Genomic DNA, 54,844 nt, shown 5'->3' on the forward strand with positions numbered 1-54,844 from the left:
AGATGTGTATAAGAGACAGGTTCGGCAGGTTGTCGGACATGATTCTCCTCGAGGAAGCTCGGAACTGTCGGACGGCATCCGGAACGGCCTCCCCATACCGTCGAGCCTCTCGGGCTCAGACGCCGCTGGGACCACGATACCGCTCGGCCCGGTTTCCGGAACAGCGGGAATCCGTCCGGGCGGTCGACGGCCCGGTGGCCCGCTCAGCCGGCGACAGCCACCTGCACCTCGGTGACGGGCAGCGTCGAATCCGCGCCGAAGTCGAGGGTGGAGGGCGCGTGCCCAGCCGCGACCAGTTGGGCCCCGAGCGAGGCGATCATGGCGCCGTTGTCGGTGCAGAGCGACAGCGGGGGCACGCGCAGCGTCACACCGGCGGCGTCCGCGCGCTCGGCGGCGAGCGCGCGGACGCGGGCGTTCGCCGCGACGCCGCCGCCCAGCAGCAGCCGGGGAACGCCGAGGTCCCGGCACGCGGCGATCGCCTTCGCGGTGAGCACGTCGGCGACGGCCTCGCGGAAGCTCGCGGCGACGTCGGCGACCGGCACCTCGTCGCCGGCGTCGCGCGTCCGCTCCACCCAGCGCGCGACCGAGGTCTTGAGTCCCGAGAAGGAGAAGTCGTACCGGTGGCGCTCGAGGTCCGCGGGCTTGGTCAGTCCGCGCGGGAACCGGATCGCGTTCGGGTCGCCCTCGGCCGCCACGCGGTCGATGTGCGGGCCGCCCGGGTAGGGCAGGCCGAGCAGGCGGGCGACCTTGTCGAAGGCTTCGCCCGCGGCGTCGTCGATGGTCTCGCCCAGCAGCTCGACCTCGCCGACGAGATCGCGGACCAGCAGGAGGGAGGTGTGACCGCCCGAGACCAGCAGCGCGACGGTCGGCAGTTCGAGCGCGCCGATCTCTCCGCCGCCCACGGGTCGCAGCCCCTCGCCCTGCAGCAGGTCGGCCCCGACGTGGCCGACGAGGTGGTTGACCGCGTAGAGCGGCTTGCCGAGCGCGAGGGCGAGGGACTTCGCCGCTGCGACCCCGACCATGAGCGCGCCGGCGAGACCGGGACCGCTCGTCACGGCGACGGCGTCGAGCTCGTCGAGCGAGATTCCGGCCTCGGCGACCGCGCGCTCGATCGTCGGGCCGATGGCCTCGACGTGCGCACGCGCGGCGACCTCGGGCACGACACCGCCGAATCGAGCGTGCTCGTCCATGGAGGAGGCCACGGCGTTGGCCAGCAGCGTGCGCCCGCGCACGATGCCCACGCCGGTCTCGTCGCAGCTCGTCTCGATGCCGAGCACCAGGGGCTCCGACTCCGGTCCGATCGCTGCCGTTCCTTCGGCGCTCATCCGCGCGCTCCTTCGCTCAGTTCCAGTCGCATGACGATGGCGTCGACGCCCTCGGGCTGGTAGTACTTCGGCCGGACACCGATCTCGACGAAGCCGAGGTCGGCGTAGAGGCGCTGCGCGACCGGGTTGTCCGCGCGCACCTCGAGGAACACCTCGCGCACACTGCGGCGGACCGCTTCGGCGAGGAGCTCGCGCATGAGCGCGCGCCCGTGACCGCCGCCGCGCGCCTCGGGCACCACGGCGATCGTCTGGATGTCGCCCTCCGAGCCGACCGTCAGGAGCCCCGCGTACCCGCGTATCGCATCGGTCGCCGGGTCCACGAGCGCGATGTAGTGACGGTGGTCGGCCGTCAGTTCCTCGCGCATCATCTCGCGGCTCCACGCCTCCCCCGCGAAGACATCGGCTTCGATGCGCCAGATGGCGTCGAGATCGGCTTCAGTGGCCGGGCGCAGGATCATGCGGAGACCCGCTTCTGGGCTCCCGGCTGCTTGATGTCCGGCTCGCGCAGGTAGAGGGGCCGCTCGGACTCGAAGGGACGCCCGGCGGCGAGCCGCAGCGCGGCCAGCCGGATCAGCGCCCCGCCGGGGATCCGCTCGGGCCAGATCTCGTGGGGCGCCTCGGCGTACTCCGCGCGGGCGACGAGGTGCGGATCCACGGAGCGCACCGGGAGCTCGGCCCAGTCGAGCCCCAAGTACTCGGTCACGAACAGCTCGCGGCGGCGTGCGTCCTGCACCACGCGGACCCCGGCCGCGGCGCCCCGGGAGAGCGCCTCGAACGCGGCCGCCTCGTGCCCGTGCAGCGGCAGCAGCGGAACGCCGCGGCCGACCGCGAACGCCCGCGCGGCGGCGATCCCGACCCGCAGGCCCGTGAACGGGCCCGGGCCGATCCCGCAGACGACGCCCGCGATCCGGGACGGGTCGACGCCGCTCTCATCGAGCACGCGTTCGAGCAGCGGGCCCACGATCTCGGCGTGCCGCATGGGGTCGTCGCTCACCGCTTCGAACACGCGATCGCCGACGCCCAGCGCGACGCTCGTACCCAGCGAGGTATCGATCGCGAGCAGCGCCCGCTCGTGCGATTCGGGGACTCCGACTGCGCCGTTCACCAGGCCGCCTCCGTCTGCCAGCGCGGTCCGACCGCGGTGATGGTCACTGTGCGGGGCTCCACGAGCGCCTCGGACCAATCGGGGTCCTCAGCATCGTCGCCGGCGCGCCCCTCGGGCCGCTCGATCACGACGTCCAGCCAGGAGTCGCGTTCGGCGTGCAAGCCGGCGCCCCACTCCGCGACGACGACCGAGCGTTCGAAGTCGAGATCCAGGTCGTCGAGCTCCTCGGCGTCGGCCAGCCGGTACGCGTCGACGTGCACGAGCGGCGGTCCGTCGACGAGCGACGGATGCGTGCGCGCGAGCACGAAGGTCGGGCTGGTCACCGGCCCGCGCACGCCGAGCCCCTCGCCGATCCCGCGGGTCAGCGTGGTCTTGCCGGCGCCGAGCGGGCCGGTCAGGATCAGCAGATCGCCCGCGCGAAGCCGCTCCCCCAGGCGCACGCCCAGCGCGTGCATCGCGTCGGGATCCACGATCTCGAAGCGGCGCGATGCCGCTTCGGGTTCCACGCCGCTCACGCGTCGCTCCGCACCGGATCGGCGGTCGCCCCGCCGGATCCGACGGCGGCTTCGGCCAGCGGTTCCTCGACCGGAACCCGGAGCACGCGGGGTCCGATGCCGACGATGATCTCGTAGTTGATGGTGCGCATGAGACCCGCCCAGATCTCGACCGGCGGAGCGCCCCGCTCGGGATCGCCGAACAGCACCACGGGCTCGCCGAGCTCGAGCCGCCCCGCGAGCGGGCCGACATCGACGATGAACTGGTCCATGCCGATGCGGCCGACGATCGGGCGGTGCTCGCCCGCAACGGTCACCCAGGCCCCCGAGCCGTTCAGCGCCCGGGGCATGCCGTCCGCGTAACCCATCGGCACGAGCGCGAGGGTCGTGGCGGTCTCGCACACGTGGTTGTAGCCGTAGGACACGCCCGTACCCGCGGGCACCCCGCGCAGCGCGACGATCTCGGACTTCAGCGTCATCGCCGGGACGAGCCCGAGCTGGGCGGAGGTCCTGTCGGCGAGCGGGCTGAGGCCGTAGGCGGCGACACCGATCCGCACGGTGTCGTAGTGCAGGTGCGGCGACGACAGCGTGGCCGCGCTCGCGGCGAGGTGCCGCATCTCGGGTTCGATCCCGTGTGCGGCGAGCAGCGCGATCGCCTCGTCGAAGTTCGCGGCCTGGGCGCGGTCGGCGTCGGCACCGGCGTTCGCGAGGTGGCTGAAGATGCCCCGGACCGAGATCGTGCCCTCGGCGACCAGCTCGGCGGCACGGGCGAATACGACGTCCCAGTCGCTCGGCTGGATCCCGTTGCGGCTCAGCCCCGTGTCGACCTTCAACTGCACCGTCGCCCGGAGACCGGCGGCGCGGGCCGCCTCGGCGATGGCGTCGAGCTGGGCCAGGTTGTTCACGCCGAGCTCGATGCGCTGCTCGATGGCCGCGCCGAAGTCGGTTCGGGGGCCGTGCAGCCAGCACAGGAGCGGGACATCGACGCCGGCCTCGCGCAGCCGCAGCGACTCCTCCAGGTCGGCGGTCGCGAGCATGGTCGCCCCGCCGTCCATGGCCGCCTGTGCGATGATCGCGGCCCCGTGGCCGTAGCCGTCGGCCTTCACGACGACGATCACCTGTCCGCCGCTGAGCTCCTTGATGCGCCGCACGTTGTGCCGCACCGCGGGCAGGGAGATCTCGGCGATCCGCATTCCGCCTGTTCTCATGGCTTACGCTCCGTCCTGCTCGGTCTGTGCTTCGAGGCTACTGCCCGCTCCTGCGGCGTCACCGGTCTCGAGCACGACGAACGCGGTGGCCATGCCGCCGTCGTGCGTCATCGAGACGTGGGGCATGCCCGCCCCTCGCTCGCCGAGCACGCGGACGAGCGCGGTCGTCGCCGCGAACCCGGGCACCCGGTCTTCGCCGCGCACGATCGCGAGATCCTGCCAGCTGAGTCCGGCGTCGCCGCCGAGCGCCTTGATCAGCGCCTCCTTGGCCGCGAAACGTGCGGCCAGGGAGTGGAGCGCCAGCGCGCGCTCGGGCTCCGCGAAGAGCCGCGCCAGCAGCCGCGGAGTGCGTTCGATCTGCCGCTCGAAACGACCGATATCGACCGTGTCGACGCCGATCCCGATGATCACTACTCGACCGTCACCGACTTCGCGAGGTTGCGCGGCTGGTCGACGTCGAGGCCCTTGGCCGTCGAGAGCTCGAGCGCGAACCACTGCAGCGGGACGACCTGCAGCAGCGGCTCGAAGAGCGTGTCGGTCAGCGGGATCCGGATCACGTCGTCGGCGTAGGGCAGCACCGAGGTGTCGCCCTTCTCGACGATCGCGATGACGCGGGCGCCGCGCGCTCGGATCTCCTGGATGTTCGAGACGACCTTCGAGTGCATGACGGGGGCCGTGCGCGGGCTCGGCACGAGCACGAACACCGGCTGGCCGTGATCGATGAGGGCGATCGGGCCGTGCTTGAGCTCGCCTGCGGCGAAGCCCTCGGCATGGATGTACGCGATCTCCTTGAGCTTGAGCGCGCCCTCGAGCGCCGTCGGGTACCCGACGTGGCGGCCGAGGAACAGCACCGAGCGGGTATCGGCCATCCAGTGCGCGAGCTGCGCGATCTGCTCGTGGGTCTCGACGGCCTCGGCGACCTGCGCCGGCAGCGCGTCGAGCGCGGCGACCGCGCTCGCCTGCGCGTCGGCGGCGAGCGTGCCCCGCACACGACCGAGGTGCAGACCGATGAGGTACAGCGCCGTGATCTGCGCGACGAAGGCCTTGGTCGACGCGACCGCGACCTCGGGGCCCGCGTGCGTGTAGACCGCCGCGTCGGACTCCCGGGGGATCGTCGCGCTCTGCGTGTTGCAGACCGACACGGTGGTGACGCCGCGCTCGATGGCGTACTTCACGGCCATCAGGGTGTCCATGGTCTCGCCCGACTGGCTCACCGAGATGAGCAGGGTGCCGTCGGTAAGGATCGGGTCGCGGTAGCGGAACTCGTGGCTGAGCTGCACCTCGACCGGGATCCGAGCCCACTGCTCGATCGCGTAGGCGCCGATCATGCCCGCGTAGGAGGCGGTGCCGCACGCGATGATGATGATGCGGTCGATCTCGCGCAGTCGATCGTCGCCGAGCTCCGTGAGCTCGGGAATCTCGACGGCGCCGTCGACCACGCGTCCGCGGATCGTGTTGCCGACCGCGTCGGGCTGCTCGGTGATCTCCTTCGCCATGAACGACGACCAGCCGCCCTTGTCGGCGGCCTCGGCGTCCCAGGCGACCTCGTACTCCTCGAATTCGACGGGCGCGCCCGAGAAATCGGTGATGCGCACCTCCTCGGGAGTGATGATCGCGATGTTGTCCTCGTCGACCGCGACCGCGCGGCGGGTCGAGCTGACGAAGGCCGCGACGTCGGAACCGAGGAAGTTCTCGCCGTCGCCGAGGCCGACCACCAGAGGAGAGTTGTGGCGCGCGGACACGACGACGCCCGGCTGATCCTGGTGCATGGCGAGCAGGGTGAAGGTGCCGTGCAGGCGTCCGACGACCGCGCGGAACGCGGTCTCGAGGTCGGCGTCGCCCGTCTCGCGGCCCTTCGCGATCTCGTGCCCGAGCAGGGCCGCGACGACCTCGGTGTCGGTCTCGCTGAGCAGTTCGATGCCCGCGGCTTCGAGCTCGGCGCGGAGTTCGGCGAAGTTCTCGATGATCCCATTGTGGATCAGGGCGAGCTTGCCGTCGTCGCCCAGGTGCGGATGCGCGTTCACGTCGGTCGGGCCGCCGTGGGTCGCCCAGCGGGTGTGCCCGATGCCGGTGCCGGCCGCGGCCAGCGGATCGAGCTCGAGCAGTTCCTCGAGACGGGCGAGCTTGCCCGAGCGCTTGCGCACCGCGACCGCGCCCTCCGCGTCGACGACGGCGACTCCGGCCGAGTCGTATCCGCGGTATTCGAGACGGCGCAAGCCGTTCAGCAGCACCTCAACGGTGTCGTTGGGGCCGACATATCCGACGATTCCACACATGCGCATCAGTTTAGTGGCACCATGAGTGAACGATGACCGAGTTCAGCAGCGACACCCAGGCCCTGATCCGTCCCGACTTCTCATCCCCGTTCATCGAGATCGGGCGAGAGGAGTGGGCGCGCCTCGCGGGCGAGACCCCCATGCCGCTCACCGAAGCGGAGATCGAGGCGTTCCGCGGCCTCGGCGAACCGCTCGACCTCCGCGAGGTCTCCGAGGTCTACCGTCCGCTCAGCCGGCTCCTCAACGAGTACGCGCAGGGCGTGCGCGAGGTGCATCGGCGTACGCGCGGTTTCCTGCACCGCGAGCAGGACCGCCCCTCCCCCTTCGTGCTCGGCATCGCGGGCTCCGTCGCCGTCGGGAAGTCGACCGTGGCAAGGATCCTGCGCGATCTGCTGGCGCGCTGGCCCGAGACCCCGCACGTGCAGCTCGTCACGACGGACGGGTTCCTCTACCCGAATGCGGAGCTCGAGCGTCGCGGGATCTCGCACCGCAAGGGCTTCCCCGAGTCCTACGACCGCCGCGCGCTCATGCGCTTCGTGTCGCAGGTGAAGGCCGGCATGCCCGAGGTCCGAGTGCCCCACTACAGCCACCTGATCTACGACATCGTGCCCGACGAGTACACGATCGTGCGCAACCCCGACATCCTCATCGTCGAGGGGCTCAACGTGCTGCAACCCCCGTCGAACGAGCGCCCGCTCGCGGTCTCCGACCTCTTCGACTTCTCGATCTACGTCGACGCGCGCACCTCCGACATCGAGCGCTGGTACCAGGATCGCTTCCTGAAGCTCAAGGACGGTGCCTTCGCCGATCCGAGCTCGTACTTCCGCCGATTCGCCGGGCTCGACGAGGAGCAGGCCCGCGCGCTCGCGCACGAGTTCTGGAAGGGCATCAACGAGCCCAACCTGGTCGAGAACATCCGCCCCACGCGCGCTCGCGCCTCGCTCGTGCTCCGCAAGGAGGCCGACCACCGCGTGCAGAAGGTGCTGCTCCGCAAGCTCTGAGCGTTCGGGCCGTATCCGACCGTTCGGGATCCGCCTCGCCGGGCGCGCGACCAGGATCCGCCGAAGCGGGTGTTCTACACTTCCGGGCATGACTGCTCTCCGGCGTTCCCGTCGTGCCGCGGTCGCGACCCTGGCCGCGGCCCTCGTCCTCGCGGGCGCCCTCCCCGCGGTCGCGAACCCCGGTGACGAGACCGCGGACGGCTATCCGACCTGGGACGAGGTCAACGCCGCGCGCGCATCCCAGAGCGCGAAGCAGGCGGAGTACGCGAAGCTGCAGCAGGCCCTGCAGCGCGCCCAGTCGGGCGCGGCCACGACCTCCGCGAAAGCCGTGGCGGCGTTCCGCACCGCGCAGCGCGCGGATCAGGATCTCGCGGACGCGACCGCGCGCGAGAAGCAGCTCCAGAGCCGGCTCGAGGCCGACCGGACCCGGCTGCAGAGCGACAGCGAGAGCCTCGGCCGCGTGGTCTCCTGGATGTACCGAGACGGCACCGGCCTCGCCAGTACCAGTCAGTTGATCACCGCCAAGGATCCCGCGGAGTTCATGTCGAAGCTCGACACCGCGCAGCAGGTGGCCGGCACCTGGAACACGCTCTCCGAGCGCGCCGCGGCGGCGGTCAACACCGAACAGAACCTGAAGGATCAGGCGACGTCGGCCAAGAAGGAGCGCGCTCGGCTCGCGGCGGAGGCGGATCGGGCCTCGTCCGCGGCGTCCGCCGCGCAGGAACGCGCCGATGCCGCCGTCGACACGGCCAGCCGCAACACCACCACGGTGTACGCTCAGCTCGCCTCGCTCCGCGGCACCACCGCGAAGGTCGAGGAACGCTACCAGCTCGGGCTGCAGGTCGCCGAGCAGCAGCGCGAGGAGGAAGCGCGGCGGCAACAGCAGCAGGAGCAGAACGGCGGCAACGGTGGCGGCGGTGGCGGCGGCAACGTCAACCTCGGCGGCGGAGTCACCGTGGATCCCGCGGGAGCGCAGGCCTACGCGCGATCCGTCCTGCCCTCGTACGGCTGGGGCGGCGAGCAGTTCTCCTGCCTGGTCTCGCTCTGGAACGGCGAGTCCGACTGGCGCGCCGACGCGCTGAACCCGTCGAGCGGCGCCTACGGGATCCCCCAGGCGCTCCCCGCCGAGAAGATGGCCGCGGCCGGGGCCGACTGGCGCACCAACGGCGCGACCCAGGTCAACTGGGGCCTCGCCTACATCTCGGCCAGCTACGGCAGCCCGTGCAACGCCTGGAACACCTGGCAGTCGCGGAACCCGCACTGGTACTGAGCAGACCTCCCCTGGCCGCTCGGGGCGCGAGACGAGGAGGTTCGGATCCCCGCGGAGGATCCGGGCCGCGAACTTCCCGCGCGCCGAAGCCGGCGCGCCTCAGCCGTCTGCGTCGACCCGGCGCCGGCGCGCCCCGATGATCATGGCAGCGCCGAGCACTCCGCACAGCGGGCGGTAGAAGCGCCGATCCAGCTCGCGGAAGCGCTTACCGGCGGGCGGCAGCCCCAGCACCGCGAGCGCCGCATCGCCGCCGAACGCGGCCCGCGCCAGCAGCACGGCGCCGCCCGTGCGCCGCATCGCGACGGCGGCGCCGTTCTCGCCCAGCGCGCCGCCGGCGATCGCGCCCCCGACGAGCGCCGTCGCACCGACGACCGCGGTGGCCGCAGGGTCGGGCAGCGCCGCGGCGTTGCCCACGACCGACTCGGCGAGTCGCTTGCGGTTCTTCGCGGGCCAAGATGATCCCGAGGCCCAGGAGAGGTGGAGGGCTCCGACCGCGGTCAGTCCCGTCCATGCGATGAGTCGTGCGAATCCCGTGAGAGCGCTCATGCCACCACCCTATCCCCCGTCCGGAAACGCAGGAGGGCCCGGCTTCCGCCGGGCCCTCCTGTCGGGATGATGCGCGAGCATCAAATCGGGATCGTTCAGACCGCGAGGCGTTCCTTCACGACCGCCGCGAGATCGTCGGCGAGCTGCTGCGCCTGATCCACGTGCTCGGCCTCGACCATGACGCGAACGACGGGCTCGGTGCCCGACGGGCGGAGCAGCACGCGCCCTTTGGTGCCCAGCACCATCTCGGCCTGCCGCACGGCCTGCTCGAGCACGGCATCGCCGTGCACGCCCGTGCGATCGACGCCGCGCACGTTCACGAGCACCTGGGGGTACACGGTCATGCACTTCGCGAGCTCGGAGAGCGGCTTCCCGGTGCGCGCGATCTCGGCCGCGAGGTGCAGGCCGGTGAGGATCCCGTCGCCGGTCGTCGCGTGCTCGCTCATGATCACGTGCCCGGACTGCTCGCCTCCCAGCGAGTAGCCGTGGGCATTGATCGCCTCGAGCACGTAGCGATCGCCGACGCCGGTCTCGATCACGTCGATGCCGTTGTCGGACATCGCGAGCTTGAGCCCCAGGTTCGACATGACGGTGGCGACGAGCGTGTTCTGCTCGAGCTTGCCGCGGCCCGCCATCGAGAGCGCGAGGATCGCCATGATCCGATCGCCGTCGACGACCGCGCCGTCGGCGTCGACCGCGAGGCAGCGGTCGGCGTCGCCGTCGTGGGCGATACCGAGATCGGCGCCCGTTGAGCGCACCGTCTCGATGAGCTGCTCGAGGTGGGTCGAGCCGATCCCGTCGTTGATGTTGAACCCGTCGGGATCGTTACCGATCACCGTGACCTTCGCACCCGCGTCCGAGAAGACCTCGGGCGAGATACCGGCCGCGGCTCCGTGCGCGCAGTCGAGCACCACGTGCAGACCGTCGAGGCGGACGCCCTCGAGCGTGCCGAGCAGATGGACCACGTAGCGGTCCTCGGCGTCGGCGAAGCGGCGGATGCGCCCGACCTCACGGCCGGTGGTACCGGCGTGGGGACGCTGCATCGCGGCCTCGATCTCGTCCTCGATCTCGTCGGCGAGCTTGCGCCCGCCCGCGGCGAAGAACTTGATCCCGTTATCGGGCGCGGGGTTGTGCGAGGCCGAGACCATGACGCCGAAGTCGGCACCGGTGTCGGCCACGAGGTACGCCGCCGCGGGGGTCGGGATGACTCCCGCGTCGAGCACGTCGACACCGGCCGATGCGAGGCCGGAGGCGACGGCCGCCGCGATGAACTCCCCGGAGACCCGGGGATCTCGCGCCACGATGGCCGTGGCGCGACGGCTCTCGGTGCGCGCATCGCGCCCGAGAACAAAGGCTGCAGACTGAGCGAGGCCCAGGGCCAGCTCGGCGGTCACATCGACCCCGGCCAGACCCCGGACCCCGTCCGTGCCAAACAGGCGACCCATTTCGGGACCTTCGGCGCTTAACGCTTCGAGTACTGAGGAGCCTTGCGGGCCTTCTTGAGACCGGCCTTCTTGCGCTCCTTGATTCGGGCGTCGCGGCTCAGGAAGCCGGCCTTCTTCAGGGTCGGGCGGTTGTGCTCGGCGTCGATCTCGTTGAGCGCGCGAGCGATCGCGAGGCGCAGCGCACCGGCCTGGCCCGAGGGGCCGCCGCCGACGATGCGGGCGATCACGTCGTACGAGCCGTTCAGCTCGAGCGCGGTGAACGGATCGGTGATCAGCTGCTGGTGCAGCTTGTTCGGGAAGTACTCGGCGAGGTCGCGACCGTTGACGGTCATGGTTCCGGTGCCGGGAACGAGGCGCACGCGGGCGATGGCCTGCTTGCGGCGGCCGACGGCTGCACCGGGAACGGTGAGCGCGGGGCGCGGGGTGGAGGCGACGGCCTGCGAGGCCGGCGTCTCGGTGGTGTAGCTCTCGGGGGCCACGGTCTGCTCTGCAGTGGTCACAGTGTGATGTCCTTCTCTAAAACTCTGGTCCGCGACTACTGCGCGACCTGGCCGATGGTGTAGGCGGTCGGCTGCTGGGCCGCGTGCGGGTGCTCGGCACCTGCGTAGACCTTCAGCTTGCGGAACTGGTCGCGGCCGAGCGAGTTCTTCGGGAGCATGCCGCGGATCGCCTTCTCGACGGCGCGCTCCGGGTTCTTCTCGAGCAGCTCGGTGTAGCTGACCGAACGGAGGCCGCCCGGGTAGCCCGAGTGGCGGTAGGCGCGCTTCTGAGCAGCCTTGTTCGCGGTCAGGACGACCTTGTCGGCGTTGATGATGATCACGTGATCGCCCATGTCCATGTGGGGGGCGAAGGTGGTCTTGTGCTTGCCGCGGAGCAGAGCTGCGGCGTGCGAGGCGAGGCGGCCGAGGACCACGTCGGTGGCGTCGATGACGAGCCAGTCGTGCTTCTGCTCAGCTGCCTTCGGCGAGTAAGTGCGAGTCACTGTCGTGCTGCTTTCTGTCGAAATGGAGGTGTTCGTGGATCCCGCTCCGGACGGTTCGCGGCGTGCCGCGAGCCGGGAATGGAGGGCTCACATTCGGGCATGCGCTGCAGGCAGCGCGCACCAAGGGTCTACTTTAGCACAGGCCGCCGCTTCGAGCCCCTCGGATCAGTCGAGCGCTTCCCGCCTCGCCCGCGTCTGCTCGGCGCGATCCGCGAGCAGGCCGGCCTCGGGGTACGCGATCTCCTCGAGCGAGAGCCCGTGCGCCGGCATCACCGTGAACCGGCTCGACCGCTCCCGCGCGTCCCGAAGGCGCACGAGCTCCGCCAGGTCCATGCGCCCGTGCCCGACCGCGACCACAGCCCCGACCAGGGCTCGCACCATCGAGTGGCAGAACGCGTCCGCCTCGATCCGGGCGGCATAGGCGCCGTCCTCGGTCTCGCGCCACTCGAAGACGAGCAGATCGCGCACGGCGGTCGCGCCCTCCCGCGCCTTGCAGAAGGTCGTGAAGTCGTTCAGTCCGAGCAGTTCGTCGGCAGCCACCTGCATGGCCGCGAGATCCAGCTCCCGCGGGATCTCGGCCGTGTATCGCGCACTCAGCGGATCGCGCCGGGCGTTCGCGCCGCGCACCCGGTACTCGTAACGCCTGCGCAGCGCCGAGAATCGCGCATCGAAGCCCTCGGGTGCTTCGTGCACCGAGTGCACGACCAGATCCGGCGCGCTCCGGCGCAGTACCCCGTTGACCTTTCGGGTGCGCAGCCGTGAGTCCCCGCCCCACTTCGCGACCCCGGCTGCGTCGACGTCGAGGTGCGCCACCTGTCCGCGCGCGTGCACGCCCGCGTCGGTGCGGCCGCCGACCGTGAGGCGCACCGCGGCGGGTTCGACGTGCAGCAGCACCGCGATCGCGGACTCCAGCTCGGCCTGCGCGGTACGCAGCCCAGGCTGGGTGGCCCAACCGTGGAAATCGGTACCGTCGTAGGCGAGGTCGAGACGCAAACGCATGCTCCGATCCTGCCAGACGGATCACGCCGGGACCGCGCACGGACGGCTTGTCGGCGCCCTCGCGTAGACTGAGGGCGACTCCGTCGGGCGGCATCGGTCCGCCCGCCATCTCGGTATCGATGACTGCACCACCTCCTGCCTCCGTTTCCGCGCGCCCCGGCGCGCGGCTCGGCGCTCCCCGCTCCAGCGGCTGGTTCGGCGGCCTCGACGGCCTCCGCGCGATCGCCGTCGCGCTGGTCGTCGTCTACCATCTGTTCCCCGGCGTCCTGCGCGGCGGCTTCATCGGGGTCGATGTCTTCTTCGCCATCAGCGGCTTCCTCATCACCTCCCTCCTGCTGCGCGAGGCCGACCGCAGCGGCACGATCCGCCTGGGCCGCTTCTGGCGCAGGCGAGCCAGACGACTGCTCCCCGCGCTCGGCGCGGCCCTGCTCATCTGCACCGCCGCGGCCCTCGCGGTCGGTCGTGACGCGCTCGTGGGCATCGGCGGGCAGCTCCTGGGCGCTGCGTTCTTCGTCAGCAACTGGGTCTACACCGCGACCGGGGTCGACTACTTCGCCAAGGACGCGCCGGAGCTGTTCCGCAACACCTGGTCGCTCTCGATCGAGGAGCAGTTCTACGTCGTCCTGCCCCTCCTGCTGCTCCTGCTGCTCCGTCGGGCGAAGCGCAGCACCGCATTCGTGCTGCTGCTCGCCCTCGGGGCGGCCTCGGCGGTCTGGATGGCGGTGCTCGCGCTCACCGGCGCTCCCGCGACGCGCGTCTACTTCGGCTCCGACACCCACGTCTTCGGCCTGCTGCTCGGGGCGGCTCTCGCACTGCGGATGTACCGGCCCGAACAGCTCGGCATCGTCGCGAGCGTACCCGGTCGCCCCGCGCAACTCCGCCTGCTCGCGATCTCGGGAGGCGGACTCGCGGTCCTGATCTGGCTCGCCTGCGTCCTGCGAGAGGGTTCCGTCGAGAGCTTCGCGGGCGGCATCCAGCTCGCCACAGCGGCCTCGCTCGCGGTGGTCGCCGCGGTCACCCGTCCCGGCGCCTGGCTCGGACGGGCGCTCGACGTCGCCCCGCTGCGCTGGATCGGCGCGCGTTCGTACGGCATCTACCTCTGGCACTGGCCAGTCTGGGTGCTCGGTGCCGAGCTGATGGGGCCGGAAGGCCGAACGGGCGCCGGAGTCTGGACGCTCGGCGTCGGGGTCCTGCTCATCACGGTCGCGTGCGCGACGCTCTCGTACCGGTACCTGGAGCTCCCGGTGCGGGCGCTCGGCCTGCGCCGTTCCTTCGGCCTGCTGCTCAGTCCTGCACAGGGCAGCTTACGTCGACGCCGGATCGCGTCCGCCGTCCTCGTGCTGCTGCTCCTGACCGTGCCCGCCGTCACGATCGCGGTCGCCACCGCCCCGAGCCGCAGCAGCTCCGCGGAAGCGATCCTGCGCGGACAGGAAGCCCTGCGGAAGAAGAAAGCGACTCCCCCGCCCGCTGCGGCCGCCTCGTCGAAGCCGGTCGGCGGCGACATCACGGCCGTCGGGGACTCGGTCATGCTCGCCAGTTCGCCCGAGCTCGAGACGCGATACCCGGGGATCTCCATCGACGCGGAGGTATCGCGCGGACTCGGTGCCGGTCTCGGCATCGTCGAGGATCTCGCGAAGCGCGGCGAGCTGCGGCGCGTGCTCGTCGTCGGCCTCGGAACCAACGGTCCCGTGCTCGACGACGACCTCGCCCGGTTGCGGACCGTCGCCGGCACCCGCCAGCTCGTGCTGGTCAACGCCCACGCGGACCGGGACTGGATCCCCGGCGTGAACGCGGACCTGCAGAAGTTCGCCGCGCAGCACCGCGGGGTCGTCGTCGCCGACTGGAACGCCGCGATCACGCCGCGACCGGAACTGCTGGCGGGCGACGGGATCCATCCGGAACCCGAGGGCGGTACCCGCTACGCGGACGCCGTGGCGAAGGCCGTCACCGCTCTGCAGCAACCCGACGAAGCGATCGGCTTCGGCGCACCGCGGCGATAGGTTCCGTCACCGGCCGGCCTCCCTGCGGTGTCGACCTGCCACGGGACTGATTTCGAGCCCGGAAACACGGAAGCGCCCCGCCGTGCGAACACGGCGGGGCGCTTCCGAGAAGCAGAGGGCCTTACTCGGCCTTCTCCTCGGTTGCCTCGGCTGCGGGCGCCTCGGCCTCGACCTCAGCGGCCTCGGTCTCGGCGACCTCGGCAGCGGGCTCCTCGACCTTGGCGGCCTTCTTGGCGGCCTTCGGCTTCGGGTTGACGGGCTCGAGCACGAGCTCGATCACTGCGAGGGGAGCATTGTCGCCCTTGCGGAAACCGGTCTTGATGATGCGGGTGTAGCCGCCCTCGCGGTTCTCGACCTGCGGCGCGATCTCGGTGAAGAGCTCGTGAACGACCGACTTGTCGAGGATCTGACGCATCACGCGACGGCGAGCGTGCAGGTCGCCGCGCTTCGCGAAGGTGACCAGGCGCTCGGCGACCGGCTGCAGGCGCTTGGCCTTGGTCTCGGTCGTCTGGATCCGCTTGTGCTCGAAGAGCTGCGAAGCGAGCTGGTTGAGCATCAGGCGCTCGTGGGTGGGTCCGCCTCCGAGGCGGCGGCCCTTGGTGGGCTTAGGCATTGGTTACTCCAGTGGAAAAATGAACGGTCGGGCGAACGCCGGCCGAATTAGTTGGCGTCGTCTTCGTAGCTGTAGAACTGCGCGCCGTCGAAACCGGGCACGGCGTCCTTCAGCGAGAGGCCCATCTCGGTGAGCTTGTCGCGCACCTCGAAGACGGACTTCTGACCGAAGTTGCGGATGTTCATGAGCTGCGCCTCGGAGAGAGCGACGAGCTCGCTGACGGTGTTGATCCCCTCGCGCTTGAGGCAGTTGTAGCTGCGCACCGAGAGATCGAGATCCTCGATCGGGATCGAGAGCTCCCCGTCGGAGACCGCGTCGACCGGCGCGGGGCCGATCTCGACGCCCTCGGCGGCGGTGTTGAGCTCGCGAGCCAGGCCGAACAGCTCCACCAGCGTCGAACCGGCCGACGCGATCGCGTCGCGCGGGCTGATCGCGGGCTTCGACTCGACATCGACCACGAGGCGGTCGAAGTCGGTGCGCTCACCGGCACGAGTCGCCTCGACGCGGTAGGTCACCTTGAGCACGGGCGAGTAGATCGAGTCGACCGGAATACGGCCGACCTCGGCGTCCTCGTTGCGGTTCTGAGCCGCCGAGACGTAGCCGCGGCCACGCTCGATGGTCAGCTCGAGCTCGAACTGAGCCGTGTCGCTGAGCGTCGCGATGACGAGCTCGGGGTTGTGCACCTCGACACCGGCCGGAGCCGAAATGTCTGCAGCGGTCACCTCGCCGGCGCCCGTCTTGCGGAGGTACGCCGTGATCGGCTCGTCGTGCTCGCTCGAGACGACGAGATCCTTGATGTTGAGGATGATCTCGGTGACGTCCTCGGTCACGCCGGGGATCGTCGTGAACTCGTGTGCAACGCCCTCGAAGCGCACGCTGGTCACAGCGGCACCCGGGATCGAGGACAGCAGGGTGCGACGCAGCGAGTTACCGAGCGTGTAGCCGAAGCCCGGCTCCAGGGGCTCGATGACGAAACGCGAACGGAACTCGGAGATGGAATCTTCAGTCAGAGTGGGTCGCTGTGCAATCAGCACTGTGTGTGGTCCTTTCGCTGGAGTCCGCTATATGACTCATGCGGGATCTGGTCTGAGCCAGGGGGATGGGGTGCCGCCCGTCGGGCGGCAGTCGCGCCGGCCGGAGCCGGCGCGACTGTCGGCTCAGACGCGGCGACGCTTCGGCGGACGGCAGCCGTTGTGCGTCTGCGGGGTCACGTCGTTGATCGACCCGACCTCGAGACCGGCGGCCTGCAGCGAGCGGATCGCGGTCTCGCGACCCGAGCCCGGGCCCTTGACGAAAACGTCGACCTTCTTCATGCCGTGCTCCTGCGCCTTGCGGGCAGCGTTCTCGGCGGCGAGCTGTGCGGCGAAGGGCGTCGACTTGCGCGAGCCCTTGAAACCGACGCCACCCGAGGAGGCCCAGCTGATCACGGCACCGGTGGTGTCGGTGATCGAGACGATCGTGTTGTTGAAGGTCGACTTGATGTGGGCCTGACCCACGACGACGTTCTTCTTGTCCTTGCGACGCGGCTTACGAGCCGCGGACTTCGGTGCAGCCATTGACTGTTCTCCTGAAACCTATGTGTGTGGTCGCGCTGACCGGGATTACTTCTTCTTACCGGCGACGGTGCGCTTCGGGCCCTTGCGGGTACGAGCGTTCGTCTTGGTGCGCTGACCGTGCACGGGCAGGCCCTTGCGGTGGCGGAGGCCCTGGTAGCTGCCGATCTCGACCTTGCGGCGGATGTCGGCGGCGACCTCGCGGCGGAGGTCGCCCTCAACCTTGTAGTTGCCCTCGATGTAGTCGCGGAGCAGGACGAGCTGATCGTCGCTGAGGTCCTTGACGCGGATGTTGCCATCGATGCCGGTGTCGGCGAGGGTCTTGAGCGCGCGGGTGCGGCCCACGCCGTAGATGTACGTGAGTGCGATCTCAACGCGCTTTTCACGCGGGATGTCGACTCCTGCGAGACGTGCCATTCTGGCTCTCCTTAGCGGAAGTGGAGGTGTGGTGCGCATCGGGGGTTCGGGCCTCCGACCCGAGGTGTCCCCCGCACCGAAGCCGGCGTGCTGCCGACCGTCGTGCGAGATCTTCGATGCGCTTGTGGGTCCTCCTGCGAACCGGGTTCGGTCGCAGGATTCGTATTCAGTTGCGTGTGATCGGGGCCTGGGACCCCGGAGCAGCCCTGCCGGGCGCCGGGACTAGCCCTGGCGCTGCTTGTGGCGGGGGTTCTCGCAGATCACCATGACGCGGCCGTGGCGACGGATCACGCGGCACTTGTCGCAGATCTTCTTGACGCTGGGCTTGACCTTCATGATGTTTCCTTTACGTGGTTCGCTGTCCTCGTGCTCGCGGGGTGCCGCGAGCCGTTACTTCGGAGCGATCCTCAGCGGTAGCGGTAGACGATCCGGCCGCGGGTCAGATCGTAGGGGGTCAGCTCAACGACCACGCGATCCTCGGGGAGGATGCGGATGTAGTGCTGACGCATCTTGCCCGAGATGTGGGCGAGCACCTTGTGTCCGTTGGTCAGCTCAACGCGGAACATCGCGTTGGGCAGAGCCTCGATCACCTGGCCCTCGATCTCGATGACGCCGTCTTTTTTGGCCATAGCCTCACTATCGCTTCGGTGGGTATTCACTCGTCTTGCGAATGCCGAACGCCTCGTTCAAACCCTCGGATGAGAACACGAAACGAGGCGCAAGGCACCAAAGAGAAATCCTAACCGAACTCGCCCGGGATCACAAGCGAATCAGCGTGTCGGCTTGACGCCCGTCGACCGGCTACGGGATGGGGACGGGCGTGACACCGAGCGGCTCGAGGCCGGCGGCCCCGCCGTCCTCGGCGGTGAGCACCCAGATGCCGCCCGGGTGCACCGCGACGGAGTGCTCCCACTGCGCGCTGAGCGATCCGTCGGCGATGGTCACCGTCCAGTCGTCGTCCTGCACGATCGTGTCGATGCCGCCGGCGGAGATGATCGGTTCGATCGCGACGACGAGTCCGGGCCGGACCTCGGGCCCCTTGCGGGAGACCGGCACGTTGAAGACGGGCGGGTCCTCGTGCATGCGACGTCCGATGCCGTGCCCGATGTAGTCCTCGAGCACGCCGTAGTCGCTGTGCTTGCGCACGTAGCTCGAGACGGCGTCGCCGATCTCGTTCACGTGCTTCGCGCTGGCGAGCCGGGCGATGCCCCGCCACATGGCCTGCTCGGTCACGTGGCTCAGCTTCTCGATCTCGGACGTGTGGTCGGGCCGTGTCGGGTCGGGCAGCGCGACCGTGATGGCCGCGTCGCTGTTCCAGCCGCCCAGGACGGCGCCCACGTCGAGCGAGACGATGTCGCCGGGCTCGAGCGCATGGTCGGTCGGGATGCCGTGCACCACGTGCTCGTTCAGGTTCGCGCAGATCGTGTGCCGGTAGCCGGGCTCCAGCATGAAGTTGGGCGCTCCCCCGAGCGAGCGGATCGCGTCCTCGGCGATCGCGTCGAGCTCGAGCAGCGTGATCCCGGGCCGCACAGCCTCGCGCATCGCCCGCAGCGCAGCCGCAGCGGCAAGGCCGGGCTCGCGCATCAGGCGCAGCTGCGCGGGCGACTTGTAGATCGAACGGCGCAGGATCCCACGACTCACTTGACGGCGCTCAGCTTCCCGTCGAGAGCATCGGCGATGCGCGAGGAGACCTCGTCGATGCCGCCGAGGCCGTCGACCGCGACGAGGATGCCCCGGGCCGAGAAGAGTTCGATGAGCGGAGCCGTCTGGGCCGCATAGACCTCCTGGCGGTGCCGGATCACCTCTTCGGTGTCGTCTGAGCGTCCTTCGACGGCCGCGCGCTTGAGCAGGCGGGCGACGACCTCTTCGGTGTCGGCCTCGAGGAGCACGACGGCGTCGAGCGCCGCGCCCTGCGCGTCGAGCACGGCGTCGAGCGCGTGCACCTGGTCGACCGTGCGCGGGTAGCCGTCGAGCAGGAACCCGTTCGCCGCGTCGCTCTGGCCGAGCCGATCCGCGACGATCTCGTTGGTGAGCTCGTCGGGCACCAGCTCGCCGGCCTCGATGATGGCCTGGACGCGCTTGCCGAGTTCGGTGCCGCCCTTGATGTTCGCGCGGAAGATGTCTCCGGTGGAGATCGCCGGCACACCGTAGCGCTCGACGATGCGCTGGGCCTGCGTGCCCTTGCCCGCTCCGGGAGGACCGACGATGAGCAGTCGGGCGATGGGATGGGATTCGGTCACTTGAGGAGCCCTTCGTAGTGCCGCTGCTGCAGCTGGGCGTCGATCTGCTTGACGGTCTCAAGGCCGACGCCGACGATGATGAGGATCGAGGATCCGCCGAACGGGAAGTTCTGGTTCGCGCCGAAGAACGACAGTGCGATGAGCGGGATCAGTGCGATGAGGCCGATGTAGAGGGAGCCTGCGCTGGTGATGCGGTTCAGCACGTAGTTCAGGTACTCGGCGGTCGGACGGCCCGCGCGGATGCCCGGGATGAAGCCGCCGTACTTCTTCATGTTGTCCGCGACCTCCTCCGGGTTGAAGGTGATCTGCACGTAGAAGAACGTGAAGCCGATCACGAGGAGGAAGAAGACCAGCATGTAGAGCGGCTGATCGCCCTGCACGAGGTTGTTCGAGATCCAGACGACCCAGGGCTTCGGCTCTTCGCCGATGCCGGGCTGGTTGAACTGCGCGATCAGCATCGGCAGGTACAGGATCGCGGACGCGAAGATGACCGGGATCACGCCCGCCATGTTCACCTTGATGGGGATGTAGGTGCTCGATCCGCCATAGGTGCGACGCCCGACGACGCGCTTGGCGTACTGCACGGGGATACGACGCTGCGACTGCTCGACGAACACGACCGCGGCGACCACGACGAGCCCGACCCCGAGCACCAGGAAGAAGACCTCCCAGCCCTTGGCCTGCTTGATCGCCCAGAGCGAGTTCGGGAACTGCGCCGCGATCGAGGTGAAGATGAGGAGCGACATGCCGTTGCCGATGCCGCGCTCGGTGATGAGCTCGCCGAACCACATGATGAGGCCGGTACCGGCGGTCAGGGTCAGGATCATGATGAGCACGGCCCACCACTCCTGCGAGACGAGGTTCTGGCAGGCCTGGTTCGCCGAAGCGCCGAACAGCAGGCCCGACCGCGCGACGGTGACGAGCGTGGTCGACTGCAGGATCGCCAGCGCGATGGTCAGGTAGCGCGTGTACTGGGTGAGCTTGGCCTGACCGGCCTGGCCCTCCTTGTGCAGCGCCTCGAAGTGCGGGATGACGACGCGGAGCAGCTGCGTGATGATCGAAGCGGTGATGTACGGCATGATGCCGAGCGCGAAGATCGACAGCTGCAGCAGCGCTCCACCGCTGAACATGTTGATCATCTCGTAGAGCCCCGAGGTGCCCTGGTTCGCCGCGAGGCAGGCCTGGACGTTGCTGTAGCTCACGAAGGGTGCCGGCACGAAGGAGCCGACGCGGAACAGGGCGACGATGGCGAGCGTGAAGAGGATCTTCCGCCGCAGATCGGGCGTCCGGAAGATCCGGCCGATGGCGCTGAACAAAACCTTGCCTCCTGAGGGCGTCGTCGAGGGCTTCGCCGTCACGACGAGAACCGATACTCCAGCCTACACGTGACGTGCAAGTCGGGAAAATACGAACGGGGGCGGAAGGCTTCGACTGCGTCGAAGTCCCCCGCCCCCGGGCGCCGTGCCGACCCGAAGGTCGACGGACTTACTTGATCTCGCCGCCGGCGGCAACGATCTTCTGCTCAGCGGAGCCGGAGACCTTGTCGACCGAAACGGTGAGCTTCACCTGGATGTCGCCGTCGCCCAGGACCTTGACCGGCTGGTTCTTGCGAACCGCGCCCTTGGCCACGAGATCCTCGACGGTGACGTCGCCACCCTTCGGGTAGAGCTCTGCGAGCTTCGCGAGGTTGACGACCTGGTACTCGGTGCGGAACGGGTTCTTGAACCCGCGCAGCTTCGGAGTGCGCATGTGCAGCGGCATCTGCCCACCCTCGAAGCCGGCCTTCACCTGGTAGCGGGCCTTGGTGCCCTTGGTGCCGCGGCCAGCGGTCTTACCCTTGGACGCCTCACCACGACCCACGCGGGTCTTGGCCTTCTTGGAACCGGCTGCCGGGCGCAGGTGGTGCGCCTTGAGCACGTCGCCGCGCTCTTCGTTCTTCTCGGTCATGCGTCGATCTCCTCAACCTCGACCAGGTGAGCGACCGCGCGGATGTAGCCGCGGTTGGCCTGGGTGTCCTCACGAACGACCGACTGGCCGATCTTGCGGAGACCGAGGCTGCGCAGCGTATCGCGCTGGTTCTGCTTCTCGCTGATAACGGACTTCGTCTGCGTAATCTTCAGGCTCTTCGCCATTACGCACCTGCCTTCGCCTTGGCGGCAGCGTCGGCCGCGGCCTTCGCCTCGGCGCGCACGATGCGGGCCGGAGCGACGCGGTCGAAGTCGAGACCGCGGCGAGCTGCGACGGAGCGGGGCTCCTCGAGCTGCTGCAGCGCCTCGACGGTCGCGTGCACGATGTTCAGAGTGTTCGAGGAACCGAGCGACTTGCTCAGCACATCGTGGATACCGGCGCACTCGAGCACGGCGCGGACGGGGCCACCAGCGATAACACCGGTACCGGCAGCGGCCGGGCGGAGCAGCACGACGCCGGCAGCGGCCTCGCCCTGCACCGGGTGCGGGATGGTGTTGCCGACGCGGGGAACGCGGAAGAAGTTCTTCTTGGCCTCCTCGACACCCTTGGAGATGGCGAGAGGCACCTCCTTCGCCTTGCCGTAGCCGACACCGACGGTGCCGTTGCCATCGCCCACCACGACGAGCGCGGTGAAGCTGAAGCGACGGCCGCCCTTGACGACCTTCGAAACGCGGTTGATGGTGACGACGCGCTCGAGGAACTGGCTCTCGTTGCGGTCGCGGCCGCCGCGCTCGCCACGGGTGCCGCGGTCGCGGCTCCCCCGGCGCTGCTCGCGGGGCTCGTTGCGGTGATCGGTGGCCGGGGCCTCAGCAGTCTGAGTCTCAGCCTGCGCCTCTGCGGACACTTCCTGCTCCTTCGTTTCGTTGCTCACAGCGTCAGACCTGCCTCACGGGCGCCGTCAGCGATTGCTGCGACACGGCCTGCGTACTTGCTGCCGCCACGGTCGAAGACGACTGCCTCGACACCGGCGCTCTTCGCGCGCTCGGCGACGAGCTCGCCGACGCGGCGAGCCTTGGCGGTCTTGTCGCCCTCGAACGAGCGGAGGTCCGCCTCCATCGTCGACGCCGAAGCCACGGTGTGGCCCTTCGAGTCGTCGACGACCTGGACGAACACGTGACGCGACGAGCGGGTAACGACGAGACGGGGGCGGACCTCCGTGCCGACGATCTTCTTGCGCAGGCGGGTGTGGCGGCGGATACGCGCAGCCGAACGGCCCTTGGCCCGGGAAATACTAGCGGCCATGGTTACTTACCAGCCTTTCCTGCCTTGCGACGGACGTTCTCGCCCGCGTAGCGGATGCCCTTGCCCTTGTAGGGCTCCGGCTTCTTCAGCTTGCGGATGTTGGCAGCGGCCTCGCCGACAGCCTGCTTCGAGATACCGCTCACGGTGATCTTGGTGTTGCCCTCGACGGACAGCGTGATGCCCTCGGGAGCCTCGACGTTGACCGGGTGCGAGAAGCCGAGCGCGAGCTCGAGGCCGGCGCCCTTCTGCTGCACGCGGTAGCCGGTGCCGACGACCTCGAGCTGCTTGGAGTAGCCCTCGGTCACGCCGACGATGTCGTTGTTGATGAGGGTGCGGGTCAGGCCGTGGAGCGCACGCGAGTCGCGCTCGTCATCGGGCCGGGTCACCAGCACCTGGCCGTCCTCCAGCGCAACGCGGATGGGCTCGGCGACGACGAGCGTCAGCTCGCCCTTCGGGCCCTTGACCGTGACCGTCTGGCCGTCGATCGAGACGTTGACACTGCCGGGAACGGCAATGGGAAGCTTTCCAATACGTGACATGTCGGAATTACCACACGTAGGCGAGAACTTCTCCGCCCACGCCCTTCTGCTCGGCCTCGCGGTCCGTGAGGAGCCCCGAGGAGGTGGACAGGATCGCGATGCCGAGGCCGCCGAGCACGCTCGGGATCTCGGTGGAGCGCGCGTACACCCGGAGGCCGGGCTTGGAGACGCGCTTGATGCCCTCGATGGAGCGCTCGCGGTTGCTGCCGTACTTCAGCGACAGGGTCAGGGTGGTGCCGACGCGGGCGTCCTCGACCTTCCAATCCGCGATGTAGCCCTCGCGCTTGAGGATCTCCGCGATCCGCTCCTTCAGCTTGGAGCCGGGGAGCGACACGTCGTCATGGTGCGCAGAGTTTGCGTTGCGCAGCCGGGTCAGCATATCTGCGACCGGATCAGTCATCGTCATGAGTGACTCTTCTTTCTCGCCTGGTATCGCGCAGCCGGACACGGCTGGCGACCTGGGTGACGCGGCGAAGGTGCCCCGGAGACCGGGGCACCCGCGCCACTTGGACTATTCAGTTGTTATTCGGCCTTGAACGGGAAGCCGAGCGCCTTGAGCAGCGCACGACCCTCGTCGTCGGTCTTCGCGGTGGTCACGACGGTGATGTCGAAACCACGCACCCGATCGATCTTATCCTGATCGATCTCGTGGAACACACTCTGCTCGGTCAGACCGAAGGTGTAGTTGCCGTTCCCGTCGAACTGCTTGGGCGACAGGCCGCGGAAATCGCGGATGCGCGGCAGTGCGAGGTTGACCAGACGGTCCAGGAACTCCCACGCGCGGTCACCGCGGAGGGTGACGTGCGCGCCGATGGCCTGGCCCTCGCGCAGCTTGAACTGAGCGATGGACTTGCGGGCGGTCGTGACCTTCGGCTTCTGGCCGGTGATCTTGATGAGGTCCGCGATTGCGCCCTCGATCACCTTGCTGTCGCGAGCTGCCTCGCCGACGCCGGTGTTCACGACGACCTTGACCAGGCCGGGAACCTGCATGACGTTCTCGAACTGGAACTCCTCGCGGAGCGCCGGAACGATCTCGGCACGGTACTTCTGCTTGAGGCGCGGCTGGATCTTCGTTGCCGTCTCAGACATCAGAGGTCCTTCCCAGACTTCTTGGCGAAGCGGACGCGGACGGTCTTCTTCTTGCCGCCCTTCTCCACCTCTTCGGTGCGGAAACCGACTCGGGTCGGCTTCTTGGTCTCGGGATCGACGATCGCGACGTTCGAGATGTGGATCGGGGCCTCGACGGTCTCGATCCCTCCCTCGTTGGTGCCGCGAGCCGACTGGCCCTGCTTCACGTGCTTGGTGACGTAGTTGACGCCCTCGACGACCACACGGTCGGTCTCGGTCAGGACCGCGATGACGTGACCCTGCTTGCCCTTGTAGCCACCGCGCTCCTGCGACGGGCCCGAGATGACCTCGACGAGGTCACCCTTCTTGATCTTGCTAGCCATGGACTAGATCACCTCCGGTGCGAGCGAGACGATCTTCATGAACCGCTTGTCGCGAAGCTCGCGACCGACGGGTCCGAAGATACGGGTGCCGCGGGGCTCCCCGTCGGCCTTGAGGATGACGGCGGCGTTCTCGTCGAACTTGATGTACGAACCGTCGGCACGACGGGTCGCCTTCTTCGCACGAACGACAACAGCCTTGACGACGTCGCCCTTCTTCACGTTGCCGCCCGGGATCGCGTCCTTGACGGTCGCGACGATGGTGTCCCCGAGGCCGGCGTAGCGGCGGCTCGAACCACCGAGCACGCGGATGGTGAGCAGCTCCTTGGCGCCGGTGTTATCGGCAACCTTGAGCCTGGATTCCTGCTGAATCACTTCTTACTCCTTACTCAGTAAGCCCGAGGGCTTACTTCGCCTTCTCGAGGATCTCGACGAGGCGCCAGCGCTTCGAGGCGCTCAGCGGACGGGTCTCGTGGATGAGCACGAGATCGCCGATGCCTGCGGTGTTCTGCTCGTCGTGGGCCTTGACCTTCGACGAACGGCGCAGGACCTTGCCGTAGAGCGGGTGCTTCACGCGATCCTCGACCTCGACGACGATGGTCTTGTCCATCTTGTCGCTGACGACGTAGCCGCGGCGGGCCTTACGGTAGCCGCGCTGTTCCTTCTCGACCTCAGCCATTATTAGGCCTCCTTCGTCTCAGCGGCGGCGTCCGCCTGCTCGGTCTTCTTGCTGCTCTTCTTCGCCTTCGCGGGAGCCGCGGGAGCGGGCGTGGCCCGGATCCCGAGCTCGCGCTCGCGGAGCACGGTGTAGATGCGCGCGATGTCGCGCTTCACCTGACGCACGCGCCCGTGGCTCTCGAGCTGGCCGGTGGCCGACTGGAACCGCAGGTTGAACAGCTCCGCCTTGGCCTTCTTGAGCTCCTCAGCCAGACGCTCGTCCTCGAAGGTGTCGAGCTCGCTGATGACCAGTTCCTTGCTTCCGATCGCCATTACGCGTCGCCCTCCTCGCGCTTGATAATCCGAGCCTTGAGCGGCAGCTTGTGGATGGCGCGGGTGAGCGCCTCACGAGCGAGCTGCTCATCAACACCAGCGACCTCGAAGAGGACGCGGCCGGGCTTGACGTTTGCGACCCACCACTCGGGCGAGCCCTTACCGGAACCCATGCGGGTTTCCGCGGGCTTCTTCGTCAGGGGACGATCCGGGTAGATGTTGATCCACACCTTGCCGCCACGCTTGATATGGCGGGTCATGGCGATACGGGCCGACTCGATCTGGCGGTTCGTCACGTACGCGGGGGTGAGGGCCTGGATGCCGAACTCACCGAACGCGACCGTGTTGCCGCCCTTCGAACGACCGCTGCGCCCCGGGTGGTGCTGCTTGCGGTACTTGACTCGACGGGGAATCAGCATGCTTACTTCTCCGCTCCTGCTGCGACGGGCGCAGCCTCGGTCTGCGCGCCACGGGGCGCGCGACGGCGGTCATCGCGGCGGTCGCGCGACGGCTTCTGGGCCGCCTGCTCGCGAGCGAGTTCCTTGTTCGTGAGGTCACCCTTGTAGATCCAGACCTTCACGCCGATACGGCCGAAGGTGGTCTTCGCCTCGTAGAAGCCGTAGTCGATGTTCGCGCGAAGGGTGTGCAGCGGCACGCGACCCTCGCGGTAGAACTCCGAACGGCTCATCTCGGCGCCGCCGAGACGGCCGGAGACCTGGATACGGATGCCCTTGGCGCCGGCGCGCTGAGCGCCCTGCAGACCCTTGCGCATCGCGCGGCGGAACGCCACGCGAGCAGCGAGCTGCTCGGCGATGCCCTGCGCGACGAGCTGAGCATCGGCCTCGGGGTTCTTGACCTCGAGGATGTTCAGCTGGATCTGCTTGCCGGTGAGCTTCTCGAGCTCGGCGCGGATGCGCTCCGCCTCGGCGCCGCGGCGGCCGATGACGATGCCCGGGCGAGCCGAGTGGATGTCCACGCGGACGCGGTCACGGGTGCGCTCGATCTCGACGCGGGAAACGCCAGCGCGGTCCAGCTGCTCGGTCAGGTGCTTGCGGATGCGGATGTCCTCTGCGAGGTAGTCCGCGTACCGCTGACCCGGCTTGGTCGAATCCGAGAACCAGCGCGAGACGTGGTCGGTCGTGATCCCGAGGCGGAAGCCGTAGGGATGAATCTTCTGGCCCATTTACTTGGCTCCCTTCTTCGCGGTCACGAGCTCATCGGCGGTCTGAAGCACGACCGTGATGTGGCTGGTGCGCTTGTTGATGCGGAACGCGCGGCCCTGGGCCCGCGGACGGAACCGCTTCAGCGTGGCGCCCTCGTCGACGAATGCACGAGCGATGACCAGCTCGTCCTCGTTGAGACGAAGGTTCTCGTTGTCGGCCTTCACGCGAGCGTTCGCGATCGCCGAGGCGACGAGCTTGAAAATCGGCTCCGATGCTGCCTGCGGGGCGAACTTCAGGATGGCCAGGGCCTCCTGCGCGTTCTTGCCGCGGATCAGGTCAACAACACGACGGGCCTTCTGGGGGGTGATGCGGATATGACGCACGCGTGCGATCGACTCCACCATTTCTCTTCCTCCTTCACGTCACCGCGTTAGCGGCGACGGCCCTTCTTGTCGTCCTTCACGTGACCACGGAAGGTGCGGGTCGGGGCGAACTCGCCCAGCTTGTGACCGACCATGGTCTCGGTGACGAACACCGGGATGTGCTTGCGACCGTCGTGCACCGCGATGGTGTGACCCAGCATGGCCGGGATGATCATCGAGCGGCGCGACCAGGTCTTGATCACGTTCTTGGTGCCAGCTTCGTTCTGCGAAACCACCTTGCCGAGCAGGTGGTTGTCGACGAAGGGGCCCTTCTTGAGACTACGAGGCATCTTCTACTCTCTCCTACCTGCCGACTAGTGCTTACCGCGGGGACGGCGACGAACGATGAGCTTGTCGCTTTCCTTGTTGGGACGGCGCGTACGGCCTTCCTTCTGACCCCAGGGGCTGACCGGGTGACGACCACCCGAGGTACGGCCCTCGCCACCACCGTGGGGGTGGTCGACCGGGTTCATGACGACACCGCGGACGGTCGGGCGGACGCCCTTCCAACGCATACGGCCGGCCTTGCCCCAGTTGATGTTCGACTGCTCGGCGTTGCCCACCTCGCCGACGGTCGCGCGGCAGCGCACGTCGACGTTGCGGATCTCGCCCGAGGGCAGACGCAGCTGGGCGTAGGGGCCGTCCTTCGCCACGAGGCGAACCGACGAACCTGCGGAACGCGCGAGCTTCGCGCCCCCGCCCGGCTTCAGCTCGATCGCGTGGATCACGGTACCGGTCGGGATGTTGCGCAGCGGCAGGTTGTTGCCGGGCTTGATATCGGCGGCCGGACCCGACTCGACGATGTCGCCCTGCTTCAGCTTGTTCGGTGCGATGATGTAGCGCTTGGTGCCGTCCTCGAAGTGGAGGAGCGCGATGCGAGCCGTACGGTTGGGGTCGTACTCGATGTGAGCGACCTTCGCGTTCACGCCGTCCTTGTCGTTCCGACGGAAGTCGATGACGCGGTACTGGCGCTTGTGGCCACCACCGATGTGGCGGGTGGTGATGCGGCCCTGGTTGTTGCGGCCACCGGTCTTCGGCAGCGGACGGAGCAGCGACTTCTCGGGGGTCGAACGCGTGATCTCAGCGAAATCGGCGACGCTCGAACCGCGACGACCGGGGGTCGTCGGCTTGTACTTACGAATAGCCATGTGTGTCTTCTCTCTTCGCTTCCGAGCTACAGCGCAGCCGTGAAGATGTCGATGGAGCCCGACTTCAGGGTGACGATGGCGCGCTTGGTGTCCTTGCGCTTGCCCATGCCGAACTTGGTCCGGCGCGTCTTGCCCTTGCGGTTGAGCGTGTTGATCTTGTCGACCTTCACCCCGAAGACCTGCTCGATGGCGAGCTTGATCTCGGTCTTGTTGGCCGTCGGCTGCACCTCGAAGGTGTACTGTCCGTTGGCGTCGATGAGCCCGTAGCTCTTCTCCGAGACGATCGGTCGGATGATGACGTCGTGCACGTTCTTGTTCAGGCTCACTTCGAGACCTCCTCAGCGGCGCGTCCGTCGACGAATGCGTCGTAGGCGCCCTTGGTGAAGACGAGATCGTCGCTGACGACCACGTCGTAGGCGTTGAGCTGATCCCAGGCGATGACGTGAACGCCGGGCAGGTTGCGGACGCTCAGCACGGTGAGCTCGTCGTCGCGGCCGATGACCACGAGAACGCGCTTGCCGGGGGCGACGTTCGCGAGGAACTCGCGAGCGGCCTTGGTGCTGGGCTTGTCTGCGATGCCGAACGACTCGACAACGTGCAGGCGGTTCGCACGAGCGCGGTCCGAGAGGAGGCCGCGGATTGCTGCCGCGATCATCTTCTTGGGGGTGCGCTGCGAGTAATCGCGCGGCACGGGGCCGTGCACGACGCCGCCGCCGCGGTGCTCAGGAGCGCGGACCGAACCCTGACGAGCGCGGCCGGTGCCCTTCTGCTTGAACGGCTTGACGCCCGAACCGGAGACCTCGCCGCGGTTCTTGGTCTTGTGCGTCCCCTGGCGTCGAGCAGCGAGCTGCGCGGTGACGACCTGGTGGATCAGCGGGACGTTGGTCTCGGCGCCGAAGAGCGACTCGGGCAGCGAGACCTCGCCGGCCTTCTTGCCCTTCGCGTCGAGCACCTGGAGCTTGGTTGCGGTAGCCATGAACTACGCCCCCTTCACAGCGTTGCGAACGAATACGAGACGGCCGCGCGCACCGGGAACGGCACCCTTGATCAGGATGAGACCCTTCTCGGCGTCGACCGCGTGCACGGTGAGGTTCTGCACGGTGACGCGCTCGCCACCCATGCGACCGGCCATGCGCTGGCCCTTGAACACGCGACCGGGGGTCGCGGCGCCGCCGATCGAACCCGGCTTGCGGTGGTTACGGTGTGCGCCGTGCGAAGCCGAGACGCCGGAGAAGTTGTGACGCTTCATGACGCCGGCGAAGCCCTTGCCCTTCGAGGTGCCGACGACGTCGATCTTCTGACCGGCCTCGAAGGTGCCATCGATGGTGAGCTCCTGGCCCAGCGAGTAGTCGGCTGCGTCCGCGGTGCGCACCTCGGTGAGGTGGCGACGCGGGGTGACGCCGGCCTTCGCGAAGTGGCCAGCGGTGGGCTGGTTCACCTTGCGGGGATCGATCTGCCCGGCGGCGATCTGCACGGCGCTGTAGCCGTCGACCTCAGCGGTGCGGATCTGGGTGACCACGTTGGGGGCCACCTCGATCACGGTGACGGGAACGACCTTGCCGTTCTCGTCCCAGACCTGCGTCATGCCGAGCTTGGTGCCCAGGAGACCCTTGACGTTGCGATTCAGATGCGACATTCTCAGATCCCCCCTTAGAGCTTGATCTCGATGTTGACATCGGCCGGAAGGTCGAGACGCATGAGCGAATCGACGGCCTTGGGAGTGGGATCGACGATGTCGATCAGGCGCTTGTGCGTGCGCTTCTCGAAGTGCTCGCGGCTGTCCTTGTACTTGTGCGGCGAACGGATCACTGCGATCACGTTCTTCTCCGTCGGGAGCGGCACGGGGCCGATAACGGTCGCGCCTGCACGGGTGACCGTGTCGACGATCTTGCGCGCGGAGCTGTCGATGACCTCGTGGTCATACGACTTCAGTCGAATGCGGATCTTCTGTCCCGCCATGTGACTCTCTACTTTCTACTTGCGTCGTACCGCGCCGCCTCTCGGCTGCGCGGCATTGGACGTCTTGCGTACCAGCGCCCTGGCACCCCGATCTGAACGAACGAATGCTGGGTCTCTGTTCACCTGTCAAAGCCCGCACACATGCGAAGACGGCCGGACTCTCGTCTGGCCGACGTGCGACATGCGGGCTGGTGTTCGCTCCCCGCGGCCTCACCGGACCCGCGGCTGACCGCGGTGGTGATGCACTGCCTGGCAGTGATCCCCGCACAGGCGGGGAATGCTGAACCTGTCTATTCTCGCACGGGGTTCACGCATCGTGCAACCCGGGCGTGTCGCGGCTCGGGATCGCGTTCGAGCCGCGACGCGAAGACCTGACCTCGGGCTAGGCGCGGGCGGGGAGGAGGCGCGGCAGTGCCAGGTAGACGAGGAGGACGAGGAGTCCGCCGGCGAAGAGCAGGAGCGCTCCGCCGAGTCCGACGAACAGCGATCCCAGGCCGAGGAGGGAGGTGAGCAGCGTGCACCCTGCGGCGAGCAGCGACGCCTGCAGGTGCGAGTAGCCCCGCTGCTCGATCCGCTGGTAGGTGTGCTCCTTATGCGGCTCGTCCCAGCGCTTGCCCTCGCGGACCCGCTTCACGAGCGTGACCCCCACGTCACCGAAGGTGATCACCATCGGACCGATGGTGGCGAGCAGCGGCACGCCGGAGAGCAGTGCGGCGAAGCTCGTGATCGCGACCGCACCGCCGAGCAGGTAGCTGCCGACGTCGCCGAGGAACGCGCCCGGCTTCGTGAGGTTCCACGGGAGGAAGCCGGCGAAGCCGGCGGCGAGCACGAGGCCCGCCAGCACCAGCCAGCCGAGCCCCGTCATCCACCCTGCCGCCGCGAAGGCGAGACCGGCGATGACCCCGTGCAGACCGCTGATCCCGTTCAGACCGTCGACGAAGTTGGCGACGTTGATGTAGCCAGAGACGAACAGCATCGCGTAGAGCAGCAGGAGGATCGCGCTCCACCACTCGAGCTGGAGCGGTACCGCCGCACTGCCGTTGACCCAGCCGAAGCTCGCGCCCGGCAGCGGAGGGCGCGATGCGAGCAGCAGCAGCACACCGGGCCCCGCCAGGGCGATCAGGATGAGCCAGATGCTCCGCGCGCGCACGCTCACCCCGTGGAGGTCCTCTCCGAGGCCGAGAATCCCGGCCGCGAGCGAGGCAAGCACGATGACCAGCAGCAGGTCCCAGCGGTCGCCGAATGAACGACCGCCTCGGAGCAGCACCACACCGAGCAAGCCCCCGACGAGCATCGCGATGAGCACCGCCAGACCGAGACCGCGCAGCACGGGACGCGAGTGCGAGGAGCGTTCGTTCGGGACGTCCATGATCCCGAGCCGGACCAGAAGCGGGCGCACCGCGAACGGCAGCAGCAGGCTCAGCAGCAGCGTGGTGCCGGCGACGAGCGTTGCGGCGAGGGCGGGGCTCACCGGACGCGCTCCTCGGCCTCGTCGGTGAGGTCCAGGCGCGCCACCCAACCGTCGTGGTCGAGCCGGTCGGGTGCGAGGACGTCGACGTGCGCGTGCGAGATCTTCGGGTGGAAGGGGCGCTCGTCGCCCTCGCCCAGGGCGACCAGTTCCTCGTGCAGCTTCTCGCCGTGCCGGAGCCCGGTGAAGACGATCTCGATCGGCTTGCCCGACTGAGCGATCATGCGCTGCGCGACGTCGAGGATCCGCACCGGCTCGCCCATGTCGAGGATCAGCACCTCGCCCGGGCGACCGATGCCGCCCGCCTGGACCACCAGTTGGCAGGCCTCGGGGATCGTCATGAAGAAGCGTGTGACATCGGGATGGGTCACGGTGACCGGTCCGCCGGACTCGATGAGCGCCGCGAAAGTGGGGAGCATGGACCCCCGGCTGCCGATCACATTGCCGAAGCGAACCGAGAGGTACCGCTCCCCCGTCTCCTGCGCCATCCAGGCGGTCAGCTTCTCGGCGACGCGCTTCGAATGCCCGAGCACGCTCGTCGGATTCGCCGCCTTGTCGGTCGAGATGTTGACGAAGGTGTCCACACCGACCGCTTGCGCGGCGCGCAGCACGTTGAGCGTGCCCTGGACATTGGTCTTCCACGCCTCTTCGGGGTACTGCTCCAGCATCGGGAGGTGCTTCAGCGCCGCCGCGTGGAACACCACCTCGGGCTTCCGCTCGGCGAAGATCTGCTGCAGCGCATCCGCGTCACGGATATCGGCGAGTACCACATCACGGGTATCGAGCAGCCCGTGCCCGCTGATCGACAGCTGCGCCGTCTGCAGAGCGGTTTCGTCCCGATCGAGCAGGATCAGCTCACGCGGCGCGAACCGGGCCAGCTGCCGCGAGAGCTCGGACCCGATCGATCCTCCGGCACCGGTCACGAGCACGACGCGATCCTGCAGGTACTCGGCGATGGACGCCATCTCGAGGCGGACGGGGTGCCGACCGATCAGATCCTCGATGGAGATGTCGCGCACGTCCGAGATGGCGGAGGCGTTCTGCAGGAGCTGCTCGAGCGAGGGAAGCACCATGACCCTGATGCCGATTCGATCCGCGGCCTCGTCGATGCGTCGGAGCAGGGAGGCATCGGCATCGCCGATGCAGACCATGATCGCCGTCGCGCCCGTCTCCTCCACCACGCGGGCCAGATCGCCGAAGCCGCCGTGCACGCGCACGCCGCGCACCTCGTGGTTGCGCTTCTCGACGTCGTCGTCGAGGAAGCCTACGGGGAGCAGCGCCGACTCCGCGTCGGTCAGCAGTCGCTTGGCCGTCTGGGCGCCGAGGTAGCCGGAGCCGTACAGCAGCACCCGCTCGGCGCTGCGTCCGGGCTTCGCCCGTTGTTCGGCGCCGAGCCGTTTCAGATAGCGCAGCACGCCCATGACGCTGAACGCGATAGGTGCGGCGATGATCATCGTGCTGCGCGGGATTCCGTTGGAGTAGCCGATCAGGTACGCGAACAGCCAGGCGATCACCGTGACCGCGGTGATCTCGAGCACGACGGCACGCACCTCGTCGAAGCCGCCGATCTCGTACCGCGAACGGTAGAGCCAGAACACCCAGCCCCCGATGAGCTGCAGCACCCAGGTGAAGAGGATCAGCAGCGGAGTGGAACCCCAGTGGATCCGCGACAGGTCGAAGTCGAACCGGAGCACGAGCGCAGCGAGGATGCCAACCGCCCAGGCGAGGCAGTCCCCCAGGTAGAGCAGGCCGTACTGCTTCAGGAAGTGCGCGACGCGTTGGGTGGCAGTGAGCGGCACTTCGCCCCCTTCTCGATCGGACGGTCTGCGGTCCGGGCGGGCCCCGGAGTCCATTACGAGGATAGCGGCCCGGCCCTGCCGCACCCGCTGCGACGCCCCACCGAGCGGCTTCGCACCGCAGGGCCGAGGGCGGGATTCGTCGATGGGCCAGCATTATCCTGCGGATCCCCTGAGAATACTCGGAGTGTTTCCAAGCGAATCCTCGGACAGAATGAGCGCGTGAGGTGTCCGCCTCACACCGGATCCAGCGCCGCGGGAGGGACCGCGGTCGCGGACATCGTTCGGAGGACGTGACATGGGTATCGAGGATCTCGGCAAGCAGGCCGGAGAGTTCATCAAGGGCAACGCCGACAAGATCAACGAGGCGCTGCACAGCGAGCAGGCCGAAGGCATCAGCGACAAGGTGCTCGACGGCGCCGCCGATCTGGCGAACAAGGTCACCGGCGGGCGCTTCGAGGAGCAGGTCGAGGACGTGCGCTCGAACGTCGACAAGCAGGTCGGCAACGAGTAGCCCCGCCCGGGCGTCGCACGACGCCCCGGAATGCAGAACCCTCGTAGGACTCCTCCTGCGGGGGTTCTGCGTTCCGGCACCGGCGCGTCCGCACCGGCTACCGGAGTGTCAGGAATTGCGTCGCGCGCGCTCCGCGAGGAAATCACGGGCGCTGAAGCGATGCTCACGATGACCGTAGTCGTCGGCCGTGATGCCCTGCAGCAGCACCCCGGCGTCGACGTCGAGCGCACTCGCGACCCGGACGAGCGTCTCGACCGAGGGGCTCTGCGCACCCCGCTCGAGCTTGCCCAGCGTTGCCGCGTCGATCTCGGCGAGCGCACTGAGGTCTTCGATCGTGAGCCCGAGCTTCTGCCGGGCGGCGCGCACGCGCGCGCCGATCTTCTCTGCGGCAAGAACCTTCCTGGGGGACATGCTCCCAGCCTGATCGCCCCGGATACTCAAGACCAGAGCACACTCACTCTGTGCGCTTCCTCACGACGCGTGTGCACATCAGGTGTTTGCGCCCGATGTGGGCGACAAGATGCGGACCCGGAAAACGACAGCGGGGCCGCACCCGAAGGTGCGGCCCCGCTGCAGGATCGAGTAATGCTTACTCGACGACCTTGGTCACCGTGCCGGCGCCGACGGTGCGGCCACCCTCACGGATCGCGAAGCCGAGGCCCTCCTCCATAGCGATCGGCTGGATCAGCTCGACCGACATGTCGGTGGTGTCGCCGGGCATAACCATCGGCTTGTCCTCGGGCAGGGTGATGACACCGGTCACGTCAGTCGTACGGAAGTAGAACTGCGGACGGTAGTTCGTCTCGAACGGGTTGTGGCGGCCGCCCTCTTCCTTCTTCAGGATGTAGGCGGTGCCCTCGAACTTGGTGTGCGGGGTGATCGAACCCGGCTTCACGACGACCTGGCCGCGCTCGACATCCTCGCGCTTGGTGCCGCGGAGCAGCAGGCCACAGTTCTCGCCTGCCCACGCCTCGTCGAGCTGCTTGTGGAACATCTCGATACCGGTGACGGTGGTCTTCTGCGTCGGACGCAGACCCACGATCTCGACCTCGCTGTTGATGGCGAGGGTACCGCGCTCGGCGCGGCCGGTGACGACGGTTCCACGACCGGTGATGGTGAAGACGTCCTCGACGGGCATGAGGAACGGCTTGTCCTTGTCACGCACCGGATCGGGGATGCTGCTGTCGACAGCCTCCATGAGCTCGAGGATGGAGTTGACCCACTTCTCGTTGCCCTGCAGAGCCTCGTAGCCCGAGACGCGCACGACCGGCGCGTTGTCGCCGTCGAAGCCGTTCTTGGAGAGCTCCTCGCGGACCTCCATCTCGACGAGCTCGAGGATCTCCTCGTCGTCGACCATGTCGCTCTTGTTCAGCGCGACGAGCAGGTAGGGAACGCCGACCTGCTTGGCGAGGAGGATGTGCTCCTTGGTCTGAGCCATCATGCCGTCGGTCGCCGCGACCACGAGGATCGCGCCGTCCATCTGAGCAGCACCGGTGATCATGTTCTTGATGTAGTCGGCGTGGCCCGGTGCATCAACGTGCGCGTAGTGGCGCTTCTCGGTCTCGTACTCGACGTGCGAGATGTTGATGGTGATGCCGCGCTGGCGCTCCTCGGGAGCCGAGTCGATCGTGTCGAAGTCGCGCTGGACGTTCACGTCAGACGGGAACTTGTCAGCAAGAGTCTTCGAGATCGCCGCGGTAAGAGTGGTCTTACCGTGATCGACGTGACCGATGGTTCCGATGTTCACGTGCGGCTTGGTCCGCTCGAACTTGGCCTTCGCCACTATGGTCCTCCTCAGGACGTTGAGTACCGCTTCCCTCCGAAGGTTTCGGAGGTCACGAGTACGGGGTGTGTACCTATGTTACAAGCTCGCGCCGTGAAGATCGACCCGAGCGTTCCGACGGTGGGGCTCAGCACCCCACCGCCGGGTGGGCGTTACTCGCCCTTAGCCTTCTGAACGATTTCTTCGGCCACGGCCTTCGGCACCTCGGAGTAGGAGTCGAAGGTCATCGAGAACACCGCACGACCGCTGGTCTTCGACCGCAGATCGCCGATGTACCCGAACATCTCGGAGAGCGGAACGAGCGCGCGGATGACCTTGACGCCCGATGCATCCTCCATGGACTGGATCTGACCGCGACGCGAGTTCAGGTCGCCGATCACGTCGCCCATGTACTCCTCGGGAGTACGCACCTCGACCGCCATGAGCGGCTCGAGCAGCACGGGCTGCGCCATACGAGCGGCCTCCTTGAAGGCCATCGAACCGGCGATCTTGAACGCCATCTCCGAGGAGTCGACGTCGTGGTACGCGCCGTCGAGCAGCGTCGCCTTGACCCCCACGACGGGGAAGCCGGCGAGGATGCCGTACTGCATCGCGTCCTGGATACCGGCGTCGACCGACGGGATGTACTCGCGAGGCACGCGACCACCGGTCACCTTGTCCTCGAACTCGTACAGCTTGTCGCCCGCGTCCTCGCCGACGAGCGGAGCCAGCGCGATCTGCACCTTCGCGAACTGACCGGAACCACCGGTCTGCTTCTTGTGGGTGTAGTCGTACTTCTCGACCGTGCGACGGATGGTCTCGCGGTAGGCCACCTGGGGCTTGCCCACGTTGGCCTCGACCTTGAACTCGCGCTTCATGCGGTCCACGAGGATGTCGAGGTGGAGCTCGCCCATGCCCGCGATGACGGTCTGGCCGGTCTCGGCGTTCAGGCTCACGCGGAAGGTCGGATCCTCCTCGGCGAGCTTCTGGATCGCGGTCGACAGCTTCTCCTGGTCGCCCTTGGTCTTCGGCTCGATGGCCACCTCGATCACGGGCTCCGGGAAGGTCATCGACTCGAGCACGACCTGGTTCGCCGGGTCGCTGAGGGTGTCACCGGTGGTGGTGTCCTTCAGACCGATCACGGCGTAGATGTTGCCGGCGGTCAGGTTGTCGACCGGCATCTCCTTGTTGGCGTGCATCTGGAAGATCTTGCCGATGCGCTCCTTCTTGCCCTTGGTCGAGTTGATGACCTGGGCACCCGAGTCGAGCTGACCCGAGTAGACGCGCACGTAGGTGAGGCGGCCGAAGAAGGGGTGCACGGCGACCTTGAAGGCGAGCGCCGAGAACGGCTGGTCCGCCGCGGGCAGACGCTCGATGACGATCGACTCGTCGCGCGGATCGTGCGCCTCGATGGCACCCACGTCGAGCGGGTTCGGCAGGAAGTCCACGACCGCGTCGAGCATCGGCTGGATGCCGCGGTTCTTGAACGCCGAGCCGCAGTACACGGGGTAGATCTCGTTGTTCACGACGAGCTTGCGGATGCCGGTCTTGAGCTCCTCGATCGAGATCTCCTCGCCGCCGAAGAACTTCTCGAGCAGCGCGTCGTCGGTCTCGGCGACGGTCTCGACGAGCTTCGCGCGGTACTCCTCGGCCTTGGCCTGGAGGTCGGCGGGGATCTCCTGGGTCTCGTAGGCAGCGCCCAGGGTCACGTCGCCCTTGGCGTCGCCCTCCCAGACGAATGCCTTCATCGAGAGCAGGTCGACGACGCCGATGAAGTCGCTCTCGGCGCCGATGGGCAGCTGCATCACGAGCGGCTTGGCACCGAGACGGCTGACGATGGTGTCGACCGTGAAGTAGAAGTCGGCACCCATCTTGTCCATCTTGTTGACGAAGCAGATGCGGGGGACGCCGTACTTGTCGGCCTGACGCCACACGGTCTCGGACTGGGGCTCGACGCCCTCCTTGCCGTCGAAGACGGCGACGGCGCCGTCGAGGACGCGGAGCGAACGCTCCACCTCGACGGTGAAGTCCACGTGACCCGGGGTGTCGATGATGTTGATCTGGTTCTTGTTCCAGAAGCAGGTCACGGCGGCCGACGTGATCGTGATGCCGCGCTCCTTCTCCTGCTCCATCCAGTCGGTCGTCGAGGCGCCGTCGTGGGTCTCGCCCAGCTTGTGGTTGACACCCGTGTAGAACAGGATGCGCTCGGTGGTGGTGGTCTTGCCGGCATCGATGTGCGCCATGATGCCGATATTGCGGACCTTGCTCAGGTCCGTGAGCACGTCTTGTGCCACAGGTGTCTCCTCCGGGTGGGGGTGGTGGTCTTCGGGAAGTTTCCGGATCGCGGGCTCAGGCCCGCGGGGCCGGGGCGGGTCGCGATCGGCGACCCGCCCCGAGCCGGATGGCTGCTACCAGCGGTAGTGAGCGAACGCGCGGTTCGACTCGGCCATCTTGTGCGTGTCCTCACGGCGCTTGACCGCGGCACCGAGGCCGTTCGAAGCGTCGAGGATCTCGTTGGTGAGGCGCTCGGTCATGGTGTTCTCACGACGAGCCTTGGCGTAGCTGGTCAGCCAGCGCAGCGCGAGCGTGTTCGCGCGGTGCGGCTTGACCTCGACGGGCACCTGGTAGGTGGAACCGCCGACGCGGCGCGAACGGACCTCGAGGGTGGGGCGCACGTTGTCGAGCGCCTTCTTGAGAACCGTCACCGCGTCCTGGCCGGACTTCTCGGCGACCTTCTCGAGCGCACCGTAAACGATGCGCTCGGCGAGGCCCTTCTTGCCGTCCAGGAGGATCTTGTTGACGAGCTGGCTCACCACGGGCGAGCCGTACACCGGATCGGCGACGACGGGGCGCTTCGGAGCAGGTCCCTTACGAGGCATTACTTCACCTTCTTTGCACCGTAGCGGCTACGAGCCTGCTGGCGATCCTTGACCGCCTGCGTGTCGAGCGCGCCGCGCACGATCTTGTAGCGGACACCGGGGAGGTCCTTGACACGACCGCCGCGCACGAGCACCATCGAGTGCTCCTGCAGGTTGTGGCCCTCACCGGGGATGTAGGCCGTGACCTCGGTTCCGTTGGAGAGCTTCACACGAGCGACCTTACGCATCGCCGAGTTCGGCTTCTTCGGGGTGGTGGTGTACACACGGGTGCACACACCGCGCTGCTGAGGGTTCGCCTTCAGAGCGGGCGCCTTGGTCTTCGAGACCTTCGGCGTCCGGCCCTTGCGAACCAGCTGCTGAATAGTAGGCACTGATTCTCCTATTTGCTCCTGCACGGTGACAGGAATGCTTACATGAACAAGCATGCGCAGAGGCTCTCGCGACCGCTGACCTGCTGCCGCTCGCGCGACGGGTGCAGGTATGCCGTGGGGGTTCCGCCGGGGCGGATGACCCAAGATGCCCTCCCCCGACAGCCGCCGAGACCAGGCACGGCAAAAATCGGTGGAACACACCAAGGCTCAACTATACGCGCCGAGGAGCGCGAAACGCAAGGGATCGCGCAGGCTTCCGGTACCCTACTGCGGCGGTTCGAGGTGCCGGCTCAGCTCGGCCAGCAGCGCCTGCACCTGAGGCTCGACGAAGCGCTGGACCGCGGTCTCGATGCGCGGGCGGTGGCCCACCAGGGCGAAGCAGAGACTCTGACCGGTGTCGACCGCGCAGCGATCGGCGAGTTCGATCTCCCGGCGGAGCCGCTGCTTCTCCTCCGAGCTCAGCGGCGGTCGCGGAAGCGGCTGCTCGGGCCGGCTCTGTTCCGCGAGCTCGACCATGGTAAACAGGAAGGGCTGCCCGGCGTCCTCGGGTTCGGGGTCCGGGTCGACGCCTTCGTACTCCGGTTCGAGTCCAGCGACGGGGTCGAAGCCGCCGGATTTCCAGAGCTCGTCGCCATCGAGCTCTGCCCGCAGGGCGGGGAGCTCCTTCGTGGTGAACTCGTCGACGGTGCGGTCGATGATGCGCTGCATCCGCATGTTCAGCGCGTGCGCGACCTGGTGGGGGACGTCCGCGGTGAGACCGGCCGACGCCAGGATCGGGGATCCCATGCAGCGACGGCAGATGCGGGAACGGGCGCGCTGGCTTCCCGGCTGCCAGCTCGGCAGCCACCTCAGCCAGGCATCGACCGCGGCCGATACCCGGTCTTCGAGGTTCTCTCCGGTCGCCATGCTCACTCCGCCCCGCCGTCGTCGTGCCGCTCCCAGGGCCACTTCGGCGCCGCACGATCAGTGTAGACGCGACGCGCCAGCACCGCCCAGAAGAGCAGCGAGACGAGCACCCAGATCACGGCGAGCACGCCGGCGAACGGGCTCGCGAACGTGTCCGCGAGCGGCATTCCGACGATCAGGCCGCCCAGGGACCAGGTGAGGTAGGAGAGACCGCCGGCGGTGAGGATCAGGTCCCATGAGGGGATCTTGCGCCCGCGCAGCAGCACGATCGCCGCACGCCAGAGCAACCAGCCCAGCAGCGCGAGCGCCAACATCACGAGCAGCGGAGCCGCCGGCATCGGCACGCCGGAGCCGCTCACCGGCTCACGATCCAGCGCCAGGGCGAGGCCGCCCCACGCCGCGACCAGCAGGGCCACGGCGGTGATCAGCGTCGCGGCGAGAAGGCCGCCCACGTAGCCGCGGGTGACGCCGCGCCGGACGCCGTCGTTCACGGCTTCGCGGTCCGCGATTCCTCGAGCGCGGCTTCGTACTCTTCGATCGCAGCGCGGTTGCGCGCGGTCACCCGTCGACCGCGGCTGCCGATCCACGCCCCGAACCAGACCGTGGCCTCACGGGCGACGAGCGCCGCAGCGAGAGCGGGGACCGAGAAGCCGAGCGAACGGACGAGCTCGACCGGGTTCCAGCCCGGATCGCCGACGGGCTGCTGCCACAGCGGGCCCTGCACCGTGAAGCTCGAGTCGAGCACGAGACGCAGCCCGACGACCGTGGCGGCCCAGACCAGCAGCGCCACGAAGAATCCGCCCAGGACGTAGGCCCACCATCCGGCGCGACCCACCACCAGCACCACGATGACGAGGCCGATGAAGAACGCCGCGGTCGCCGCGATGAAGGCCCACGACGTCAGCAACGGCACCAGGCCCTCGGAGAAGTAGGTCGACGGCGGGAAACTGGGAGCGATCCAGAGCGCGAGCACACCGGCGTAGACGAGCGCGAACCCGACGGTGGCGACGAGCGCGATCAGCACGCCGGCTCCGCGGTTGCCGCGGATCTCGGGAGGCATCGGGGTCTGCACGTAGAGCGCGGCCATCGGGTGGTCCGCACTGATGCGGATCTCGCCGTCCTGCTCGGGGCCGAGATCGCTCAGGTCCGATACCTCGGTCTTCGAAGCCGCTGCCGAGGGCAGCTCGTCGACGGACGGAGCGATGACGGGGCGGGGCTCGGGGCGCTCCAGATCGAGTTGGGTGTCGACGAGCGAGGCCTCGCGGCGGTGCTCGGCCTCGGCATCGGCCTCGGCGGCAGGGTCCGCCACGAGGGCTGCGGAGGACTCCCCCGCCTCCGCATCCGTGCCGGTTCCGACCTCGATCGGTGCCGCGTCGGAAACGGCGGCCGCGCCGCCCTCGTTCGCTCGCGCGACCGCGGCATCGACCTCTGCGGGGCTGGTCTCGGTCTCTTCGACGGGCGAACCGGCAGGCAGGTTCTCGCGCTCTTCGCTCATCGCTGCACCTCTCAATCGCGGCCCGCCGAGCGGGCGGGATCCGAACATGATCGTGGCAAATGTACAAGACCGCACCGACATCGCCGCGTTCCCGCGCGGCGGTGCGGAAAAACGGAACGGGCGCCCACCCGAAGGTGGACGCCCGTTCCGATGGGGCTCAGCGCTTAGCTGTAGTTGCCCGGGTTGAACTCGTCAGCGGTGAAGCTGTCGAAGTCCACGAACGACAGGTCGTTCTCGTCGAAGGTCGTGTCGGTGGCGAACAGACGGTTCGGGTAGCGCTCAGCCTTCGCCTCCTCCGTCGCCTCGACGTCGACGTCGCGGTAGTTCTTCAGGCCGGTACCGGCCGGGATGAGCTTACCGATGATGACGTTCTCCTTGAGACCGATCAGCGGGTCCTTGAGGCCCTCGATCGCCGCCTGCGTGAGCACGCGGGTCGTCTCCTGGAAGGACGCGGCCGACAGCCACGACTCGGTCGCGAGCGAGGCCTTGGTGATACCCATGACCTCGGGACGCGCGGTCGCGGCGCGCTTGCCCTCGAGCAGCGCCTCGCGGTTGATCCGCTGGTAGCGCGCGCGGTCGACGAGCTCGCCCGGGAGCAGCTCGGTCTCGCCGTGGTCGACGACGGTGACCTTGCGCAGCATCTGGCGGACGATGACCTCGATGTGCTTGTCGTGGATCGGCACGCCCTGCGAGCGGTACACGCCCTGGACGCCCTCGACGAGGTACTTCTGCACCGCGCGCTCGCCCGGGATGTGCTTGTCGCGCTCGGTGGAGCCGACCTGCAGGATGTCCTTCGGGTCCAGCGTTCCGGCGAGGAACGGCTGGCCGAGCTCGACGTGATCGCCGTCCTCGACGAGGAGGGTGGAGCGCTTCAGGACCGGGTAGGCCTTCTCTTCGCTGCCGTCGTCCGGAACGAGCAGGATGCTGCGTCCCTTCGGGGTGTCCTCGATGGTGATGCGGCCGGCGGCCTCTGCGATCGGCGACGCACCCTTCGGGGTGCGGGCCTCGAACAGCTCCTGCACGCGGGGCAGACCCTGCGTGATGTCGTCGGCCGAGGCCGAACCACCGGTGTGGAAGGTACGCATGGTGAGCTGCGTGCCGGGCTCGCCGATCGACTGCGCCGCGATGATGCCCACGGCCTCGCCGATGTCGACGCGCTGACCGGTGGCCAGCGAGCGGCCGTAGCAGGTCGCGCAGACGCCGACGGCGGACTCGCAGGTGAGCACCGACCGGACCTTGATCTCGGTCACGCCCGCCTCGACCAGCTGGTCGATGAGCACGTCGCCCACGTCGGACCCGGCGGTGGCGACCACGGTGCCGTTCGCATCCACCGCGTCCGCGGCCAGGGTGCGAGCGTAGACCGAGTTCTCCACGTCCTCGTCGCGGACCAGCACGCCGTTGGCGTCGGCCTCGGCGATGGGCAGGTCCAGGCCGCGGCGGGTGCCGCAGTCGTCCTCGCGGATGATGACGTCCTGCGAGACGTCGACCAGACGACGGGTCAGGTAGCCCGAGTCGGCGGTACGGAGCGCCGTATCGGCCAGACCCTTACGCGCACCGTGGGTCGCGATGAAGTACTCCGCCACCGACAGGCCCTCGCGGTACGAGTTGATGATCGGGCGGGGGATGATCTCGCCCTTCGGGTCGCTCACCAGGCCGCGCATACCCGCGATGTTGCGGATCTGCAGCCAGTTACCACGAGCGCCCGACGACACCATGCGGAAGATGGTGTTGTCGGCCGGGAACGCGTCGCGCATGGCGGCGGCGACCTCGTCGGTCGCCTCCGTCCAGATCTCGACGAGCTCGGCGTGACGCTCGGCGTCGGTGATCAGACCGCGCTCGAACTTCTTCTGCACGGCGGCCGCGGCCTTCTCGTGCACCGCGAGGATCTCGGCCTTGTTCGACGGGGTCACGATGTCGGACAGCGCCACGGTCACACCGGAACGGGTCGCCCAGTAGAAACCGGCGTCCTTGATCCGGTCGAGGGTCGCGGCGACCTCCACCTTCGGGAACCGCTCGGCGAGGTCGTTGACCAGACCGGAGAGGCTGCCCTTGTCGGCCACCCGCTCGAAGTACGGGTAGGTGGTCGGCAGCGCCTCGTTGAAGATCGCACGACCCAGGGTCGTCTCGACCAGCAGCGGGCCCTCGGTGACGTTGCCGTCGGCATCGGCGTAGCCGGTGAGGCGGAGCTTCACCTTGGCGCCGAGGTCGAGGGTGCCCTCGTCCATCGCGAGGATGGCCTCGGAGATCGAACCGAACGCGCGGCCCTCACCGGGCACGCCCTCCTTGACCGTGGTCAGGTGGTGCAGGCCGATGATCATGTCCTGCGAGGGCAGGGTCACCGGACGGCCGTCCGACGGCTTCAGGATGTTGTTCGACGCGAGCATCAGCACGCGGGCCTCGGCCTGGGCCTCGACCGACAGCGGAAGGTGGACGGCCATCTGGTCGCCGTCGAAGTCCGCGTTGAAGGCGGTGCAGACGAGCGGGTGCAGCTGGATCGCCTTGCCCTCGACGAGCTGCGGCTCGAACGCCTGGATGCCGAGGCGGTGCAGGGTCGGTGCGCGGTTGAGCAGCACGGGGCGCTCGCGGATGATCTCCTCGAGCACGTCCCAGACCTCGCTGCGGGCGCGCTCCACCATGCGCTTCGCGGCCTTGATGTTCTGCGCGTGCGACAGATCGATCAGGCGCTTGATGACGAACGGCTTGAACAGCTCGAGCGCCATCTGCTTCGGCAGACCGCACTGGTGCAGCTTGAGCTGCGGGCCGACCACGATGACCGAACGGCCCGAGTAGTCGACGCGCTTGCCGAGCAGGTTCTGACGGAAGCGGCCCTGCTTGCCCTTGAGCATGTCGGACAGCGACTTCAGCGCACGGTTGCCGGTGCCCGTGACGGGGCGGCCGCGGCGGCCGTTGTCGAACAGCGCGTCGACGGCCTCCTGCAGCATGCGCTTCTCGTTGTTCACGATGATCTCGGGTGCCCCGAGATCGAGCAGGCGACGCAGACGGTTGTTGCGGTTGATCACGCGGCGGTACAGATCGTTGAGATCCGAGGTCGCGAAGCGGCCGCCGTCGAGCTGCACCATCGGGCGCAGCTCCGGCGGGATCACCGGAACGACGTCGAGCACCATCGCGGCCGGGCTCGCACCCGTCGAGAGGAAGGAGCTGACGACCTTCAGGCGCTTGATCGCGCGGATCTTCTTCTGGCCCTTGCCCTCGGCGATCTGCAGGTGCAGCGCCTCGCTCTCGGCGGCGAGGTCGAAGGACTCGAGGCGCTTCTTGATCGCCTCGGCGCCCATGTAGGCCTCGAAGTAGTCGCCGTAGCGGTCCATGAGCTCCGCGAAGGTCGCGTCCTCGGGCTTGAGGTCGCCGACCTTGAGGTTGCGGAAGTCCTCCCACACGCGCTGCAGACGAGCGATGTCGTCGTCGAAGCTCTTGCGGAGGGCCGCCATCTCCTTCTCGGCGGACTGCTCGGCGCGACGGCGCTGCTCGGCCTTGGCGCCCTCGGCCTCGAGCGCGGCGAGATCGGACTCGGCCTGCTGCTGACGCTGGGCGATCTGGATGTCGCGCTGGTCCTCGAGCGTCTTGAGCTCCAGGCGGAGCTCGTTCTCGAGCTCGCCCATGTCCTCGTGACGACCCTCGTCGTCGACGTCGATGATCATGTAGGCGGCGAAGTAGATGACCTTCTCGAGGTCCTTCGGCGCCATGTCGAGCAGGTAGCCGAGGCGCGACGGCACGCCCTTGAAGTACCAGATGTGGGTCACGGGAGCGGCGAGCTCGATGTGGCCCATGCGCTCACGGCGCACGCTGGACTTCGTCACCTCGACGCCGCAGCGCTCGCAGACGATGCCCTTGTAACGGACGCGCTTGTACTTGCCGCACGCGCACTCCCAGTCGCGGCTGGGCCCGAAGATCTGCTCACCGAACAGACCGTCCTTCTCGGGCTTCAGCGTGCGGTAGTTGATGGTCTCCGGCTTCTTGACCTCGCCGAACGACCAGCCGCGGATATCGTCGGCGGTCGCCAGACGGATCTGCAGCTCGTTGAAACTCGTACCCTCGAGCAAAATGTTCTCCTTGAGAATCTGAAAAACGTATCTTGTGGGATCGGCCGGCGCCCCGCCCGCAGGCGGGGCCGCCGATCAGCTCAGATCTCGTCGATCGACGACGACTCGAAGCGGGTGGACAGGTTGATGCCGAGCTCCTCGGCGGTGCGGTGCGCCTCGTCGTCGTTGTCGCGCAGGTTGACGGCGTTGCCGTCGGCACCCAGGACCTCGACGTTCAGGCAGAGCGACTGCATCTCCTTCATGAGCACGCGGAACGACTCGGGGACGCCCGGCTCGGGGATGTTCTCGCCGCGGACGATGGCCTCGTAGACCTTCACGCGACCGAGGATGTCGTCGGACTTCACCGTGAGCAGCTCCTGGAGCGCGTACGCGGCACCGTAGGCCTCGAGCGCCCACACCTCCATCTCACCGAAGCGCTGGCCGCCGAACTGGGCCTTACCGCCGAGCGGCTGCTGGGTGATCATCGAGTAGGGGCCCGTCGAGCGCGCGTGGATCTTGTCGTCCACCAGGTGGTGCAGCTTCAGGATGTACATGTAGCCGACCGAGATCGGGTACGGGAAGGGCTCGCCCGAGCGGCCGTCGAACAGGCGGGTCTTGCCGCTCGAGCCGATGAGACGCTCGCCGTCGCGGGTGAGCAGGGTCGAATCGAGCAGACCCGAGATCTCCTCCTCGGTCGCGCCGTCGAACACCGGGGTCGCGACCTTGGTGCCGGGGGCGGCCTCGAGCGCGGCCTCGGCGAGCTTCGCAGCCCACTCCGGCGAGCCGTCGACCTTCCAGCCCTGCTTCGCGATCCAGCCGAGGTGGACCTCGAGCACCTGGCCGAAGTTCATTCGACCGGGGATACCCAGCGGGTTCAGGATCACGTCGACCGGCGTGCCGTCGGCGAGGAACGGCATGTCCTCGACGGGCAGGATCTTCGAGATGACGCCCTTGTTGCCGTGACGGCCCGCGAGCTTGTCGCCCTCGGTGATCTTGCGCTTCTGGGCGATGTAGACCACGACGCGCTGGTTGACGCCCGAGCCGAGCTCGTCGTCGTTGTCGTTCTCCGCGTCGAAGACCTTGACCGCGGTGACCGTGCCCGAGACGCCGTGCGGCACCTTGAGCGAGGTGTCGCGGACCTCGCGGCTCTTCTCGTTGAAGATCGCGCGGAGCAGGCGCTCCTCGGCCGACAGCTCGGTCTCGCCCTTCGGCGTGACCTTGCCGACGAGGATGTCGCCGGGGCGGACCTCGGCGCCGATGCGGATGATGCCGCGCTCGTCCAGGTCCTTCAGCGCCTCCATGCTGGCGTTGGGGAGGTCGCGAGTGATCTCCTCCTTGCCGAGCTTGGTGTCGCGGGCGTCGACGTCGTACTCCTCGATGTGGATCGACGAGAGGGTGTCGTCCTTCACCAGGTTCTGGCTCAGGATGATCGCGTCCTCGTAGTTGTGGCCCTCCCACGACATGAACGCGACGAGCAGGTTCTTGCCGAGCGCGAGCTCGCCGTTCTCGGTCGCGGGACCGTCGGCGATGACCTCGCCGGCCTCGATCCGCTCGCCCGCCTTGACGATCACGCGGTGGTTGTAGTTCGTGCCCTGGTTCGAGCGATCGAACTTGCGGAGGTAGTAGCTCTTCGTGCCACCCTCGTCGAGCTGGATCGTGACGACGTCGGCCGAGACCTCGTCGACCACGCCGGCCTTCTCGTTGATGACGACGTCGCCGGCGTCGATGGCCGCGTAGCCCTCCATGCCGGTGCCGACGAGCGGCGACTCGCTGCGGACCAGCGGCACCGCCTGGCGCTGCATGTTGGCGCCCATGAGCGCGCGGTTCGCATCGTCGTGCTCGAGGAACGGGATGAGCGAGGTACCGACCGACACCATCTGGCGCGGCGAGACGTCCATGTAGTCGACGAGCTCGGCGTCGACCATCTGCACCTCGGTGCCGCGGGGGCGGGCGAGGACCTGGGTCTCGGCGAACTTGCCCTCGGCGGTCAGCGGAGCGCCGGCCTGGGCGATGAGGAACTCGTCCTCCTCGTGCGCGGTGAGGTAGTCGACCTGGTCGGTGACCTGACCGTTCAGCACGCGGCGGTACGGCGTCTCGATGAAGCCGAAGGCGTTGATGCGCGCGAAGGTCGCGAGCGCGCCGATCAGACCGATGTTCGGGCCTTCAGGGGTCTCGATGGGGCACATGCGGCCGTAGTGCGACGGGTGCACGTCTCGCACCTCGACGCCCGCGCGGTCGCGGGACAGGCCGCCCGGGCCGAGCGCCGACAGACGACGCTTGTTGGTCAGGCCCGCGAGCGGGTTGTTCTGATCCATGAACTGCGACAGCTGCGAGGTGCCGAAGAACTCCTTGATCGCCGCGAGCACGGGGCGCGTGTTGATCAGGGTGTTCGGCGTGATCGCCTCGATGTCCTGCGTGGTCATGCGCTCGCGCACCACGCGCTCCATGCGGCTGAGGCCGGTGCGCACCTGGTTCTGGATCAGCTCGCCGACCGCGCGGATGCGGCGGTTGCCGAAGTGATCGATGTCGTCGGTGTCGAGGCGCACGTCGATCGCCTGGCCGTCGCGGACGCCCGGCAGGGTCTCGGTGCCCGCGTGCAGGCCGACCAGGTACTTGATGGTCGCGACGATGTCCTCGAGCGACAGCACCGAATCGGTGATGGGAGCATCGATGCCGAGCTTGCGGTTGATCTTGTAGCGGCCGACCTTCGCGAGGTCGTAGCGCTTCGGGTTGAAGTAGCTGTTGTCGAGCAGAGCGCGCGCGGCCTCGATGGCCACCTGCTCGCCCGGACGCTGCTTGCGGTAGATGTCCTTGAGCGCTTCCTCCTGCGTGAGGATGCCGTCCTTCTCGAGGGTGAGCGCGATCGACTCGTAGCCGGCGAACTCCTCGAGGATCTCCTCGCTCGTCATGCCGAGCGCCTTGAGGAACACGGTGACCGACTGCTTGCGCTTACGGTCGATGCGGACGCCGACCTGATCGCGCTTGTCGACCTCGAACTCGAGCCACGCACCGCGGCTGGGGATCACGCGAGCGGTGAAGACGTCCTTGTCGGAGGTCTTCTCCTGGGCGCGCTCGAAGTAGACGCCGGGGCTGCGGACGAGCTGCGAGACGATGACGCGCTCGGTGCCGTTGATGATGAAGGTGCCCTTGTCGGTCATGATGGGGAAGTCGCCCATGTAGACCGTCTGGCTCTTCAGCACCTGAGTCTCGGTGTTGTAGAACGCCGCCTCGACGTAGAGGGGCGCGGAGTAGGTCTTGCCCCGCTCCTTGCACTCCTCGATCGAGAACTTCTGCTCGTCGAGGATCGGGTTCTCGAACGACAGCTGCATGGTGCCGGCGTTGTCCTCGATGGGCGAGATCTCGTCGAAGATCTCTTCGAGCCCGCTCTTCAGCGCGATGTCGTCGCGCCCTTCGGACTGTGCCTCGACGACGCGCGTCTTCCACGCGTCGTTGCCGACGAGCCAGTCGAAGCTCTCGAGCTGCAGTGCCAGCAGGTTCGGCATCGACAGCGTGTCGGAAATCTTGGCGAAGGAGAGCCGCGAGTGATCGCGACCGTTCTTCGGAGTGGGCGTGGAAGTTGCGTTGCGCGCAGCAGCCAAGGAAACTACCTCCGTGGGCCCCGTCGGGCCGGTTGACCAGGTCTCATTTGTGAGTCGCTTCGGAACACGCGGTGAGGCGCTCGAACTGGAGCTGACGGCCAACCGCTATATGAAGGCAGACTAGTGTCCGAAGTGCAACTATCGACTCTAACCGATATGCACGCGCCTGTCCAGCACTGTTTTTGTGCGGCTCATCGGGAGCAAATCGGCCCCCTCGGATGTCGGTCGGATCGCATACGCTGAATCCGACGCCGTTCCCCCTTCGGCGCACCACCGACCGAAAGGATCTCCCATGGGCTTCTTCACCAAGGAACAGACCCCCGCTGCCGGCGGCGGAGCGCTCGCTCCGCTCTCCAAGGACCGCGTCAAGCACGCCCTCGAGAACGCCGGCTGGCAGTACCGGGTCGATTCCGACGGAGACATCGGAGGCGGCTGGGAGAACGGCTTCTTCTACTTCTTCGTGAACGGCGAGAAGCAGGAGCTCTTCTGCGTGCGCGGCACCTGGTACGGCGAGCTCAGCCAGGCCGAGTTCGAGCGCGCGCTCGTCGCCTGCAACACCTGGAACACCGAGAAGCTCTGGCCGAAGACCTACGCCCGCCCCGACGACGAGGGCAAGGTGCGCGTGCACTGCGAGCTCAACGTCGACTACGAGCACGGCCTCACCGACGAGCAGCTCACGCAGCACCTGCTCTGCGTGATCAACACGGGCGGCGCCTTCTTCGAGTCGCTCAACGAGCAGTTCCCCGAGGCAGCGGCGGCGGTCGCCGCGCGCAGCGCCGAGTAGGCGAGCGCCAGAGCCTCCCCCCGACCGCTCAGCTCCCCTTCTCAGAAAGACCGCATGTCCGAACGCTTCCAGGTCGACCTCACCGGCATGGTCGACCTGCTGTCCCGTCACCTGTACTCGGGACCGCAGGTCTTCGTGCGCGAACTGCTGCAGAACGCCGTCGACGCGCTCACTGCACGACGCGAGCTCGATCCGTCCGCTCCTGCGACGGTCCGGATCACGACCGGCACCGACCCGGCCGGCCGGGCGACGCTCAGCGTCGTCGACACCGGCATCGGACTGACCGCGGCCGAGGCCGCCGAGCTGCTCGCGACCATTGGCCGGTCCTCGAAGCGCGACGCGGACCTGGGGCTCGGCCGTTCGGAGTTCATCGGACAGTTCGGCATCGGCATGCTCGCGGCGTTCATGGTGGCGGACGAGATCGAGGTCCGCTCGCGATCGGCACGGCCCGGTGCCGTGCCGATCCGGTGGACCGGTCGGGCCGACGGCACCTTCGACGTCGAGGAGCTGGGCGGTGCGGAGGTCGAGGTCGGCACCGCGGTCCGCCTGACCGCACGCAGCGACGCCCGGCACTGGCTCGCGAACCGCACCGTCGTCGACCTCGCGACCGAGTACGGCGGGTTCCTGCCGTTCGACGTCGCCGTCGAGGTGCCGGTCGAGGGCGTCGGCCCCCTCTGGCAGCGGATCACCGCGCCCGAGCTGCCCTGGCGCGCGGAGTACCCCGTGCCCGGCGAGCGCGAGCGCGCGCTGGATCGGGCCTGCGAGTCGCTCTTCGGGTTCACGCCGCTCGGCCGCATCGACCTCGATCTGCCGGTCGCCGGCGTCAGCGGCGTCGCCTTCATCCTTCCGCAGGCGGTGTCCCCCGGCAGCGGCCAGCACCGCGTCTACACGAAGCGCATGCTCCTCGGTTCGCGCGTCGACCGGATCCTGCCCGACTGGGCGTTCTTCACCCGCGCCGTCATCGACGCCGAAGGGCTCTCGCCGACGGCGTCGCGCGAGCAGCTGCACGACGATGAGGTGCTCCAGGCCGCCCGCGAAGCACTCGGCACCCAGATCATCGCCTGGGCCGCGCGCACGCTGACCAGCGGATCGCGGCTGGCCGCCGATTTCATCCGGACCCATCACCTCGCGCTGCGCGCGCTCGCGGTCACCGAGCCCGACATGCTCGAGCTCGTAGCGCGCGTGCTCCCCTTCGAGACCACCGACGGCCCCCTCACACTCGCCCAGGTCGCGGAACGCGGCGAGGTCGTCTACTCGACCACCACGGAGTCGTTCCGACGCGTCGCCACCGTCGCGCGCGCTCAGGGGCTCGTGGTGGTCAACGCGGGCTACGTCTACGACCTCGACCTGCTGCAGCAGCTGGCCGGGCGGCCCGGCTGGAAGGTGCGCGAGCTCTCGAACGCCGACCTCGTGCACGTGCTCCGCGTGCCCGATCTCGAGCGCGAGCTGGAGGTCGCCGACGCCGTCGCCCGTTCGCGGGACCTGCTCGAGAGCGCCGACTGCGACGTCATCGTGCGCAGCTTCGAGCCGTCGGCCGTCCCCGCCATGCTCCTCCGCGATTCCGCCGGCGAGCAGCGCCGCGACCTCGACCGCGAGCGCTCGGCGGCCCCCGGGCTCTGGAGCGGCCTCCTCGACGCGTTCTCCGATCCCGAGGTCAGCACCCGTACGCGCACCCTCGTGCTCAACGACGACTCGGCGGTGGTCCGCAGGCTCCTGGCGGCCCCGGTCGGCGGCGTGTTCGACGCCGGACTCAACTCCCTCTACCTCTCGGCGGTGATGCTGGCCGGCGACGGCCTGCACTCGGCCGAAGCCGTCGCCCTCGGCGATGCGCTGAGCGTGCTGCTCGACGCGTCGCTCGGCGGCGATCCCGACACCGCCTGACCGGGCACCCGAGAAAGGAACTCCGTTGGCCAAGGACATCGACCACGAACTCCGCACCCTCCGCCGCCTCCCCTACGGGGTCGCCCGCACCTCGGCCACCGAGGCCCTGGTCCGCCGGCTCGAGACCGACGGCCCCGAGCGCCAGCTGCCCCAGGCCCTGCTCGATCTCGTCGAGGCCTACACCTTCGCGAACCTGGGTAAGCAGGGCTTCGTCGCCTTCGCCCGCACGCTCCGCCTCTGGGACTCGCGCCCCGAGCTGTTCGACGAGGCCGACGAGCGCAACCTGTTCTGGGAGTTCAAGTGGATCGCGGGCGACCTGCCCGACTACCCCGAGATCACGGCGGAGCAGGCCGACGCGTTCCTCGCCGACATGTCCCACCGCTTCGCGGTCGCGGGCAAGGGCGGCTCCTCCGTGCGCATGTCGCGCTTCCGCTGGGCCTGGCACACCGGCAGCGCCGACATGGAGCAGGCGCGCATCGACTGGATGACGGGCGAACGGGACGAGCTCGAGGACTGCGCGACCTGCACCATCGGACAGCAGACCGACTACTTCACCGAGCTCGGCCGCTACGAGGAGGCCGTGGCGATCGGCAGGACCTCGACCGGCACCTGCAATCTCGAGCCCACCCGCACCATGCACGCGCTGGCGCTCGCCGCGCTGCGCGCGGGCGACGCGGAGCTCGCCACCCGCAGCTATCGCCGGGCGGTCGCCACGTACTCGAGCGCCGAGGGCAGCGATTTCGCCCCCGCCCACGGCCAGGCCTTCGAGCTCCTCGCCATCGGCGGCGCGCTCGATCGAGCGCTGCAGCAGCTGCGCACCGACACGGGCCGCCTGCTGCTCGATGCCTCTACCCCGCTCTTCCGGCTCCGGTTCCTGCTCGGAGTTCTCTCGGGGCTCTCGGCGAACCTCGACCGGAGCGAGCTCCCCACTGGGCTCAGCACCCCCGCCGCCCCGACCCTCGGTGAGCTCCACGCATGGGTGCGCGCCGAGACGGAGGCGCTGGCGGCGCAGTTCGACCGCCGCAACGGCACCGGCTACTACGCCGACCAGGTCGCCCGGGCGCTCGGCAGCCGGCGCACCGAGCACGAGCTGCTGCTCGGCCGCCTCGGCGATCCCTCCCCCGAGGCGTCCGACGAGGACTCCGACGCTCCGTCCGACGCGCCGACCGAGGCCGTCGGCGATAGCGGGGACCCGGGCCGACCGGACGTCGGCGACCTTCCGGACGATTCCCGACCGGAACCCGCGAACGCCGACGAGGCGTACGCCCGAGCCGAGACCCAGGCCGGCATGCGCGCGTATCTGACCGCGTCCGACGACTACGCGCTCGCGGCGACGTTCGCACAGGCCGAGGGCCGGCTCGAGTTCGCCGGGATCTGCTGGGCCGAGGCAGCGAAGGCCGCGGAGCTCGCCGGCGATGCGAGCGCGGCGCACGAGCGCTACACCGCCGCACTCCCCCGTCTGGAGGCCGCCGGCTCCGAGGCCGCCCTGATCGCGCAGGTGCTCGTCGGCTGGGCCCCCGTCGCGGCGCAGGTCGCGGACTTCACCGAGCTCGTCGCGCGCCTGCGCGCGGCTCTGGCACGCACCGAGGAGCACGCTCCCGAGCCCGCGCTGACCGAGGAGCTCACCGAGAGCCGCCGGATCGAGCACCTGCTGACCCTGGCCACGCTGCGCGACACGCTCGCACGGAGCCTCGGTGCCGCGGGAACCGCGACCCGGGCGGATGCGCCCGAGCACGCCGAGGCGGTCTCGGCCGCGCAGCGCGCCGGCGAGGAGTTCGCCCAGACCGGCCGGATCTCGGACGCCGCCCACGCGTTCTGGCTCGCGGGGCGGTTGCAGCGCTCGGCCGGTGACACCACGGGCGCCATCTGGTCGCTCGAGTCGGCCTTCGAGGGATTCACGGTCGCGCGCCAGACGAACGAGCGGGCCCACGCGGCCGGCGAGCTCATCGAGGTGCTGCGCGAGACCGGGCAGAGCGACCGTGCCGACGCGGTGATCGCCGAGCTCGGAGCGTAGCCCGCCGAACCGCTGGCCGCCGGGCGGGCCGGCTCTGCGCCGCCGCCCAGGATCCGCCGTTCCCGCGTCGTTAGGGTGTGGGGATGATCGAGGCACGGAGCCCGCGAGCGCGGGGCATCAGCGGCAGCGCGATCGCGTGCGCCTGGCTCGCCATCGCGGTGGTCGTCGCCTTCGGCGTGTACCTGCTGGTCAGCGGAGGCGGCCCCACGCCCGTCGACACGGCCTGGCACGATGCGATCGGGGCGGAGCGCGGCGGCTTCGCCGCGGTCCTCGCGACCGACCTCGCCGGCATCGGCGGCTGGATCGGGGTCACCACCTGCGGGCTCATCGCGTGCGCCGGGCTCTTCGCCGCGCGCCGGCCGCGCGACGCCGGGATCCTGATTACCTCGCTCGTGGTCGGCGTCGCGGCCTCCCAACTGCTGAAGTTCGTCATCGGACGCCAGCGTCCCGCAGACATGCTGATCCACGCGGCCGGATCCTCGTACCCGTCGGGGCACTCCCTCTCGGCGGCGACCCTGGCGGTCGCGATCGCGATCGTCCTGGCGCGCACCGCGCCGCCGACGATCGCGAAGCTGCTCTTCGCGGCCGCGGCGTTCTGGGTCCTGCTCATGATGTGGAGCCGCACCGCCCTGCACGTGCACTGGCTCACCGACACCATCGGCGGTGCGCTGCTCGGCACCGCCGTCGCGATCCTGTCGGCGGCCGCCTGGCAGCGGCGGGAGCGTAGGATCGACGCATGAGCGATTCCACCGCATCCGCTTCCGCAGCACCCCAGATCCGCGTCTTCGGCGCCGACTGGTGCGGCGATTGCCGACGCGCCAAGCGCGTGCTGAACGACCTCGAGGTGCCGTTCGAGTGGATCGACCTGGTCGAGGATCCGGCCGCCGCCGACGTGGCGCGCGATATCAGCGGACGCACGAACATCCCGGTCGTGACGTTCCCCGACGGCACCCACCAGGTCGAGCCGAGCGACGGGGACCTGCGT

Annotated in this window: 62 protein-coding genes (1 of these 62 cut by a window edge); 9 read left to right on the plus strand and 53 right to left on the minus strand. The window is 68.5% G+C overall.

The window, feature by feature from the left end; all coding sequences use genetic code 11:
- Positions 1–203: 203 nt before the first annotated feature.
- From tsaD to glmS, 7 genes are read right to left on the minus strand one after another with little or no spacing between them, the layout of a single operon-like run.
- On the minus strand, positions 204–1,325 hold the full coding sequence (gene tsaD / locus BMH31_RS14000; protein ID WP_099723131.1) for a tRNA (adenosine(37)-N6)-threonylcarbamoyltransferase complex transferase subunit TsaD: 1,122 nt from the start codon (positions 1,323–1,325) through the stop codon (positions 204–206).
- Positions 1,322–1,783, minus strand: a complete 462-nt coding sequence (gene rimI, locus BMH31_RS14005) for a ribosomal protein S18-alanine N-acetyltransferase (protein WP_099723133.1) — start codon at positions 1,781–1,783, stop codon at positions 1,322–1,324. Before rimI ends, tsaD begins: the two co-directional genes overlap by 4 nt.
- Positions 1,780–2,430 (minus strand): tRNA (adenosine(37)-N6)-threonylcarbamoyltransferase complex dimerization subunit type 1 TsaB, encoded by a 651-nt coding sequence (gene tsaB, locus BMH31_RS14010; protein WP_241898313.1) that lies wholly within the window; start codon positions 2,428–2,430, stop codon positions 1,780–1,782. Before tsaB ends, rimI begins: the two co-directional genes overlap by 4 nt.
- Positions 2,427–2,885 carry a tRNA (adenosine(37)-N6)-threonylcarbamoyltransferase complex ATPase subunit type 1 TsaE gene (tsaE, locus tag BMH31_RS14015; RefSeq protein WP_099723212.1) on the minus strand — a complete coding sequence of 153 codons (459 nt, stop codon included), beginning with the start codon at positions 2,883–2,885 and terminating at the stop codon, positions 2,427–2,429. The genes tsaB and tsaE overlap by 4 nt, the downstream gene beginning before the upstream one ends.
- 56 nt (positions 2,886–2,941) lie before the next feature.
- A complete protein-coding gene (alr, locus tag BMH31_RS14020; protein WP_099723135.1) occupies positions 2,942–4,132 on the minus strand; it encodes an alanine racemase in 1,191 nt (396 codons plus the stop codon).
- 3 nt (positions 4,133–4,135) lie between these two features.
- Complete coding sequence (locus tag BMH31_RS14025; RefSeq protein ID WP_099723137.1) at positions 4,136–4,543, minus strand: holo-ACP synthase; 408 nt, start codon at positions 4,541–4,543, stop codon at positions 4,136–4,138.
- Complete coding sequence (gene glmS, locus BMH31_RS14030; protein WP_099723139.1) at positions 4,543–6,408, minus strand: glutamine--fructose-6-phosphate transaminase (isomerizing); 1,866 nt, start codon at positions 6,406–6,408, stop codon at positions 4,543–4,545. Before glmS ends, BMH31_RS14025 begins: the two co-directional genes overlap by 1 nt.
- A gap of 32 nt (positions 6,409–6,440) precedes the next feature.
- Between glmS and coaA the strand changes: the two genes are divergently transcribed.
- Together coaA and BMH31_RS14040 are read left to right on the plus strand one after the other, a co-directional pair.
- Entirely contained in the window at positions 6,441–7,409 is a 969-nt protein-coding gene (gene coaA, locus BMH31_RS14035) for a type I pantothenate kinase (RefSeq protein WP_099723141.1), read from the plus strand.
- A gap of 88 nt (positions 7,410–7,497) precedes the next feature.
- A complete protein-coding gene (locus BMH31_RS14040; RefSeq protein WP_099723143.1) occupies positions 7,498–8,679 on the plus strand; it encodes a hypothetical protein in 1,182 nt (393 codons plus the stop codon).
- A gap of 99 nt (positions 8,680–8,778) precedes the next feature.
- Here the strand turns inward: BMH31_RS14040 and BMH31_RS14045 are convergent, their stop codons facing one another.
- The 5 genes from BMH31_RS14045 to BMH31_RS14065 all read right to left on the minus strand — a co-directional run bounded on the left by BMH31_RS14045 (position 8,779) and on the right by BMH31_RS14065 (position 12,651).
- A complete protein-coding gene (locus tag BMH31_RS14045) occupies positions 8,779–9,225 on the minus strand; it encodes a DUF3995 domain-containing protein (RefSeq protein WP_099723145.1) in 447 nt (148 codons plus the stop codon).
- Positions 9,226–9,320: 95 nt separating this feature from the next.
- Positions 9,321–10,670, minus strand: a complete 1,350-nt coding sequence (gene glmM, locus BMH31_RS14050) for a phosphoglucosamine mutase (RefSeq protein ID WP_099723146.1) — start codon at positions 10,668–10,670, stop codon at positions 9,321–9,323.
- Between the two features lie 17 nt (positions 10,671–10,687).
- A complete protein-coding gene (rpsI, locus tag BMH31_RS14055; RefSeq protein ID WP_046456214.1) occupies positions 10,688–11,170 on the minus strand; it encodes a 30S ribosomal protein S9 in 483 nt (160 codons plus the stop codon).
- Positions 11,171–11,205: 35 nt separating this feature from the next.
- Positions 11,206–11,652 carry a 50S ribosomal protein L13 gene (gene rplM, locus BMH31_RS14060; protein WP_046456213.1) on the minus strand — a complete coding sequence of 149 codons (447 nt, stop codon included), beginning with the start codon at positions 11,650–11,652 and terminating at the stop codon, positions 11,206–11,208.
- A gap of 165 nt (positions 11,653–11,817) precedes the next feature.
- A complete protein-coding gene (locus tag BMH31_RS14065) occupies positions 11,818–12,651 on the minus strand; it encodes a tRNA pseudouridine synthase A (protein WP_099723147.1) in 834 nt (277 codons plus the stop codon).
- Positions 12,652–12,770: 119 nt separating this feature from the next.
- Between BMH31_RS14065 and BMH31_RS14070 the strand changes: the two genes are divergently transcribed.
- Positions 12,771–14,651 carry an acyltransferase family protein gene (locus BMH31_RS14070; protein WP_099723148.1) on the plus strand — a complete coding sequence of 627 codons (1,881 nt, stop codon included), beginning with the start codon at positions 12,771–12,773 and terminating at the stop codon, positions 14,649–14,651.
- A 121-nt stretch (positions 14,652–14,772) separates the two neighbouring features.
- Here BMH31_RS14070 and rplQ read toward each other — a convergent pair whose 3' ends face one another.
- From rplQ to BMH31_RS14225, 31 genes are all read right to left on the minus strand, one after another.
- A complete protein-coding gene (gene rplQ, locus BMH31_RS14075; protein WP_099723149.1) occupies positions 14,773–15,264 on the minus strand; it encodes a 50S ribosomal protein L17 in 492 nt (163 codons plus the stop codon).
- 47 nt (positions 15,265–15,311) lie between these two features.
- Complete coding sequence (locus tag BMH31_RS14080) at positions 15,312–16,298, minus strand: DNA-directed RNA polymerase subunit alpha (RefSeq protein WP_046456210.1); 987 nt, start codon at positions 16,296–16,298, stop codon at positions 15,312–15,314.
- Between the two features lie 123 nt (positions 16,299–16,421).
- Entirely contained in the window at positions 16,422–16,820 is a 399-nt protein-coding gene (gene rpsK / locus BMH31_RS14085; protein ID WP_046456209.1) for a 30S ribosomal protein S11, read from the minus strand.
- Between the two features lie 45 nt (positions 16,821–16,865).
- The gene (rpsM, locus tag BMH31_RS14090; RefSeq protein WP_046456208.1) at positions 16,866–17,234 is read right to left on the minus strand and encodes a 30S ribosomal protein S13; all 369 of its coding nucleotides are present in this window, start codon (positions 17,232–17,234) and stop codon (positions 16,866–16,868) included.
- A gap of 222 nt (positions 17,235–17,456) precedes the next feature.
- The gene (rpmJ, locus tag BMH31_RS14095) at positions 17,457–17,570 is read right to left on the minus strand and encodes a 50S ribosomal protein L36 (RefSeq protein WP_003998809.1); all 114 of its coding nucleotides are present in this window, start codon (positions 17,568–17,570) and stop codon (positions 17,457–17,459) included.
- Between the two features lie 71 nt (positions 17,571–17,641).
- Positions 17,642–17,863 (minus strand): translation initiation factor IF-1, encoded by a 222-nt coding sequence (gene infA / locus BMH31_RS14100; protein WP_046456207.1) that lies wholly within the window; start codon positions 17,861–17,863, stop codon positions 17,642–17,644.
- Between the two features lie 172 nt (positions 17,864–18,035).
- Positions 18,036–18,875: a type I methionyl aminopeptidase gene (map, locus tag BMH31_RS14105; protein ID WP_256382383.1), complete on the minus strand. Its 840-nt coding sequence runs from the start codon at positions 18,873–18,875 to the stop codon at positions 18,036–18,038.
- Positions 18,872–19,474 (minus strand): adenylate kinase, encoded by a 603-nt coding sequence (locus BMH31_RS14110; protein WP_099723150.1) that lies wholly within the window; start codon positions 19,472–19,474, stop codon positions 18,872–18,874. The genes map and BMH31_RS14110 overlap by 4 nt, the downstream gene beginning before the upstream one ends.
- Positions 19,471–20,790 (minus strand): preprotein translocase subunit SecY, encoded by a 1,320-nt coding sequence (gene secY / locus BMH31_RS14115; RefSeq protein ID WP_046456205.1) that lies wholly within the window; start codon positions 20,788–20,790, stop codon positions 19,471–19,473. The genes BMH31_RS14110 and secY overlap by 4 nt, the downstream gene beginning before the upstream one ends.
- Before the next feature lie 169 nt (positions 20,791–20,959).
- On the minus strand, positions 20,960–21,421 hold the full coding sequence (gene rplO, locus BMH31_RS14120) for a 50S ribosomal protein L15 (RefSeq protein ID WP_099723151.1): 462 nt from the start codon (positions 21,419–21,421) through the stop codon (positions 20,960–20,962).
- Entirely contained in the window at positions 21,418–21,606 is a 189-nt protein-coding gene (gene rpmD, locus BMH31_RS14125) for a 50S ribosomal protein L30 (RefSeq protein WP_046456203.1), read from the minus strand. The genes rplO and rpmD overlap by 4 nt, the downstream gene beginning before the upstream one ends.
- The gene (gene rpsE / locus BMH31_RS14130) at positions 21,606–22,313 is read right to left on the minus strand and encodes a 30S ribosomal protein S5 (protein ID WP_046456202.1); all 708 of its coding nucleotides are present in this window, start codon (positions 22,311–22,313) and stop codon (positions 21,606–21,608) included. The genes rpmD and rpsE overlap by 1 nt, the downstream gene beginning before the upstream one ends.
- Complete coding sequence (gene rplR / locus BMH31_RS14135) at positions 22,310–22,684, minus strand: 50S ribosomal protein L18 (protein WP_099723152.1); 375 nt, start codon at positions 22,682–22,684, stop codon at positions 22,310–22,312. The genes rpsE and rplR overlap by 4 nt, the downstream gene beginning before the upstream one ends.
- Positions 22,685–22,686: 2 nt before the next feature.
- Positions 22,687–23,223 (minus strand): 50S ribosomal protein L6, encoded by a 537-nt coding sequence (rplF, locus tag BMH31_RS14140; protein ID WP_099723153.1) that lies wholly within the window; start codon positions 23,221–23,223, stop codon positions 22,687–22,689.
- Positions 23,224–23,230: 7 nt separating this feature from the next.
- Entirely contained in the window at positions 23,231–23,629 is a 399-nt protein-coding gene (gene rpsH / locus BMH31_RS14145; protein ID WP_099723154.1) for a 30S ribosomal protein S8, read from the minus strand.
- 116 nt (positions 23,630–23,745) lie between these two features.
- A complete protein-coding gene (gene rplE / locus BMH31_RS14150) occupies positions 23,746–24,312 on the minus strand; it encodes a 50S ribosomal protein L5 (protein WP_046456198.1) in 567 nt (188 codons plus the stop codon).
- Positions 24,312–24,674 (minus strand): 50S ribosomal protein L24, encoded by a 363-nt coding sequence (rplX, locus tag BMH31_RS14155; RefSeq protein ID WP_099723155.1) that lies wholly within the window; start codon positions 24,672–24,674, stop codon positions 24,312–24,314. Before rplX ends, rplE begins: the two co-directional genes overlap by 1 nt.
- Before the next feature lie 3 nt (positions 24,675–24,677).
- Positions 24,678–25,046: a 50S ribosomal protein L14 gene (rplN, locus tag BMH31_RS14160; protein ID WP_046456196.1), complete on the minus strand. Its 369-nt coding sequence runs from the start codon at positions 25,044–25,046 to the stop codon at positions 24,678–24,680.
- A 31-nt stretch (positions 25,047–25,077) separates the two neighbouring features.
- Positions 25,078–25,350, minus strand: a complete 273-nt coding sequence (gene rpsQ / locus BMH31_RS14165; RefSeq protein ID WP_046456195.1) for a 30S ribosomal protein S17 — start codon at positions 25,348–25,350, stop codon at positions 25,078–25,080.
- A 2-nt stretch (positions 25,351–25,352) separates the two neighbouring features.
- Entirely contained in the window at positions 25,353–25,661 is a 309-nt protein-coding gene (gene rpmC, locus BMH31_RS14170) for a 50S ribosomal protein L29 (RefSeq protein ID WP_046456194.1), read from the minus strand.
- Entirely contained in the window at positions 25,661–26,080 is a 420-nt protein-coding gene (gene rplP, locus BMH31_RS14175; RefSeq protein WP_046456193.1) for a 50S ribosomal protein L16, read from the minus strand. The genes rpmC and rplP overlap by 1 nt, the downstream gene beginning before the upstream one ends.
- A gap of 2 nt (positions 26,081–26,082) precedes the next feature.
- Complete coding sequence (gene rpsC, locus BMH31_RS14180; RefSeq protein WP_046456192.1) at positions 26,083–26,844, minus strand: 30S ribosomal protein S3; 762 nt, start codon at positions 26,842–26,844, stop codon at positions 26,083–26,085.
- The gene (gene rplV / locus BMH31_RS14185) at positions 26,845–27,228 is read right to left on the minus strand and encodes a 50S ribosomal protein L22 (RefSeq protein WP_046456191.1); all 384 of its coding nucleotides are present in this window, start codon (positions 27,226–27,228) and stop codon (positions 26,845–26,847) included.
- Positions 27,229–27,254: 26 nt separating this feature from the next.
- Entirely contained in the window at positions 27,255–27,536 is a 282-nt protein-coding gene (gene rpsS, locus BMH31_RS14190; protein WP_046456190.1) for a 30S ribosomal protein S19, read from the minus strand.
- A gap of 24 nt (positions 27,537–27,560) precedes the next feature.
- Entirely contained in the window at positions 27,561–28,394 is an 834-nt protein-coding gene (gene rplB / locus BMH31_RS14195; protein ID WP_046456189.1) for a 50S ribosomal protein L2, read from the minus strand.
- Between the two features lie 26 nt (positions 28,395–28,420).
- The gene (gene rplW, locus BMH31_RS14200) at positions 28,421–28,720 is read right to left on the minus strand and encodes a 50S ribosomal protein L23 (protein WP_046456188.1); all 300 of its coding nucleotides are present in this window, start codon (positions 28,718–28,720) and stop codon (positions 28,421–28,423) included.
- On the minus strand, positions 28,717–29,370 hold the full coding sequence (rplD, locus tag BMH31_RS14205) for a 50S ribosomal protein L4 (protein WP_099723156.1): 654 nt from the start codon (positions 29,368–29,370) through the stop codon (positions 28,717–28,719). The genes rplW and rplD overlap by 4 nt, the downstream gene beginning before the upstream one ends.
- A gap of 3 nt (positions 29,371–29,373) precedes the next feature.
- Entirely contained in the window at positions 29,374–30,030 is a 657-nt protein-coding gene (rplC, locus tag BMH31_RS14210) for a 50S ribosomal protein L3 (RefSeq protein WP_046456186.1), read from the minus strand.
- A gap of 14 nt (positions 30,031–30,044) precedes the next feature.
- Entirely contained in the window at positions 30,045–30,353 is a 309-nt protein-coding gene (gene rpsJ / locus BMH31_RS14215) for a 30S ribosomal protein S10 (protein WP_010156393.1), read from the minus strand.
- A 382-nt stretch (positions 30,354–30,735) separates the two neighbouring features.
- A complete protein-coding gene (locus BMH31_RS14220; protein ID WP_241898314.1) occupies positions 30,736–31,824 on the minus strand; it encodes a UDP-phosphate alpha-N-acetyl-D-fucosaminephosphotransferase in 1,089 nt (362 codons plus the stop codon).
- Positions 31,821–33,620 (minus strand): nucleoside-diphosphate sugar epimerase/dehydratase, encoded by a 1,800-nt coding sequence (locus BMH31_RS14225; protein WP_099723157.1) that lies wholly within the window; start codon positions 33,618–33,620, stop codon positions 31,821–31,823. The genes BMH31_RS14220 and BMH31_RS14225 overlap by 4 nt, the downstream gene beginning before the upstream one ends.
- A 295-nt stretch (positions 33,621–33,915) precedes the next feature.
- On the opposite strand from BMH31_RS14225, the gene BMH31_RS14230 reads away from it, so the two are divergent.
- Entirely contained in the window at positions 33,916–34,131 is a 216-nt protein-coding gene (locus BMH31_RS14230; protein ID WP_099723158.1) for an Rv0909 family putative TA system antitoxin, read from the plus strand.
- Positions 34,132–34,239: 108 nt separating this feature from the next.
- Here BMH31_RS14230 and BMH31_RS14235 read toward each other — a convergent pair whose 3' ends face one another.
- The 10 genes from BMH31_RS14235 to rpoB form a co-directional block, all read right to left on the minus strand.
- The gene (locus tag BMH31_RS14235) at positions 34,240–34,542 is read right to left on the minus strand and encodes a helix-turn-helix transcriptional regulator (protein ID WP_099723159.1); all 303 of its coding nucleotides are present in this window, start codon (positions 34,540–34,542) and stop codon (positions 34,240–34,242) included.
- 178 nt (positions 34,543–34,720) lie between these two features.
- Positions 34,721–35,914 carry an elongation factor Tu gene (tuf, locus tag BMH31_RS14240; RefSeq protein ID WP_099723160.1) on the minus strand — a complete coding sequence of 398 codons (1,194 nt, stop codon included), beginning with the start codon at positions 35,912–35,914 and terminating at the stop codon, positions 34,721–34,723.
- 152 nt (positions 35,915–36,066) lie between these two features.
- On the minus strand, positions 36,067–38,187 hold the full coding sequence (fusA, locus tag BMH31_RS14245) for an elongation factor G (RefSeq protein ID WP_099723161.1): 2,121 nt from the start codon (positions 38,185–38,187) through the stop codon (positions 36,067–36,069).
- Between the two features lie 114 nt (positions 38,188–38,301).
- The gene (gene rpsG / locus BMH31_RS14250) at positions 38,302–38,772 is read right to left on the minus strand and encodes a 30S ribosomal protein S7 (protein ID WP_046456181.1); all 471 of its coding nucleotides are present in this window, start codon (positions 38,770–38,772) and stop codon (positions 38,302–38,304) included.
- The gene (rpsL, locus tag BMH31_RS14255; RefSeq protein ID WP_046456180.1) at positions 38,772–39,143 is read right to left on the minus strand and encodes a 30S ribosomal protein S12; all 372 of its coding nucleotides are present in this window, start codon (positions 39,141–39,143) and stop codon (positions 38,772–38,774) included. Before rpsL ends, rpsG begins: the two co-directional genes overlap by 1 nt.
- A gap of 264 nt (positions 39,144–39,407) precedes the next feature.
- Positions 39,408–40,049: a spermidine/putrescine ABC transporter substrate-binding protein gene (locus BMH31_RS14260; RefSeq protein WP_099723162.1), complete on the minus strand. Its 642-nt coding sequence runs from the start codon at positions 40,047–40,049 to the stop codon at positions 39,408–39,410.
- 2 nt (positions 40,050–40,051) lie between these two features.
- Positions 40,052–40,540, minus strand: coding sequence for a hypothetical protein (locus BMH31_RS14265; RefSeq protein WP_099723163.1), 489 nt, complete (start codon positions 40,538–40,540; stop codon positions 40,052–40,054).
- Positions 40,537–41,544: a hypothetical protein gene (locus BMH31_RS14270; protein ID WP_099723164.1), complete on the minus strand. Its 1,008-nt coding sequence runs from the start codon at positions 41,542–41,544 to the stop codon at positions 40,537–40,539. The genes BMH31_RS14265 and BMH31_RS14270 overlap by 4 nt, the downstream gene beginning before the upstream one ends.
- A 164-nt stretch (positions 41,545–41,708) precedes the next feature.
- On the minus strand, positions 41,709–45,602 hold the full coding sequence (locus BMH31_RS14275; protein ID WP_099723165.1) for a DNA-directed RNA polymerase subunit beta': 3,894 nt from the start codon (positions 45,600–45,602) through the stop codon (positions 41,709–41,711).
- 80 nt (positions 45,603–45,682) lie between these two features.
- Complete coding sequence (gene rpoB / locus BMH31_RS14280) at positions 45,683–49,180, minus strand: DNA-directed RNA polymerase subunit beta (protein WP_046456175.1); 3,498 nt, start codon at positions 49,178–49,180, stop codon at positions 45,683–45,685.
- Between the two features lie 292 nt (positions 49,181–49,472).
- Here rpoB and BMH31_RS14285 point away from each other — a divergent pair, with 292 nt between their 5' ends.
- From BMH31_RS14285 to BMH31_RS14305, 5 genes are all read left to right on the plus strand, one after another.
- The gene (locus BMH31_RS14285; RefSeq protein WP_046456174.1) at positions 49,473–49,964 is read left to right on the plus strand and encodes a YbjN domain-containing protein; all 492 of its coding nucleotides are present in this window, start codon (positions 49,473–49,475) and stop codon (positions 49,962–49,964) included.
- Positions 49,965–50,018: 54 nt separating this feature from the next.
- A complete protein-coding gene (locus tag BMH31_RS14290; RefSeq protein ID WP_099723166.1) occupies positions 50,019–51,845 on the plus strand; it encodes an HSP90 family protein in 1,827 nt (608 codons plus the stop codon).
- A 25-nt stretch (positions 51,846–51,870) separates the two neighbouring features.
- Entirely contained in the window at positions 51,871–53,859 is a 1,989-nt protein-coding gene (locus BMH31_RS14295; RefSeq protein WP_099723167.1) for a hypothetical protein, read from the plus strand.
- A gap of 83 nt (positions 53,860–53,942) precedes the next feature.
- Positions 53,943–54,599, plus strand: coding sequence for a phosphatase PAP2 family protein (locus BMH31_RS14300; RefSeq protein WP_099723168.1), 657 nt, complete (start codon positions 53,943–53,945; stop codon positions 54,597–54,599).
- A protein-coding gene (locus BMH31_RS14305; protein WP_099723169.1) for a glutaredoxin domain-containing protein crosses the window boundary here: on the plus strand, positions 54,596–54,844 show its 5' portion. Its footprint extends 42 nt past the window's final position; the window shows 249 of its 291 coding nt (coding positions 1–249); its start codon is at positions 54,596–54,598; the stop codon falls past the right edge of the window. The genes BMH31_RS14300 and BMH31_RS14305 overlap by 4 nt, the downstream gene beginning before the upstream one ends.

Origin of the sequence: Leucobacter sp. OLIS6 (assembly GCF_002752355.1) — a bacterium.
Taxonomy (GTDB): domain Bacteria; phylum Actinomycetota; class Actinomycetes; order Actinomycetales; family Microbacteriaceae; genus Leucobacter.

What these genes read in the sequence shown, in the direction of transcription:
- tsaD (WP_099723131.1), bottom strand. Translation starts at nt 1,325, where the DNA reads ATGAGCGCCGAAGGAACGGCAGCGATCGGACCGGAGTCGGAGCCCCTG.
- rimI (WP_099723133.1), bottom strand. Translation starts at nt 1,783, where the DNA reads ATGATCCTGCGCCCGGCCACTGAAGCCGATCTCGACGCCATCTGGCGC.
- tsaE (WP_099723212.1), bottom strand. Translation starts at nt 2,885, where the DNA reads ATGCACGCGCTGGGCGTGCGCCTGGGGGAGCGGCTTCGCGCGGGCGAT.
- alr (WP_099723135.1), bottom strand. Translation starts at nt 4,132, where the DNA reads ATGAGAACAGGCGGAATGCGGATCGCCGAGATCTCCCTGCCCGCGGTG.
- glmS (WP_099723139.1), bottom strand. Translation starts at nt 6,408, where the DNA reads ATGTGTGGAATCGTCGGATATGTCGGCCCCAACGACACCGTTGAGGTG.
- coaA (WP_099723141.1), top strand. Translation starts at nt 6,441, where the DNA reads ATGACCGAGTTCAGCAGCGACACCCAGGCCCTGATCCGTCCCGACTTC.
- BMH31_RS14040 (WP_099723143.1), top strand. Translation starts at nt 7,498, where the DNA reads ATGACTGCTCTCCGGCGTTCCCGTCGTGCCGCGGTCGCGACCCTGGCC.
- BMH31_RS14045 (WP_099723145.1), bottom strand. Translation starts at nt 9,225, where the DNA reads ATGAGCGCTCTCACGGGATTCGCACGACTCATCGCATGGACGGGACTG.
- glmM (WP_099723146.1), bottom strand. Translation starts at nt 10,670, where the DNA reads ATGGGTCGCCTGTTTGGCACGGACGGGGTCCGGGGTCTGGCCGGGGTC.
- BMH31_RS14065 (WP_099723147.1), bottom strand. Translation starts at nt 12,651, where the DNA reads ATGCGTTTGCGTCTCGACCTCGCCTACGACGGTACCGATTTCCACGGT.
- BMH31_RS14070 (WP_099723148.1), top strand. Translation starts at nt 12,771, where the DNA reads ATGACTGCACCACCTCCTGCCTCCGTTTCCGCGCGCCCCGGCGCGCGG.
- rplQ (WP_099723149.1), bottom strand. Translation starts at nt 15,264, where the DNA reads ATGCCTAAGCCCACCAAGGGCCGCCGCCTCGGAGGCGGACCCACCCAC.
- rpsK (WP_046456209.1), bottom strand. Translation starts at nt 16,820, where the DNA reads ATGGCTGCACCGAAGTCCGCGGCTCGTAAGCCGCGTCGCAAGGACAAG.
- rpsM (WP_046456208.1), bottom strand. Translation starts at nt 17,234, where the DNA reads ATGGCACGTCTCGCAGGAGTCGACATCCCGCGTGAAAAGCGCGTTGAG.
- rpmJ (WP_003998809.1), bottom strand. Translation starts at nt 17,570, where the DNA reads ATGAAGGTCAAGCCCAGCGTCAAGAAGATCTGCGACAAGTGCCGCGTG.
- infA (WP_046456207.1), bottom strand. Translation starts at nt 17,863, where the DNA reads ATGGCCAAAAAAGACGGCGTCATCGAGATCGAGGGCCAGGTGATCGAG.
- rplO (WP_099723151.1), bottom strand. Translation starts at nt 21,421, where the DNA reads ATGACCGAGAAGAACGAAGAGCGCGGCGACGTGCTCAAGGCGCACCAC.
- rpmD (WP_046456203.1), bottom strand. Translation starts at nt 21,606, where the DNA reads ATGGCGAAGAGCCTGAAGATTACGCAGACGAAGTCCGTTATCAGCGAG.
- rplR (WP_099723152.1), bottom strand. Translation starts at nt 22,684, where the DNA reads ATGGCCGCTAGTATTTCCCGGGCCAAGGGCCGTTCGGCTGCGCGTATC.
- rplF (WP_099723153.1), bottom strand. Translation starts at nt 23,223, where the DNA reads ATGTCACGTATTGGAAAGCTTCCCATTGCCGTTCCCGGCAGTGTCAAC.
- rpsH (WP_099723154.1), bottom strand. Translation starts at nt 23,629, where the DNA reads ATGACGATGACTGATCCGGTCGCAGATATGCTGACCCGGCTGCGCAAC.
- rplE (WP_046456198.1), bottom strand. Translation starts at nt 24,312, where the DNA reads ATGTCTGAGACGGCAACGAAGATCCAGCCGCGCCTCAAGCAGAAGTAC.
- rplX (WP_099723155.1), bottom strand. Translation starts at nt 24,674, where the DNA reads ATGGCTAGCAAGATCAAGAAGGGTGACCTCGTCGAGGTCATCTCGGGC.
- rpsQ (WP_046456195.1), bottom strand. Translation starts at nt 25,350, where the DNA reads ATGGCTGAGGTCGAGAAGGAACAGCGCGGCTACCGTAAGGCCCGCCGC.
- rpmC (WP_046456194.1), bottom strand. Translation starts at nt 25,661, where the DNA reads ATGGCGATCGGAAGCAAGGAACTGGTCATCAGCGAGCTCGACACCTTC.
- rplP (WP_046456193.1), bottom strand. Translation starts at nt 26,080, where the DNA reads ATGCTGATTCCCCGTCGAGTCAAGTACCGCAAGCAGCACCACCCGGGG.
- rpsC (WP_046456192.1), bottom strand. Translation starts at nt 26,844, where the DNA reads ATGGGCCAGAAGATTCATCCCTACGGCTTCCGCCTCGGGATCACGACC.
- rplV (WP_046456191.1), bottom strand. Translation starts at nt 27,228, where the DNA reads ATGGTGGAGTCGATCGCACGCGTGCGTCATATCCGCATCACCCCCCAG.
- rpsS (WP_046456190.1), bottom strand. Translation starts at nt 27,536, where the DNA reads ATGCCTCGTAGTCTCAAGAAGGGCCCCTTCGTCGACAACCACCTGCTC.
- rplB (WP_046456189.1), bottom strand. Translation starts at nt 28,394, where the DNA reads ATGGCTATTCGTAAGTACAAGCCGACGACCCCCGGTCGTCGCGGTTCG.
- rplD (WP_099723156.1), bottom strand. Translation starts at nt 29,370, where the DNA reads ATGGCTACCGCAACCAAGCTCCAGGTGCTCGACGCGAAGGGCAAGAAG.
- rplC (WP_046456186.1), bottom strand. Translation starts at nt 30,030, where the DNA reads ATGTCGCATCTGAATCGCAACGTCAAGGGTCTCCTGGGCACCAAGCTC.
- rpsJ (WP_010156393.1), bottom strand. Translation starts at nt 30,353, where the DNA reads ATGGCGGGACAGAAGATCCGCATTCGACTGAAGTCGTATGACCACGAG.
- BMH31_RS14230 (WP_099723158.1), top strand. Translation starts at nt 33,916, where the DNA reads ATGGGTATCGAGGATCTCGGCAAGCAGGCCGGAGAGTTCATCAAGGGC.
- BMH31_RS14235 (WP_099723159.1), bottom strand. Translation starts at nt 34,542, where the DNA reads ATGTCCCCCAGGAAGGTTCTTGCCGCAGAGAAGATCGGCGCGCGCGTG.
- rpsG (WP_046456181.1), bottom strand. Translation starts at nt 38,772, where the DNA reads ATGCCTCGTAAGGGACCTGCTCCGAAGCGCCCCGTCGTCGCCGATCCG.
- BMH31_RS14260 (WP_099723162.1), bottom strand. Translation starts at nt 40,049, where the DNA reads ATGGCGACCGGAGAGAACCTCGAAGACCGGGTATCGGCCGCGGTCGAT.
- BMH31_RS14270 (WP_099723164.1), bottom strand. Translation starts at nt 41,544, where the DNA reads ATGAGCGAAGAGCGCGAGAACCTGCCTGCCGGTTCGCCCGTCGAAGAG.
- BMH31_RS14285 (WP_046456174.1), top strand. Translation starts at nt 49,473, where the DNA reads ATGGGCTTCTTCACCAAGGAACAGACCCCCGCTGCCGGCGGCGGAGCG.
- BMH31_RS14290 (WP_099723166.1), top strand. Translation starts at nt 50,019, where the DNA reads ATGTCCGAACGCTTCCAGGTCGACCTCACCGGCATGGTCGACCTGCTG.
- BMH31_RS14300 (WP_099723168.1), top strand. Translation starts at nt 53,943, where the DNA reads ATGATCGAGGCACGGAGCCCGCGAGCGCGGGGCATCAGCGGCAGCGCG.